Source organism: Salipiger sp. PrR003 (genome assembly GCF_010500785.1).
GTDB lineage: Bacteria > Pseudomonadota > Alphaproteobacteria > Rhodobacterales > Rhodobacteraceae > Salipiger > Salipiger pacificus_A.
The window spans coordinates 222,129-276,446 of the sequence record NZ_JAAGOV010000043.1; the positions used below are offsets into that span (position 1 = coordinate 222,129).

The window sequence follows — 54,318 nt, forward strand, 5'->3', positions numbered from 1 at the left end:
CGCACGATGTTGATGCCGCTCTCGTACTCGTCGAGCGTCGCCTGGATCTGCTCGCGCGCGGTATCGGCAATGATGCCGCGGTCGCGGTTGAGGATCGGCGCGAGGTTGCTGGCCGCGATGATCTCGCGCATCACCGCTTCCGACACCGCCTGAACGGTCAGTTGCGGGTCGCGGATGTTGAACAGCAGTTTCGCCGGGTCGTTGATGTTCCAGACCACCTGGAACTCGATGTCGACGATGTTCGCGTCGGTGGTCAGCATCAGGCTGTCCGCCGGGTCGCGGCCATTGCCGATGGTCTCGGTACGCTCGGAGGTCACGTTGACCACCTCATGCGTCACGAAAGGCCAGGGCGCGAAGTTCAAACCGGGGTTGCCGGTCGAGGAGTACTTGCCGAGGAAAAGTTCCACCGACTGTTCCTCGGGACGCACGGTGTAGAAACTCATCCACGCCCAGACGCCAATCGCCGCCAGCGCTGCGATGGCCACGGTGCCACGGTTCAGCTTCGGCCCACCCGAGCCGCCGCTGGTGCCACCGGTGCCACCACCGCCGCCGCGCCCGCCCATCAGCACGCGCAGCCGCTCCTGGCCCTTCTTCATCAGCTCGTCAATCTCGGGGATCTGCGGATCCTCGGGGCGCTTGCCCCCGTTTCCGCCGCCGCCACCGCTCGGGGGCCGGCCTCCGCCTTGATTGCCACCGCCGCCCCAGGGGCCGCCGCCGTGTCCTGCCATTAGGTTCCTTCCCTCTCACTCACTTGTCCGTGTCTCCCCTACCTGTGCATTAAGTGCGCGGATTCAAGCGCTGCGCACAGGGTTCCGCATGGTGACCATCTCTTCGGCCATGGTGGGGTGCACCGCCACGGTGCGATCGAAATCTTCCTTGGTGGCGCCCATCTTCACCGCGATCCCCGCCAGTTGGATCATCTCGCCCGCATTCGGTGCGACGATGTGACAGCCCAGCACCTTGCGCGTCTCCTTGGAGACGACGAGCTTCATCATCACCCGGTCGGGACGCCCGGCAAAGGCCGTCTGCATCGGACGGAAGGAGGTCGCATAGACCTCGATCGGCTCCTGCTCGGCGGCGTCTTCCTCCGAGAGGCCGACGGTGCCGAACTCGGGCTGGGTGAAGACCGCCGAGGGGATCAGCTCGTGATCGACCTTGGTGGGGTTGTCCTTGAAGACGGTCTCGACAAAGGCCATGCCCTCGCGGATCGCCACGGGCGTCAGGTTCACCCGGTCGGTGACGTCGCCGATGGCGTAGATCGAGGGCACCGCGGTTGCGCTGTAGTCATCCACCACGATCTCGCCCTTGCGGCCGAGCGTCACCCCGACCTCCTCGAGACCCATGTCATCGGTGTTGGGCGCGCGGCCGGTGGCAAAGAAGACCTGATCGTAGATCTTCGTGTCGCCGTTGGTGCCCTTGACCAGGATCGGCCCCTCGCCCGGAGTGCCGCCGCTGTGGTCGGCCAGCATCTCCTGCATCGAGGCCCCCATCGAGACGCCTGCCTCGGACTTGCCCTCGAGGTCCTCGTCGGTGGCCCGGCGCATCTCGACGATGTCGGTGCCGCAATGCAGCTGCACGCCGTTCTCGATCATGCTTTCGGCGATCAGCCCGCGCGCCTGCTCGTCAAAGCCACGCAGAATCTGCGCGCCACGGTAATATTGCGTCACCTCGACGCCCAGCCCGTTGAGAATGCAGGCAAACTCGCAGGCGATATAGCCGCCGCCGACGATCAGGATCGACTTCGGCAGGGTCTCGAGATGGAAGATGTCATCCGACACCAGCCCCAGCTCCGCATTGGGGATCTCGGGGCGCACCGGACGGCCGCCGGTGGCGATGAGGATATGTTTCGCGGTGAACGTCTCGCCGCTCGACAGCTCGACCGTATGCGCGTCCTTCACCTTGGCCCGAGCGTCATAGGAGGTGACGCCGGAGTTCTTCAGCAGGTTGCGATAGATGCCCTCGAGCCGGTCGAGCTCTGCGTTCAGCCGCTGCTGGAAGTTGCCCCAGTCGAAGCTGCCCGCCTCGATGTTCCAGCCGTAGCCCTTGGCGTCCTCGGCGACGGTGCCGTATTCCGACGCGAAGACCATCAGCTTCTTGGGCACGCAGCCGCGGATGACGCAGGTGCCGCCATAGCGGTCTTCCTCGGCCAGGGCCACCTTGGCCCCTGCCTCGCCGGCGGCCACGCGCGCCGCCCGAACGCCACCGGAGCCACCGCCGATGACAAAAAGATCGTAGTCAAAATCGCTCATGGCTCGCCTCTTGGTCAGTTGGCCAAGAGATAGACCACAGGCCGCCGCGGAAGGCCAGAGGCGGCGGCTCTTGGCCTTGAGTCCGTGCGATGATTCCGGGCGGTTCGATCTTGCCGCGCCACGCGAAAAAAAGGCCGCCCAAACGGGCGGCCTCTCATCCGTGCGAGCGGCAGCGCCCTTAGAGCCCCGCCGCCTCGCCCAGGTCGACCTCGGTCACGCTGACGTCACCGCTCGCGCCGTCGCGCAGCTCGGCCCGTCCGTCTTCGAAACCGATCACCACCTTGTTGCAGATGCCGAGGAAGAGCCCGTTCTCCACCACGCCGGGGATCTGGTTCAGCGCCAGCGACAGCGCCCGCGCGTCACCGATCCGCTTGAGGTGCAGGTCGAGCACGTGGTTGCCCTCGTCGGTGAGGAAGGGCGCGTCCCCGGCCATGCGCAGCGTCGTCTCGCGGCCCTCGACGTCCATCTCCGCAAGCACCCGCTCGACCAGCGTGCGGGTCGAAGCACCGCCGAAGCGGATCACTTCCAGCGGCAGCGGGAAGGCCCCGAGCGTCGCCACGTCCTTGGCCGCATCGGCTATGACGATCATCTGGTCCGAGGCGCTGGCCACGATCTTCTCCTGCAGGTGCGCGCCGCCGCCGCCCTTGATCAGGTTGAGATTGGGGTCGAACTCGTCGGCGCCGTCGATGGTGAGATCCAGCCAGCCCGCTTCGTCGAGGCTGATCACCTCGATGCCGACCTGCCGCGCCAACTCGGCGGTGCGGGTCGAGGTCGGCACGGCGCGGATCTTCAGACCCTCGTCGCGCACCCGGCGGCCAAGGTATTTCACCAGCCAGGCGGCGGTCGATCCGGTGCCGAGACCGACGCGCATGCCGTCCTCGACGAAATCGGCGGCGCGGCGGGAGGCCACGAATTTTGCAATATCGGTCGGCGAGAGCTCTGCGGTCATCGCTGCGATTCCCCTTTTTCGGATGTCGCGGCGCTTATAGGATGATCGCGCGCGGCGGCGATAGGCAAAACTCCCGGACCGCCGCAGCGTTTTCCTTCGCTGAAATGCCGCAATTCTCCATGTGATCCGGCGACGAGAGAGTCTAGGGTCCGGCGCAACCCCAGCGCAGAGTCGAGGCCCTTCATGTTTCTTTCCGTGTTCGAGATGTTCAAGGTCGGCATCGGCCCGTCGTCCTCGCACACCATGGGGCCGATGGTGGCCGCCGCGCGGTTTCTCGACCGGCTGCGCGCCGCGCCTTTCGCCGCCACCGGTCTGCGCGGATCGCTGCACGGCTCGCTGGCCTTCACCGGCGTCGGCCATGCCACCGACCGCGCCACCATCCTCGGGCTCGCCGGCTTCGAGCCTGAAAGCTACGACGCCGAGGCCGCCGAAGCGGCGCTGGCCGAGATCGACAAGACCGGCATGGTCCACCCCGAGGGCCTCGCGCCGCTGAAGTTCTCGCCGAAGACCGACCTGCGCTTCGACTACGACCGCGCCCTGCCCGGCCATGCCAACGGCATGATCCTCATGGCCACCGACGCGCAAGGCGACGTCATCCTGCAGGAAACCTATTACTCCGTCGGCGGCGGTTTCGTGCTGACCGAGGACGAGCTCGCCTCGGGGAATGACAAGGACCACGGCCCCGCCGTGCCCTTCCCTTTCAAGAGCGCCGCCGAGATGCTGGCAATGGCCGAGACCTCGGGCCTCGGCATCGCCGAGATGAAGCGCCGCAACGAGCTTTCACGCCGCCCCGCCGCCGAGCTTGACGCCGGGCTTCTGCGCATCTCCGAGGTGATGATGAATTGCCTCGACCGCGGCCTCGAGGGCGGCGGCATCCTTCCGGGCGGGCTCAACGTCAAGCGCCGCGCCGGCAACATCCACGAGCAGCTGCAGGCCGAACGCGGCCGCAACCTCACCGCGCCGCATGTGATCAACGACTGGATGAGCTGCTACGCGATGGCGGTGAACGAGGAAAACGCCGCCGGCGGACAGGTGGTCACCGCGCCGACCAACGGTGCCGCCGGGGTGGTGCCCGCGGTCATGCGCTACTGGCTCGACTTCGTGCCCGGCGCGACCTCCGCCCGCATCCCCGAGTTCCTGCTCACTGCCGCGGCCATCGGCGGGCTTGTGAAGTACAACGCGTCAATCTCCGGCGCTGAGGCAGGCTGTCAGGCCGAGGTCGGCAGCGCCTCGGCGATGGCCGCCGCCGGGCTCTGCGCCGTCATGGGCGGCACCCCCGCGCAGATCGAGAACGCCGCCGAGATCGCGCTCGAGCATCACCTCGGCATGACCTGCGATCCGGTGAAGGGCCTCGTGCAGGTCCCCTGCATCGAGCGCAACGGCCTCGGCGCGATCAAGGCGGTCTCGGCGGCCTCGCTTTCAATGCGCGGCGACGGCACGCATCTCGTGTCGCTCGACGCCTGCATCGAAACCATGCGCCAGACCGGTCGCGACATGGGGCACGAATACAAGGAAACCTCGCTCGGCGGCCTCGCGGTGAACGTGCCGAACTGCTGAGCCGGAGGCGCTAGGCCGCCCGCACCCCCAGCCGGTACATGAAGAGCGTTGCATCGCGCCGCGCCGTGCCCTCGGGCGCCAGCGCGTACTCCGGAATCTCCCCTGCCGGCAGAAACCCGCAGGACGCATAAAGCTGCTGCGCCGCGTCCCCGGTGCGCGTGTCGAGCGTGATCAGATCGCGCCCCAGCCCCTCGGCCCGGTCAAGCAGCGCCGCAACCAGCCCCCGCGCCAGCCCCCGGCGGCGGTACTCGGGATGCACCAGCATCTTCGAGATCTCCGCCCGGTGCGTCTGGTTCGGCATCCCCGCCAGCGCCAGCGAGACCGTGCCGACCATGCGCTCTCCGTCGAAGGCGCCAAAGAGGACCCGCCCGCCGCTCTCGATTTCGGGAATGAGTCCCTCCCAGAAGCGCAGCGCCTCATACATACCAAAGGGCATCACGAAGCCGACGCTCGCCCCGTCCGCCACGCAGGCGGCGAGGATATCCGCCAGTTCCCGCAAATGGGCGCGAATCTCGGATGCGGGAATCTCGCGGATCATGGCGTCACCAGCACCAGCACGTATAGCGCCGGTTTCTTCTTGCTGAGCGCGGTGAAGCGCGTCGGCCCCTCCAGCCGGTAGCGCAGCGTGTCGCCCGCTACCAGATCATGGGCCACCCCCTCGACCTCGACCCGCAGCTTGCCGGACAGCACGTGCAGGTGATGCTCGAGCCCCGGCACCGGCGCGGCGTCATAGGCGATCTCCGCCCCCGGCTGCAGCCCGCAGCGCAGCATCTCGGCGGCAAGCCCCGTGGCGGCGGGCGAGATCACCCGGCGGGTGAAGCCGGTGGCTTCGTCGCTCCATTCCGGCTGCTCGGGGGCGGGGACATGCGCGGTGAACCCCTCCTCCACCATGGCCATCAGCCGCGACATGCTGAGCCCGTAGGCCAGGCACAGCTTGCCCAGCACCTCGGCGGTGGGGCTGGTCTCACCCTTCTCGAAGCGCGACAGGGCGGCCCGCGAGATGCCGCTGCGCTCGGCCAGCTGGTCGAGCGTCAGCCCGGCCTCGGCGCGCAGCGCCGCAAGGCGCCGCGCCAGCCGCGCGGTCAGATCGCCCGAGGGCGCGGGCAGGGTTTTTTCCGACAGGGCATCCATAGGGGAGTCTCCGGGATTCTCTCTATAAAGAGAAATATTCCCGATTTAGGCCCACAGCGCAAGCCCGTTCACGCTTGCGCTTTCTCCCGCCCCGCCGACAGCGATTTCACCGGCCCCGAGGCGATCACCTCGCCGCTCTCGGCAAAGCGGTCGTGGTACTGCTCGACCTTCGACAGATCGTAGAGATAGTTGACCATCGCCCCACCCGACTGCCGCACGCCGTTTTCCGATAAGTCGGCCCCCGCGTGCACCGCCTGCACCATGGCGCCATTGCCGAGATGGAAGCGCGCCACCGGATCGCGGGGCCGACCGTCGCCGCGCTTGGCGGTCAGCAGGTAATGCGCCGCGAGCTGGGTCATGCGCTTGGTATCCTGCGGATCGTAGGCCACCCCCTGCTCTTCCAGCCAGCGCACCAGCCCGGGGATCGGCGACAGCGTCACGAAGGTCTTCAGCCCCGGCAGGGTGCTGGCGAGATCCGAGGCCACCTGCTTGATCAGCGAATTGCCAAAGGAAATCCCCGCCAGCCCCGGCTGGCAGTTGGAGATCGAGTAGAACACCGCGGTATCGGCACCGGCTTCCTCCAGCGGCACGCGCCCCTCCTCGAGCAAGGCCTGGATCGAGCCCGGCACGCCGCGGGTCAGCGCCACTTCGACAAAGATCAGCGGCTCGTCGGGCATCGCGGGATGGAAGAAGGCAAAGCAGCGCCGGTCGGGCGGCGCGAGCCGGCGGCGCAGGTCGGCCCAGCTCTGGATCGCATGCACCGCCTCGTAGGCGATGATCTTTTCGAGCACATGCGCCGGGCTCTCCCAGCTGATTGGCCGCAGCACCAGAAACCCCCGGTTGAACCAGCTCTTGAACAGATGCCGGAAATCCTCATCCAGTGCCTCGAGCTCGGGCTCGCCATGGCCCTGCCGCAGCAGATCGGCGCGCATGCGCACCAGCCGCTCGGTCGCCCCGGGCACCATGTTGAGCCGACGCAGAAGCTCGGCCCGCGGCGGCTCGGCGGCGGCCATGAAGGCGCGGTAGCTGCGCCCCGAGGGTTCGGCCTCATAGGCCGCGAGTGCGCCCCGCACCGACTCGGCATCGACATTGAGCGCGGCGAGCCCGTGGAAGGCGGCGAGCTTCTCCTCGCCGGACATGCCGTCGTAGCGCTGCAGCACGTGCCGCGCCAGCGTCGCGGCGACGGTCTCGCTGCGCGCCTCCAGGAGCTCCGTCACCAGTTCCGGCAGCGCCCGCGGATCACGCCGGAGCCGCGGCACCGCCCCGGCGCGGCGGTCAAAGATCGTGCTGAGCAAATCGGCGAAAAGACTCATGCGAACTCCTTTCCCGGCGCCGCGCGCCCACTCTCGCCCAAGGGTGCGCAGCCCCGGTCCGCCTGACAAGCCTGTTCGCGCCAACGCCTCCGATCCGCGCGACATTCCCCGCTTTCGTCCCGTCCCCTTTGTTCGGGGCGCAGAAATCCCGGAGAGCCCGCGCAGCGAAGTGGCGCAGCGCCCCCCTTACGCCCGGTCGCCACCCCCGGAAGAATGCCCGCTGCCTAGGCATCTGCCCCGCCTCTGCCTGCCGCTTGGGCAAAAATCCCCCCTCCAGCGGCGCGGGCAATTGCCACGAATCGGCGCATTCCTTACCGCTTGGTAAAAAATTCACAAAACACCCACAGGGATGGAAAAGGACAGACGGATGGCAATCGACACAATGGCCGGGAGGCTGACCCGGCGCGGACTGCTGAAAACCACGGGCGGGCTCGCCGCGCTCGCCAGCACCGGGCTCGCGGGCAAGCTGATGGCGCAGGAGCCGATCAGCGTCGCCGGCATCTACACCGTGCCGGTCGAGCAGCAATGGGTGAGCCGCATCCACGTCGCCGCCGAAGCGGCCAAGGCGGCGGGGCTGATCAGCTACACCTACTCCGAGAACACCGCCAACACCGACTACCCCCGCGTCATGCGTGAATATGCCGAGAGCGGCGCGCAGCTCATTGTCGGCGAGATCTTCGGCGTCGAGCAGGAGGCCCGCGAGGTCGTGCTCGACTACCCGGACACGGCCTTCCTGCTGGGTTCATCCTTCCTGCCCGACGAGGCCTACCCCAACCTCGGCGTTTTCGACAATTACATCCAGGATGCCTCGTACCTGTCGGGCATCATCGCCGGCGCGATGAGCGAGACCGGCAACATCGGCATGGTCGGCGGCTTCCCGATCCCCGAGGTGAACCGCCTCATGCACGCCTTCATGGCCGGCGTGCGCGAGGTCAAACCCGAGGCGACCTTCCAGGTCAGCTTCATCGGCTCCTGGTTCGACCCGCCCAAGGCCAAGGAAACCGCCTTCGCGATGATCGAAAACGGCGCCGACATGCTCTACGCCGAGCGCTTCGGCGTGTCGGACGCGGCGCAGGAAAAGGGCGTGCTGGCGATCGGCAACGTCATCGACACGCAGGCCGACTACCCCGACACCGTGGTCGCCTCGGCGCTCTGGGACTTCGGCCCGACGCTGGCGGCGGCGCTGGAGAAGGTGGCGAGCGGCAGTTTCTCTGCCGAGAACTACGGCATCTATTCGTTCATGAAGGAGGGCGGCTGCGCGCTCGCCCCGCTCGGCACCTTCGAGGGCAAGGTCCCGCAGGAGGCGCTTGATCTGGTGGCCGAGAAGGAAGCGGCGATCAAGGACGGCTCCTTTACCGTCGAGATCAACGACGAAGAGCCCAAGTCCTCGTGAGGGCGCGGCTGAGGACCCGGCAATGACCAGGACCAAGGAGGCGCAGGACATCGTCCTGCGCCTTTCCGGCATCACCAAGCGCTTCGGCGCGCTGACCGCCAATGACGCCATCAGTTTTACGCTGGCGCGCGGCGAGGTCGTGGCGCTGCTCGGCGAGAACGGCGCCGGCAAGACCACCCTGATGAACATCCTCTTCGGCCATTACACCGCCGACGCGGGCAGCGTCGAAGTCTTCGGCCAGCCCCTGCCCCCCGGCCTGCCCGGCGCGGCGCTGGCGGCGGGCGTGGGCATGGTGCACCAGCATTTCACCCTCGCCGGCAATATGACCATGCTCGAGAACATCCTGCTCGGCACCCGTTCGCTCTGGTCGCCCGGCCTCGGCCGCGCGGCGGCCCGGCGGCGGGTGCAGCAGCTCTCCCGCGATTTCGGCCTTGCGGTGCACCCCGACGCGCGCGTCGCGACCCTCTCGGTGGGCGAGCGGCAGCGGGTCGAGATCCTCAAGGCCCTCTACCGCGACGCCCGCATCCTCATCCTCGACGAGCCCACCGCCGTGCTCACCCCGCAGGAAAGCGACGCGCTCTTCGAAACGCTGCGCAAGGCGGTGGCGCGGGGGCTTTCGGTGATCTTCATCTCGCACAAGCTGCACGAGGTCATGGCAGTCTCGTCACGCGTGCTGGTCCTGCGCCATGGCAAGCTCGTCGGCGAGGTGGCGACCGCCGAGACCGACCGCCACCAGCTCGCCGAGATGATGGTCGGCGCCGAAATCACCCCGCCCGCCCCCGCCGAAGCCCGCCCCGGCGCGACGCTTCTGCAGCTCAAACAGGTCTCCACCCCCGCCCGCGGCAACCGCACCGGGCTGCGCGGCGTCGACCTCGAGCTGAAGGCCGGGCAGATCCTCGGCCTCGCCGGGGTCTCCGGCAATGGCCAGGGCGCGCTCGCCGATCTGCTCTCGGGCCTCGAGGCGCCCAGCGCGGGGATCATGGAACTGGCGGGCAAGCAGATCACGGACTGGACCCCCCGAGGCGCGCTCGACGCCCGCATCGGCCGCATCCCCGAGGACCGTCACAGGACCGGCACCATCGCCGATTTCACCCTCACCGAGAACGCCGTGCTCGAGCGCTACGCTGAGTCTCCCGTGGCGCGCCGCGGCTGGATGGACTGGTCCGCCGCCCGCCGCGCCGCCGAAGGGATCATCAAGACCTACGACGTCCGCTGCCCCGGCCCCGAAACCCGCATCCGCCTGCTCTCGGGCGGCAACATGCAAAAGCTCATTCTTGGCCGGGTGCTCGAAGCCCAGCCCATGATCATCCTCGCCAACCAGCCCGTGCGGGGCCTCGACATCGGCGCGGTCACCTACGTGCAGGAGCGTCTCATCGCCGCCCGCGACGCCGGCGCCGCCGTGCTGCTGATCTCAGAGGATCTCGACGAGGTGCTGACCCTCTCCGACGTGGTCCGGGTGATCTGCGAAGGTCGCCTCTCTCCGGAGTTCCCGCGCGGCAGCAAGACCCCCGCCGAACTGGGCCAATGGATGGCTGGACAGGGGTTCGACGATGCCGCCTGAACTGCGCCCTGACCTCACAGGCTCCCTCCGTCCTTCTTCTCCTAGCAAGTACGCACATCCCGCGCCCTCCACCTGCGCCGCACGCGGGGCAGAGTCACAGCCCGCCAGAGCCCCCCATGCGCCTTGATCCGATACCCGCCCCCTCGCCGGCCCGCAGATTTGGCCTGCCCGCATTGGCGCTCGGCGCCACGGTGCTCGTCGCCATGGGGCTGGCCCTCATCGCCGGGGCCGACCCGCTCGCCACGCTTGGCCTCATCGCCCGCGGCGCCGCCGGCTCGAAGTTCGCGCTTCTTGAGACGCTCAATCGCGCCACGCCGCTCATTTTCACCGGCCTCGCCGTCTCGGTTGCCTTCCGTGCCAAGCTCTGGAACATCGGCGCCGAGGCGCAGCTTTACGCCGGCGCGCTTCTCACCGTGATCATCGGCACGCAATTCGGCCTGCCCGGCCCGCTCGCCCTGCCGCTGATGGCACTCGGCGCGGTGCTCGCGGGCGCGCTGGTGCTGCTCGGGCCGGTGCTGCTGAAGACCCGGCTCGGTGTCGACGAGGTGGTCACCACCTTGCTGCTCAACTTCATCATGGCGCTGTTCATCTCCTACCTGCTCGAGGGCCCGCTGAAGGACCCGATGGGCATGGGCTGGCCGAAGTCCCCGGCCCTGCCGCGCGATGCCCGCCTGCCGCGGATCGTCGAGGGGCTGCGGCTGCACTGGGGGTTTGGTCTGGCGCTGATCTCGGCGGCGGCCGTCTGGGTCCTGCAGACCCGCACCACCCTCGGCTACGAGATCCGCGCCACCGGCCTCAACCCCGAGGCGGCGCGCTTTGCCGGCATTCCGGTCGGCAGGGTGCTGGTCAAGACCGCGCTGATCTCCGGCGGGCTCGCGGCGCTGGCGGGCTTTTCCGAGGTGGCAGGGCTGAAGGGCAACCTCACCGCCGATCTGTCGCCCGGCTTCGGCTACACCGGCATCGTCGTCGCCATGCTGGCGCTCTTGCACCCGCTTGGGGTCATCGTCTCGGCACTCTTCGTGGCGGGGATCTTCGTCGGCGCCGACAGCATGTCGCGCGCCGCAGAGGTCCCGACCTATATCGCCGACATCCTCTTGGCCGCCGCGCTGCTGTTCATGGTGCTGGCGATCCTTCTGACAAAGTTCCGGGTGGTGCGCGGATGACCGAGATCGCCGATATCCTCCTCTCCGCCAGCTTCTGGGCCGCGGTGCTGCGCATCGCCTCCCCGCTGATCTTCGCCACGCTCGGAGAGCTGATCTGCGAGCGCGCCGGCGTTCTGAACCTCGGCATCGAGGGCATCATGGTCTTCGGCGCCTTCGCCGGCTGGATGGCGGTCTACGCGGGGCTCGGGCTCTGGCCCGGGGTGCTGGTGGCGCTGCTGGCGGGCATGGCCTTTGGTGCGCTCCACGCGCTGCTGACGGTGCCCTTCGGCCTGTCGCAGCACGTCGTCGGGCTCGGCATCACCATGCTGGCCACATCCTCGGCCTATTACGCCTACCGCCTTGCCCTGCCCGAGGTCACCAGCCCGCCGCGCATCACGCCCTTCCAGCCGCTGCACATCCCGGGGCTCTCGGACATCCCCTGGCTCGGGCAGGCGCTCTTTTCGCAGACCGCGCTCACGTGGGCGGCCTTCGGTTGCGTGGCCGTCGTGGCGTTGGTGCTCTACCGCACGCCGCTCGGCCTCGCGGTACGCGCGGCAGGCGAGAGCCCGCAGGCGGTCGAAGCACAGGGCCTCTCTGTCACTGCGATCCGCATGGGCGCGGTCGTCGTCGGCTCGGGCCTGATGGCCGTCGGCGGCGCCTTCCTGACCATGTCGGCCTTCTCGTCCTTCTTCTTCGAGATGGTCAACGGCCGCGGCTGGATCTGCATCGCGCTGGTGGTCTTCGGCGCGTGGAAGCCGGGCAAGGCGCTCCTCGGCGCGCTGCTCTTCGCCGGCTTCGACGCGCTGCAAATCCGTCTTCAGCAGACGCCCATGGGACAGCTCGTGCCGTATCAGGTCTTCCTGATGATCCCCTACGTGCTGTCGATCCTCGCCCTCATCCTCATGTCGCGCCGGGCCGAGGTGCCCGCGGCACTGATGACCCCCTTCAACCGCGGAGAGCGCTGAATGGCCACTTTCGACATCCTCGTCACCGGCGGCACCCTGCCGGACGGCACCATTGCCGACATCGGCATCACCAAGGGCCGGATCACCGCCATCGGCGACCTGACCGGCTCCATGGCGGGCGAGACCATCGACGCGGCGGGCGACCTCGTCTCGCCGCCCTTCGTCGATCCGCATTTCCACATGGATGCGACGCTCAGCTACGGCACCCCGCGGATCAATGCCTCGGGCACCCTGCTCGAGGGCATCAACCTCTGGGGCGAGCTGCGCGAAGAGGCGACGGTCGACGAAATGGTCAGCCGCGCGCTGGAATATTGCGACTGGGCCGTCTCTCTGGGCCTGCTGGCGATCCGCAGCCATGTGGACACCACGCCCGATCACCTCAACACCGTCACCGCCATGCTCGAGGTGCAGGAGCGGGTAAAACCCTACCTTGACCTGCAGTTCGTCGCCTTCCCTCAGGACGGCTTCCTACGCAGTCCCACGGGGCGCGAGAACCTGATCCGCGCGCTCGACATGGGCGTCGGCGTGGTCGGCGGCATCCCCCATTTCGAGCGGACCATGGCGGACGGCGCCGCATCGCTGAAGGAGCTTTGCGAGATCGCCGCCGAGCGCGGCCTGCTGGTCGACATCCATTGCGACGAGACCGACGACCCCCTGTCGCGTCACATCGAGGCGCTGGCTTTCGAGACCCAGCGGCTCGGGCTGCAGGGGCGCGTCGCCGGCAGCCACCTCACCTCGATGCACTCCATGGACAACTATTACGTGTCAAAGCTGCTACCGCTGATCGCGGAAGCGGAAATCTCCGCCATTCCCAACCCGCTGATCAACATCACCTTGCAGGGGCGGCATGATACCTACCCCAAGCGCCGGGGCCTCACCCGGGTCAAGGAGATGCAGGCCATGGGCATTCGCGTCGGCTGGGGGCAGGACCGCGTGCGCGACCCGTGGTACTCGCTCGGCACCGGCGACATGCTCGACGTCGCCTTCATGGGGCTGCACGTGGCGCAGATGACCTCGCCGCAGGAGATGGCCCGCTGCTTCACCATGGTGACCGAGGAGAACGCCAAGATCCTGCATCTGGAGGACTACGGTCTGGCCGAGGGCAACATGGCCTCGTTGGTGGTTCTGGATGCGGGGGATCCCGTCGAGGCGCTGCGGCTGCGGCCCGATCGGCTTTGCGTGATATCCAAGGGCAAGGTGGTGTCGCAGCAGGCCCGCAACGACGCAAAGCTCGCCCTGCCCGGCCGTCCCGGCAGCGTGCGGCGGCGGCACAAGGTCAAGTCCTGAGCGCAGCCGGAACAATTCGCTGTCCCTGCGGGGACAGCGGTTTGCACGGTTACCAAGGCCAAGCCGGAAACGCGAAAATGGCCCGCGAAACGCGCGTGCCCTTGGCGGTGCCAATCGCTGGCCTTGTTCATGCTGTATTGAGAGAAATGGCAGCCCGTAGGGGAATCGAACCCCTCTTTCCAGGTTGAAAACCTGGCGTCCTAACCGATAGACGAACGGGCCATTGCAACGCGACCACCGAAACTTTCGACCCGATGGAGAGGTTGTTGCGAACCTCATGAACCCCAGCTGACCCGGTCTCTGACCCCGGTTTTGCCTGTCCCCGCGGGGACAGAAACAAAACCAGTGGCAGCCCGTAGGGGAATCGAACCCCTCTTTCCAGGTTGAAAACCTGGCGTCCTAACCGATAGACGAACGGGCCGTGCCGGCTGGTGAGGGGCGTTCTAGTCAAAGCTCCGACCCCTTGCAAGCGGAATTTTGCGGTTTTTTCACCCATCCGTGACTTTTTCTCAAACCACTGATATATAATAATAAATGCCGGGGCGAATCCGATTACCCAGCGGCAGGCGCAGCATCCTCCAGGCGCATCTGCACCGAGCGCCGCCCGTTCCACTCGTTGATCTCGAAGCGCCCGGCGAGGTGGAATCGTCCGCCCTTGTGCTGGCTCAGTGCCTGGCCCATCGGCGTGTCGAAGGCACCAAAGCAGATGGCGTCGATCTTCGCCCCGAGCCCGTCGCCGGCGGTGATCTTGAGGTGCCCGGTCCCGACCTCCTTGGCAAAGAGGATCTGCGCGTCGGGCATGGCAAAGCGCGGACCCGGCGCCCCCGCACCGAACGGCCCCGCCTGTTCCAGCCGATCGCAGAGGTCGGTGCTGGCCACCCCTGGCATCATCAGCCCGTCGAGCCGCAGGTCGGCCGCGCCGCCCTGCCCCGCGCCCTGCTTTGCGAGAAGCTCGGCAAGACGCGCCATCGCCGGTTCCAGCTTGTCCTCGGCCACGGTGAGACCCGCGGCCATCTTGTGCCCGCCGCCCTTGATCAGCAGCCCCTCGGCGGCGAGCTTCTGGATGCTCGCGCCCAGATCGACACCCGAGACCGAGCGGCCCGAACCCTTGCCCTCGCCGCCCTCGAAGCCGATGACGACGGAGGGGCGGTTGGTCATCTCCTTGAGGCGCGAGGCGACGATGCCCACCACGCCCGGATGCCAGCCCTCGCCCGCCGCCCAGACCAGCGGCGCGTCGAGGCCGCGGTCCTCGGCCTGGGCGATCGCCGAGGCGCGCACGGCCTCCTCGACCTCGCGCCGCTCGGAGTTCAGCTTGTCGAGCCGCTCGGCCAGCGCCTCTGCCTCGTGCCGGTCGCGGGTGGCGAGCAGCCGCGCGCCCAGGTCGGCCTGGCCGATCCGCCCGCCGGCGTTGATCCGCGGCCCCAGCACGTAGCCCAGGTGGTAGGAGCTCGGCGCGGTATCGAGCCGCGCCACGTCCGACAGCGCCACCAGGCCGGGCCGCGCGCGCCGCGCCATGACCTGCAGCCCCGAGCGGACGAAAGCACGGTTCACCCCGCGCAGGGGCGCCACGTCGGCAACGGTGGCCAGCGCCACGAGATCGAGCAGCGACATGAGGTCCGGGCCCTTGGCCCCGGCCTCGCGGATCTGCCGCCCGCAGTCGACCAGCACCATGAAGACCACGGCAGCCGCGCAGAGATGCGCCAGCGCGCCGTCCTCGTCCTGCCGGTTGGGGTTCACGACGGCGACGCAGTCGGGCAGCGTCTCGCCGCCGAGGTGGTGATCGAGCACCACCACATCCGCGCCCGAGGCCGCGGCGATGGGGTCGTGCGAGAGCGTGCCGCAGTCGACGCAGATGATCAGGTCGTGCGCCGCAGCGAGCTGCTGCATGGCGGGCACGTTGGGGCCGTAACCCTCGTCGATGCGGTCGGGCACGTAGAGCGTCGCCTCGAGGCCGAGCTGGCGCAGCCAGTCGATCAGCAGCGCCGCCGAGCTTCCGCCGTCGACGTCGTAATCGGCGAAGATGGCGATGCGCTCGCGGCCGCGCACCGCCTGCAGGATGCGGCCAGACGCTTTTTCCATGTCGCGCATCACCCGTGGGTCGGGCATCAGGTCGCGCAGCTTGGGATCGAGGAACCCCGGCACTTCCTCGCCAGGCACGCCGAGCCGCGCCAGCACCGCGCAGAGCGGCCGCGGCAGGTGGGTGGCCTGCGCCAGCGCCTCGGCCTGCCGCTCGACCTCGACCGCCGGACCGACCCAGCGCCGCCCGGTCAGCGACTGCTCCACACCCAGATAGCTCATGCGCCCCTCGCGTTTCTTCTTTGCCTCGAACCGCCCCCTCCTAGCGTGAAACGGCGCGGAACGGAACGGGCCTCCCCTGCCCGGCGCCGCGCGTGCGCAGAGCGCACAATCTGCCTATCTGCAAAGACAGGACGCGGGGGCCGGGAAACGCGGAAGGGGCCCGCGCGATGCGAGCCCCTCCTTCACTTTCCAAAGCCGCAAATCCAGCGTCAGCCGCCCGGCGATCAGCCCTCGAAGGGGTTGCGGTACTGCACGCGGCGCACCGAGCCGGTCTTCGAACGCATCAGGATGGTCTCGGTCTCGATCCAGCCCGGCGAGCGCTTGATGCCCGAGAGAATCGAGCCGTTGGTCACCCCGGTGGCCGCGAAGATCACGTCGGCGGTGACCAGCTCGTCGCGGGCGTAGATCTTGTCGAGATCGGTGATGCCGGCCTTGGCGGCGCGGCCGCGCTCGTCGTCGTTGCGGAACAGCAGACGGCCGTACATCTGGCCGCCCATGCACTTCAGTGCCGCCGCCGCGAGCACACCCTCGGGCGCGCCGCCCGAGCCCATGTACATGTCGATGCCGGTGATGTCGGGCTCGGCGCAATGCATCACGCCGGCGACGTCGCCGTCGGTGATCAGCCGGATGCCGGCGCCGGTGGCGCGGACCTCGGCGATCAGCTCCTCGTGGCGCGGACGCTCGAGGATGCAGACGGTGATGTCGGTCATCGCGCAACCCTTGGCCTCGGCCAGCGCCGCGACGCGCTCGGAGGGGGTCATGTCGAGCGTCACCACGCCCTCGGCGAAGCCCGGACCGATCGCCAGCTTGTCCATGTAGACGTCGGGCGCGTGCAGCATCGAGCCGCGCGGACCCATGGCGATCACGGTCAGCGCGTTCGGCATGTCCTTGGCGGTCAGCGTGGTGCCCTCGAGCGGGTCGAGCGCAATGTCGACGCCCGGGCCGTTGCCGGTGCCCACTTCCTCGCCGATGTAGAGCATCGGTGCCTCGTCGCGCTCGCCCTCGCCGATCACCACGACGCCCGCGATATCCAGCAGGTTGAGCTGTTCGCGCATGGCGTTGACCGCAGCCTGGTCCGCGGCTTTCTCGTCGCCGCGGCCGATCAGGCTGGCAGAGGCGATGGCGGCCTGTTCGGCGACCCGGGCGAGGCCCAGCGAAAGCATACGGTCATTGAAATCGACGGGAGCGGACATGGAGACTTCCTTGAAAAATTTGACGCTTGGAAAGGGTGTAGCGCGCGCGGTCCGACGAGGGCAAGGCCGCTGGCGCTAACCGTCCCCGCGCAGCACGGCGCGGGGACGGAGAGATGCCGGAAGGGGGCAAAGCAGGCGCGGCGCGCGCCTCAGACCGCCTCGATGCGCAGCGCCACCGGGGTGCCATGCACCACACCGGTGGCGGCCATGGCAGCCAGCGCCGAATCGAGCGCTTCGCGGGTGGTCTTGTGGGTGACGATCAGCACCGGGGCGGTGTCGGCGGTGGCGGACTGGCCGTACTGGCGCAGGCGGTTGATCGACACACCCGCCTCGCCGAGCGCCGCGGCGACCTTGGCGAGCGCGCCGGGCCGGTCGGCCAGCGCCATGCGCAGGTAATAGGGTGCGGGGGTGGTCGCCTTGGCCGGGACCGCCCGCAGCAGGCTCGAGGCCGGGGCGCCGAAGGTCGACAGCCGCGTGCCGCGTGCCACGTCCATCACATCGCCCATCACCGCCGAAGCTGTCGGCCCCTCGCCGGCGCCGGCGCCGCGCAGCACGATCTGGCCAACCTCGTCGCCCTCGATCACCACCATGTTGGTGCCGCCATCGAGCTGACCCAGCGGCGAAGAGGCGGGCACGAGGCTCGGCGCCATGGATTGTTCGAGCCCGCGCTCGGTCATCCGCGACACGCCCAGCAGCTTGATGCGGTAGCCCATGTCGGCGGCCTGGCGGATGTCCTCGATCGAGACCCGGCCGATGCCCTCGAGCTCGACCGCATCGAAGGCGACCTGGGTGCCATAGGCGATGGACGACAGAAGCGAGAGCTTGTGGCCAGCGTCGATGCCGCCCACGTCGAGCTCGGGATCGGCCTCGAGATAGCCCAGCCCGTCTGCCTCGGAGAAGGCTTCCTGGTAAGACAGGCCCGCGTTCTCCATCCGCGTGAGGATGTAGTTGCAGGTGCCGTTCATCACGCCCATGACCCGGGTGATGCGATTGGCCGAAAGACCCTCGGTCAGCGCCTTGATCACCGGGATGCCGCCCGCAACGGCGGCCTCGAAGCGCAGCACCGCGCCGGTGCTGTCGGCCAGTTCGGCCAACGCCTGCCCGTGGTGGGCCAGCAGCGCCTTGTTGGCGGTGACCACGTCCTTGCCGAGTTTCAGCGCGGCCTCGGTGGCGGCCTTGGCGGGGCCGTCGGAGCCGCCCATCAGCTCGACCAGCACGTCGATGTCGTCGCGCTTGGCAAGGGCGACGGGGTCGTCCTCCCAGGCATAATCGGCCAGCGAGACGCCGCGGTCCTTGTCCCGGTTGCGCGCCGAGACCGCCGAGATGACGATTTCGCGGCCAGAGCGGGCGCCGAGCAGCGCCGCCTTTTGTTGCACGATCTTGACGACGCCGGCACCGACGGTGCCAAGGCCCGCAATCCCCAGGCGCAGAGGTTCAGACATTTGCGGGATCCTTCTTCTTCGGTGTCTTCAGGTGATTTGGTCGCCGTTGCCTTAGCCGTATCGCGGCGCGGGTGCAACGTCGCGGAAGGGCGGGGCAGCGCCCGCAAGCCAGCGCCGCGGCCGCCCGGCTTTACGCGCCCGGAACCTCGGGGAAGGTGACGCCGCCGTCCATGCGCCTGCGGGTGCCCTCGTCCACCACATCGCCCTGCTGCAGCGCGGCGGCGCGGCGGCGCAGCGCCTCGGCACGGGTGTCCAGGTCCGCGGCCATCTCGGGCTGGGTCCGTGCCGGCGGCTGGCCCTCGAGCAGCCCCGAGAGCGGCACCAGCCGGGGCCAGGGCGCGCGCGCGACGCCGGGGCTCTGCGAGCCGTCGAACTCGGGGAAGTCGGTGCAGGCGCCCGTCAGGGCAAGGAAGGTCAGGAGCACGAGGCGCATGGGATGTTCGGGTCGCTTTCCGGGCCGGTGTCGCGGTTGACTGTGCCCGTCTTGCCGCAAGCGCCGCGGCAGGGCAAGGGCGGCGCGCGCCGCGCTTGATCTGAACGCACGTTCAGATAAACAGGGGACATGGCCCGTACCGCAGGATCGCATTCCGACATCACCGGGCCGCGGATCCGCGAGGCGGCGCTGCGGCTCTTTGCCAAGCACGGCTATGCCGCCGTCTCGATGCGCCGGATCGCGTCGGAGGTCGGCGTGCAGGCGGGGGCGCTCTACAATTACATCCCGGACAAGCAGGCCCTGCTCTTCTCGCTGCTCAAGGGCCATATGGACGAGCTGCTCGAGGCCTGGGAAGCAGAGCCGCATACCGCCGATCCGCTGGCCCGGCTCGAGGCCTTCGTGCGTTTTCACATCCGCTTCACCCTGCGGCGCGCGGAATCGATCTTCATCTCCTACATGGAGCTGCGCAACCTCGAGCCGGAGAACTTCGCGCAGATCGAGGCGCTGCGCAGACGCTACGAAGAAGTGCTCGAGCAAATCCTGCGCGACGGACAGGCGGCGGGTCAGCTTTCGGTGCCCGACACGCGGATCGCCGCCTTTGCGCTGATCGGCATGCTGACCGGGGTGAACACCTGGTACCGCGAAGGCGGGCGGCTCTCCGAGCAGGAGGTCGCCGCGCTCTACTGGGACATGGCGCGCAAGGCGGTGGGCGCGGCCTAGGCGCCGCGCCAGACGCCTTGCAAGGGGCGCGGCCTCAGTTGGTGACCTGGATCGATTCGAGATATTCCATCAACGCCACCATCTTGCGCGGCGTCGGCGTCAGGATGCCGTCGCCGGTGTCCAGCGGCACTTCCTCGCCCTTCAGCAATTCGCCGAATTCCGGCATGCCCGGGCCCTCCATATCGGAGCGCGCGTAGCCATCGATCATCGAGAGCACCTCGGCGCGGGGGAACTCGCCGCCCCGGCGCGCGGCAATATGGGTGAGATCGGCGGGGGTGATCCCGAGATCCGCCGCAAGCGGCCCGTTGCCGACCGCCGTGGTGCCATGGCAGGACGCGCAATAGTCCATGAACAGCGCCTGGCCGTCCGCCGCTTCGGGCATGGAGGCCTCCATGCAGGCCCCAAGGCCCAGCAGCCCCGCCGCGGAGATCGCCCAGATCCCGCCCTTCATCACCGTGTTCATTGCGCGTGCTCCCTCAACATGTCGTCCGGGGCCAGGCCCGGCCTTGCAGCGCGGTTGTCCCCGACCCCTTTCCCCTGTGTCGCCCGGCACCGCGGGCGGATCAAGCCCGGATCAGACCCGAGGACATTCCGGTGCCCGGTTTCGACGGTGACATTCGCCGCGGGTCGCGCCAATGTCGCGCCGACAGCGAAGACGGAGACCGCGAATGCCCACTCAAGCCCTGATCATGCTCGCCGCCGGGATCGGCATCCCGGTGCTCGCCGCGCTCAATTCGCGGCTCGGTGTCTGGATGGGCTCGCCAGCGGCCGCGGCGGTGATCCTCTTCTGCGTTGCGTTATGTGCCAGCCTGATCGTGCTTGTCTCGCTCGATGTCCGCCCGCTCGCGCGGGCGGCGGATGCCCCGAAGTCCCTGTTCCTTGCCGGGCTCTTCGTCGCCTTCTACGTGCTCAGCGTCACCTATGTCGCCCCGACCTTCGGGGTCGGGCGAGCGGTGTTCTTCGTGCTGCTGGGGCAGCTCATCAGCGCCGCGGCGATCGACCACTTCGGGCTTTTCGGCGTGATCGCCACACCGATCAGCGCGCGGCGCGGGCTGGGGCTGGCGATGATGGCGGCGGGCGTCTTCCTCGCGCAGCGCTGAGGCCCTGCGTCAGGCCGCGCCTCAGGCCGCCGCGCCGAGGAAGGCGACGCTGTGCGAGGTGATGGGCGCGCTGCGGCCGACCAACGTGACCGAGGCACCATTGTCCAGCGTGACCACCAGTCCAGACGGGCCGGCGACCTGCGAGACGATCTCGGGGGCGATGTCGCCCTCGTAGGTGAAGACGACCATGTCTTCGGCCTCGTCGAAATCCTCGATGACCGCGCCGTCGGCGAGCACGAAGCGGTCTGCCCCTGCCCCACCAAGACCGAGGTCGCCGGCGCCGAGCGTCAGCGTGTCGTCGCCGCTGCCGCCGATGAGCAGGTCGGCCTCGCCGTCGTCGCCCTCCGCGTCCGAGCCCCAGAGCAGGTCATCGCCCGAGCCGCCCATCACCGTGTCGGCACCTGCGCCACCGGCGATCGTGTCGCCGCCGCTGCCGCCCTCGGCGTAATCCGCGCCGCTGCCCGCGTCGATGCTGTCGGAGCCCGCAAACCCGTAGATCACATCGCCTCCAGCGCCGCCAAAAAGCGTGTCGCCGGTCTCGCTGCCCGAGAGCGTGTCGTCGCCGTCGCTGCCGATGGTCGTGTGGGTGTCTATGCCGGAGGTGTCCTCCTCGGCGGTGTCGCCGGGCGCTTCGGTCTCCGCCTCGCCCGTGATGTCCTCAGGGGTGCCGTCGCCCGTTCCCTCTTCGGTCGCGGGATCCGCGTCGTCCTCCTCGATGGGGAGAATCATGTCCTCGCCGCCGATTTCGGTCTCATCCTCAACAACGTCGTCAGAGGCGTCCTCGTCGTCGCCGCCCTTGTCGAAGGGAAACGCGGCGACGGCGAATGGCAGGAGCGCCGTGAGCGCGATGAGGAATTCGAGGGGCATGGGGGCGTCCGGGGAGGTCCAGGGTCACGAGGCGTTTCGCCCGGACCCTGGCGCCGGAGTGTGACAAAAATCTGGCGCGGTCGCGGCCCTGCCGGGGTCTTCCTGAGAAGCGCCCGGCGGCCGCGCTCAGAGCGCGACCAGCCGCCCCTCGCGCAGCTCGACCTGCCGGTCCATGCGGCCCGCCAGCTCGAGATTGTGCGTGGCGATGAGCGCCGAGAGACCTGTCTCACGCACCAGCGTCATCAGCGCGCCGAAGACCCGGTCCGAGGTCGCAGGATCGAGGTTGCCCGTCGGCTCGTCCGCCAGCAGCAGCTTCGGCGCATTGGCCATGGCGCGGCAGAAGGCGACGCGCTGCTGCTCGCCGCCGGACATGGCCGCCGGACGATGCGCGGCGCGGCCTTCGAGCTCGACCGACGCCAGAAGCTGGCGCGCCCGGGCCGCGGCCTCTTTTGGCGGCACGCCGTTGGCGAGCTGCGGCAGGGTGATGTTCTCGAGCGCGGTGAACTCGGGGAGGAGGTGGTGGAACTGGTAGACAAAGCCAACTTCCTGCCGGCGCACGATGGTGCGGCGGCGGTCGGACTTGCCGCCCAGTACCTCGCCCGCGATCGCCACCTCGCCCGCGTCGGCGGTGTCGAGCAGACCGGCGATGTGCAGCAGCGTCGACTTGCCCGCGCCCGAGGGGGCGACCAGCGCCACCACCTCGCCGCGGCCGACCTGCAGCTCGGCGCCGCGCAGCACCTGCACCTCGTTGGGCTTGCCGCGTTTGTAGAACTTCTCGATGCCCGACAGGCGCAGGACGGGATCACTCATAGCGCAGCGCCTCCACGGGGTTCATGCGCGCGGCACGGCGCGCGGGGAAGATGGTCACGATGAAGCTGAGGCCGAGCGAGAGCGCCATGGCGGCGAAGACGTCGGCCCATTGCAGCTTGGCGGGAAGCGAATAGATGCCGCGCACCGCCGGATCCCAGACGCCGCCGCCCGCGACGTAGTTCACGAAGGAGAAGATCGGGTCAATGTAGATGGCGAAAAGGCAGCCGAGGATCACCCCGAGGATCGTGCCGATCACCCCGGTGAAGGCGCCGCAGATGAAGAAGACCCGGAGCACCGAGCCCTCGGTGAGCCCCATGGTGCGCAGGATGCCGATGTCGCGGCCCTTGTTCTTGACCAGCATGATGAGGCCGGAAACGATGTTCATCGTCGCGATGAGCACCAGCACCGAGAGGATCACGAACATCACGTTGTCTTCGACCTCGAGCGCGCGCAGGAAGCCGCCCGAGGCGTCCTGCCATGTCCAGACCAGCGCGCCCTGCCCGGCGGCCTGCTGGATCGCCGTGGCCATGCCGTCGACGGCTTCGGGGTCGTCCACCATCACCTCGAGCTCATCCGCCGCGCCTTCGCGGTTGAAGTAGAGCTGCGCCTCCTCGAAGGGCATGTAGGCGCGGGTCCGGTCGATGTCGTAGCGCCCGGCGGTGAACACCCAGACCACCTCGTAGGCCTTGACCCGGGGGGAAATGCCGAAGGCGGTCTTCACCCCGTCGGGAGAGATGAGTTTCACCTGATCGCCCACATCCACCCCCAGCTCGCGCGCCACGCCCGAGCCGAGCGCGATGCCGCTCCCGAAGCGCGAGAGATCGCCGCGCCCGGTCTCGGGATCGACGACACGGCGGATGCCCTGCAGGTCCTCGCCCGAGATGCCGAAGACCTCGACCCCGGCATTGCGGCCGTTGGCATTGGCCATGACCTGCCCCTTGACCAGCGGCGCGGCCCGTTCGACGCCGGGCACCTCGGCCACGGCTTTCGCTCGGTCCGCATAGTCCTCGAAGGTGCGCAGGGTGCGGCCCTCGTCGTCGACGCGGGCCGAAGAGTAGACCGTCACATGGGCGTTGGAGCCGAGGATCGTGTCGACGAACTCGGCCCGGAAGCCCGAGCGCACCGAGAGCGTGGCAATCAGCGCGAAGACCGCGAGCGTGATGCCGATGAGGCTGATCCAGGTCATCACGCTGACACCGCCCTCGGCGCGCCGGGCACGCAGGTAGCGCCAGGCGATCATCCATTCGAAGGGGGCAAAGGGCGGCGGGGTACGGGCCATGGGCACTCTTTCAGGGTCAGCTTGTCGCGCGCGAACCTGACCGCAACCCCCGGCGGGGTCAATCCCTCGCCGCCCGGCCCTACGGTGCTGTGACCGGGGCGCCCGTGTGGCGCGGGGCGCGGGACCGCGGCGGGTGGCGGCAGTGTCCGGCCTATTGCCAGAGCTATTGCGCTGCGGCATATCTCCGCCATGACTGGACCTCGCTACACCCCGCTCGTCGCCTCGCTTCCCGAGACCGTGCCCTTCGTCGGCCCGGAAACCCAGGAGCGCGAGCGCGGCGCCCCGTTCCGCGCCCGCATCGGTGCCAACGAGAACGTTTTCGGCCCCTCGCCCCGCGCGATCGAGGCGATGCAGCGCGAGGCCGCGGAGATCTGGAAATACGGCGACTCGACCAGCTATGAGCTGCGTCATGCCATCGCCGCCGAGCATGGTGTCGCGCCCGAGAACGTCATGGTCGGCGAGGGCATCGACGGGCTTCTCGGCTACCTCGTGCGGCTGCTGGTGGCGCAGGGCGATGCGGTGGTGACCTCGGACGGCGCCTATCCGACCTTCAACTACCACGTGGCCGGCTTCGGCGGGGTGCTGCACAAGGTGCCCTACAAGGATGACGCCGAGGACCTGCCCGCCCTGCTGGCCAAGGCCGCCGAGGTGGATGCCAAGCTCGTCTACTTCGCCAACCCCGACAACCCGATGGGCTCGTGGAAGCCGGGTGCGGAGATCGCGGCGCAGCTCGGCACCGTGCCCGAGGGCACGCTGCTGGTGCTCGACGAGGCCTATGTGGAGTTCGCCCCCGAGGGCACCGCGCCCGAAATCGACATCGAAGATCCGCGGGTGATCCGCTTCCGCACCTTCTCCAAGGCCTACGGCATGGCGGGCGCGCGGGTCGGCTACGCGCTGGCGGCGGCGCCGCTCATTCGCGCCTTCGACAAGATCCGCAACCATTTCGGCATGAACCGCGCGGCGCAGGCCGGGGCCCTCGCGGGGCTGCAGGACCGGGACTGGCTGGAACAGACCATCGAGAAGGTCGCCGCCGCGCGGGCGCGCATCGCCGCCATCGCGCAGGCGAACGGGCTGCGCGCCCTGCCCTCGGCCACCAATTTCGTCGCGGTGGACTGCGGCGGCGACGGCGCGTTCGCCAAGGCGGTGCTGGAGGGGCTCGGCGCGCGGGGGGTCTTCGTGCGCATGCCCTTCGTTGCGCCGCAGAACCGCTGCATCCGCATCGGCGCGGGCACCGAGTCCGATCTTGACGCGCTGGAAGAGGCATTGCCCGCGGCGTTGGCGGAAGCCCGCGAGAACGCCGCCTGAGCCAGCTCTTCGGTCAGATGCACAAATTTCCGCCGACCTGTATCGACAGATCGGCGGGAAAGGTTTTCGAAAGCAGTTTTGATCAGCCTGAAGCGTGACCCGGGCCCGGGGTGCGCTACCCTTGTGCTATTGCACGTCCCCTCTCAGCCCGCCGTCTTTTCAGTCTGCCGTCTTAGTCTGTCTGTCCGAGGATCGCATTATGGCCTATCCCTCCGAACCGCCGCGGCCCGATTTCTCCAGCGCGAACCTCGTGCTGGTCTTCGTGGTGATGTTCCTTGTCTTCCTGCTGCTCTGGATCAGCTACGGGCTTGGCCCGGTGGTGATCGCCGGAGTGGCGATCAACCACGTGATCACGATCATCGAGCATCGCCGGAACGGCCGACGCGAGACCCCGCCGCAGCGGTGAGCCCCGCGCCCGTGCTAAGTCTTCGCGCCGGACACGAGCCGAGCCCGCGCCGAGCCTGTCAGCCCTTGGCGATCTCTGCGGCGGCGGCGCCGAGCGCGCCCTGCCCGTAGGGAATCCCGATTGACACGAAGCCCGCCTCGATCACGCCCAGCAGGCCAAGGATCATATGCGCGTTGACGTGGCCCATATGGCCCATGCGGAAGAAGCCCGTACCCATGGGGTCCTCGGGCTCGGCCATGCCGAGGCCGATGCCCAGCGTCACGCCCGCCTCGGTCTCGCACCACTTGCGCAGCTGCGCGCCATAGGGCTTGCCGAGCCGCAGCGCGGTCACCGCGTGGCTGCGCAGGCCGCGGTCGGCGACGTTGAGCGTCAGCGGGCCGCCCTGCCCCCAGGCCTCTGCCGCCGCCCAGATGGCGCGGGCCAGCACGGCATGGCGATGCCAGACCTGCTCGATGCCCTCTTCGCGGATCATGTCGAGCGCCACGCGCAGACCATAGAGGTGATGCGTCGGGGCGGTGCCGCCGAAGTACTGGTAGAAGAAGTCGGGATTGCCGCGCGGAACCCAATCCCAGTAGCGCGACACGCGGGGCATCTCGGCGCGGCGCGCCTCGGCCTTGTCGTTGAAGAAGACGAAGCCCAGACCCGGCGGCACCATCAGCCCCTTCTGCGAGCCGGTGACCATGATGTCGACGCCCCAGTCGTCCATGCGGAATTCCTCGACGCCCAGCGAGGCGACGCAGTCGGCCATCAGCAGCGCCGGGTGGCCGGTGCTGTCCATGGCGGCGCGCAGGCTCGCGAGATCGTTGCGGATCGAGGTCGCCGTGTCGACGTGGCTGGCCAGCACGGCCTTGATCTTGCGGTCCTTGTCGCTCCGCAGCGCCTCGGCCACCAGTTCCGGATCGTAGGTGGACTTGGTGCCGAAGTCGATCAGCTCGACCTCTACGCCGAGACCCTGTGCCATCTCGGCCCAGCCATGGGCAAAGCGGCCGGTCGCCGGCACCAGCACCTTGTCGCCCTCGCCCACCACATTCGCCAGCGCCGCCTCCCAGGCACCGTGGCCGTTGGCGATGTAGATCGCCACCTTGGCCGCCGCGCTCTGCGCGACGTAGCGCAGGTCGGGGATCATCCCGGCCACCATCTCGACGATCGCCCCTTCGTAGATATTGGGCGAGGCGCGGTGCATGGCGCGCAGCACCGCGTCGGGCATGACGGAAGGACCGGGAATGGCCAAGTAGGGGCGACCATGGGCGAGAGACATGCGAAAACTCCGAAAGCACCCCTTGAAATTCCGGGGCGAGGGCCAACCTAACCGCGGTTGCGCCGAGGTCAATCTCCCTCGGCCGCGCCGCGGACACGCCACGGACACGCCCCGGATGCAGGGCCGCGGCAAGCCCCGCGCAGGGCACGGCGCTTGCCAGCAGGGGCCGGAGACCGTAAACCGCCGCGCGACAGGCACAGGAAATAATGCATGCTGACCAAGTTCTGGGACAAGATCGAGACCGCGGAGCGGCGCTTTCGCCGATCCTTCGGCAAGGACATCTCGACGCCCCGCGCCCGGATGCTCTCGAAGCTGCATTACAATGTCTTTGACCATGCCTTCCTGCGCCTCTTCTGGCACAATTTCTGGCAGATCGCTCCCGGCGTCTGGCGGTCGAACCAACCGACCCATGCGCGCTTCGAGAAATACGCGCAGATGGGCATCAAGACCGTCATCACGCTTCGCGGCGAAGAGAAATACTCGCATTATCTCTTCGAGAAGGAGAGCTGCGAGCAGCTTGGCCTGACGCTGCTGCATGCCAAGCTCTGGGCGCGCATGGCGCCCAAGGCCGAGCGGATCACGCATCTCATCGATACGATGCGCGAGGCCGAGAAGCCGATGATGTTTCACTGCAAATCGGGCGCCGACCGCGCCGGCTTCGCCTCTGCCGTCTACCTGATGGTGTTCGAGGGCGTGCCGGTCGAAGAGGCGCGCAAGCAGATGGGGCTGAAATACGCCCACCTCGAGTTCACCAAGACCGGGATCCAGGGCTACATCCTCGACACCTATGCCGCGCGCAACCGCCGCCGGCCGATCGCCTTCGAGGAATGGGTGCGCACGGAGTACGACTCGCGCCAGCTGCAGGCGGGCTTCGACAACAAGCGCCCGCCGGAAGAGATGGCATGAGCAGCGCGGACAAGAAAAGCGGCAACCTGCTCTTCTGGCTCGGGCGCCGCTATCTCTGGCGCTACCGCTGGCAGATCGTCATCGCCTTTGTCTTCATGATGCTCGAAGGCTCGATGTTCGGGTTCCTCAGCTACATGATGAAGCCGATGTTCGATCAGGTTCTGGTTGGCGGCAGCCGTGCCGCGCTGACCTGGGTCGGCATTGCGATCTTCTCGATCTTCATGATCCGCGCGCTGGCCAGCATCATCCAAAAAGTGGTGCTGACGCGGGTTTCGCAGCTGACCGTCGCCGACATCCGCAACGACCTGCTGACGCACCTCATGCGGCTGGACGGCAGCTTTCATCAAAAATACGGCCCCGGCTATCTGATGCAGCGTATCGAGGGCGACGTCGCCTCGGTCAGCAAGGTCTGGAGCATCCTGATCACCGGCACCGGCCGCGATATGATCGCGCTGGTCTCGCTCTTCGGCGTGGCGATCACGATGGACTGGCGCTGGACGCTGATCGCGTTGGTCGGCGTGCCGCTCATGGTCGCGCCCTCGGTCATGCTGCAGCGCTACGTGCGCAGATATGCGCGCCACGCGCGGGACATCTCGGCCGGCCTGTCTACCCGGCTGAACGAGATCTTCCACGGCATCGTGCCGATCAAGCTCAACCGGCTCGAGAAATACCAGGCCAAGCGCTACAAGTCGCTGACCAAGGAGCGGGTCCGCACCACCGTCGCCTCGAGCCTCGGCCAATCGGCCATCCCCGGACTGATCGACGTGATGTCCGGCATCGGCATCTGCGGCGTGCTGATCTTCGGCGGCGGCGAGATCATCTCGGGGCAGAAGAGCGTCGGCGATTTCATGGCTTTCTTCACTGCCATCGGCCTCGCCTTCGAGCCGCTGCGCCGGCTCGGCGCGGTGAGCGGCACCTGGCAGATCGCCGCCGCCTCGATCGAGCGGATCAAGGAGCTTTTGGAGCTCGAGCCCGAGCTGCGCGATCCGCCGCACCCGGTCCCTGCCCCCAAGGGCGTGCCCGAGATCGTTTTGAGCGGCGTCGAGCTGAACTACTCCGGCTCGGCCGTGCTGCGCGGCACCAGCTTCACCGCCGAGGCGGGCAAGACCACGGCGCTTGTCGGCGCCTCGGGCGCGGGCAAGTCGACGGTGTTCAACGTGCTGACCCGGCTGGTCGATCCCGATGCGGGCGAGGTCACAATCGGCGGCGTGCGCACGGATGCCATGAAGCTCGCCGAGCTGCGCGGCCTGTTCTCGGTGGTCAGCCAGGACGCGCTGCTCTTCGAGGACAGCCTGCGCGAAAACATCCTGCTCGGCCGCGAAGACGTGCCCGAGGCCGAGCTCGACAAGGTGCTCGAGGCGGCGCATGTCGCGGACTTCGTGCCGCGCCTGCCCGACGGGCTCGACAGCCTCGCCGGCGCCCGCGGCAGCAACCTCTCGGGCGGGCAGCGCCAGCGCGTGGCCATCGCCCGCGCCCTGCTGCGCGATACGCCGATCCTGTTGCTGGACGAGGCCACCTCGGCGCTCGACGCGGCCTCGGAGCAGGTGGTGCAGGCGGCGCTCGACCAGCTCTCGGCCGGGCGCACAACGCTGGTCATCGCGCACCGGCTGTCGACCATCCGCCATGCCGACAAGATCGTGGTGATGGATGCCGGCCACGTGGTCGAACAGGGCACCCATGATGAGCTCTTGGCGCTTGGCGGCGCCTATGCACGTCTGCACGCCATGCAGTTCGAGGATGAACAGACCGTCTGAGGCGCTCCCCCTGTAACCTGTCCCCCGCCGCGCCTATAGTCGGCGCAATGGACAACCGACGGAGCAACCATGACCGCCACCACAGGCATCCCGACGGACGCCCCGCGCAGCGTCCTGCGCGTCAGCGGCCCCGAGGCCAACGACTTCCTGCAGAACCTTGTCACCAACGACCTGGGCAAGCTGAAGGACGGGCTGGTCTATGCCGCGCTGCTGACGCCGCAGGGCAAGTACCGGGCGGACTTCTTCCTCGTGCCACGCCCCGACGGGGCGATCCTCATCGACGTGGCCGAGCCGCTCGCCGCCGACCTGACCCGCGCGCTCACGCTGTACAAGCTGCGCGCCAAGGTCGAGCTCGAACCGACCGACATCGCCGTGAGCCGCGGCACCGGACCGGCGCCCGAGGGCGCCTATGCGGACCCGCGCGATCCTTCGCTGGGCTGGCGCGGCTACGACGGCCAACCCGGCCAGGACGCCGACTGGAGCGCGCTGCGCGTCGCCGCCTGCGTGCCCGAGAGCGGCGTCGAACTGACCCCCGACAGCTTTATCCTCGAGACCGGATTCGAGCGCCTGAACGGTGTCGACTTCAAAAAGGGCTGTTACGTCGGCCAGGAGGTCACCGCGCGAATGAAGCACAAGACCGAGCTGCGCAAGGGACTGGTGCCCGTCGAGGTGACCGGCGCAGCGCCGGTGGGCACGCCGGTCGAGAGCGATGGCAAACCCGCGGGCACGCTTTACACCCAATCGGGCGGGCGTGGCCTTGCCTACCTGCGCTTTGACCGGGCCGAGGGTGAGATGCGCGCCGGAGAGGCGACGCTGCGCCGCATCTCTTGAGCCGGTCCGCAGAGGCGCGGGCCGACAGGCAGGCATGATGCGCAGACGGATCACTCCGCGACCAAGCTAGATCGCTGCCTGAAAGCGCTTTTCGAGCACCTCCACCGCCCCCTTGGCGCCCGCCCCGAGCATCAGCGCGCGCGGGGGGGCGTTGAAGGCGTGCACCGTGGTGGTCCAGCCCTCTGCCCCCTGCCCGGCGATCTCGGCCTCGAAGCCTGCAATGAGCCGCCGCGCCACGCCGCGCCGGCGCCAGGAAGGCTCGACCCAGATGTGTTCGAGTTCGGCCCGGCGCTGCGCATGACCGAGCGTGGTGGCCCCGGACAGCCGCCAGCGCCACATCAGGTAGCCGCGCGGCACGTGACCCACGCGGTAGGCGCGCAGCTGGGCGCCCTGCGCCATGGCCTCGGCCAAGAAGCTCTGCAGCTCGGCCTCGCTGGCGCGGTCGTGGAACCGGTGCGGCACATGGGCGACGTGCAGCTCGTGCAAGCCGCGCAGCATGACGGCCAGCGCGGGAATGTCTTTTGAATCGCAAGACGTGAACATGAAAAAGGGCCTCCTGGGCTATGCGCCGGAGGCCCTTTGGTCATGCTATGTCGCCCCCGGATCGCACGGGGACAAACTGGTCGGCGCGCGGGTTATGCGCGTTCCGAATACTCCATGGTCTCGGTGTTCACGATGATGTCCTCGTCCTGCCCGACGAAGGGCGGAACCAGGACACGCACACCATTGTCGAGCACGGCGGGCTTGAAGCTGTTTGCCGCGGTCTGACCTTTGACCACCGGCTCGGTCTCGACGATCTTGCAGGTCACCTTCTGCGGCAGGGTCGCGTTCAGCGCTTCTTCCTCGTGGAATTCGACGACGATGGTCATGCCATCCTGCAGGAAGGGGCGACGCTCGCCGAGGATGTCGGCGTCGAGCTGCACCTGCTCATAGGTCTCTGTGTCCATGAAGATCAGCTGACCGGCGTCCTCATAGAGGAACTGCATGTCCTTCTGTTCGAGGCGCACGCGCTCGACCTTGTCCGCCGAGCGGAAACGCTCGTTCAGCTTGGAGCCGTTGCGCAGGTTCTTCATCTCGACCTGGGCAAAGGCGCCGCCCTTGCCGGGCTTCACGTGGTCGACCTTCACCGCGGCCCACAGGCCACCTTCATGCTCGAGCACGTTCCCGGGGCGGATCTCGTTACCGTTGATCTTGGGCATGGTCAGAAAACTTTACAGTAAGGTTGAAGGGGTTTTCCGGCCTCCTATATATGGCCGGTTCGCCCCGTGCAAGACAACGATATCTCGCGTTCCGTACAAGCCGAGATATGCACCAGATGCAACGACGCTATGCGTTTGTGCTGTATCCGAATCGAACGGAATGGTCCATAACGCCGCGTACGCCAGAAAAGACAAGAGCAATAATCAAAAAGGTCGAAAGATGAAGGATTTCGTGGACAGCACAGCCTACCATGCCGAACAAGGCAACCGCGCGCGGAAACTTTTCGCCGCTGTGGTTCTGGCTGCGCTCGACGATGCAATCGCCGATGACAAGAAATACGGCAATGGTCCCGAGCAGATCGCCCGCTGGGCACGCTCGCGCGACGGCCGTGAAGTTCTGAGCTGCGCCGGTATCGACCCGAACGAGCGGGTTGTCTCCGGTCTGATGGAATTCGTGTCGAAAGGTGTCCGCACCTCGGTCGCGCTGTCGCGCGAGGAGAGCGAGCGTCGTCACGCAGCCGCAGCCGCGGAACAAGCCGAAGCCGCTTGATCCCGGTATAGGGGGCCCGGCCCCCAGCCAGTCGAAGGCGCGCCCCGAAACGGGCGCGCCTTCGGCGTTTCCAGAGGCACCGTCGGCCAGTTTCCGCCGGTTCCCTCCCCTGCTGGCCAGGCAGCAAGAAGCCCGGACGCCTTGGGCGCCGGGCTTCGCTTTCGTTCGGTGTTTGTGATCCGCGTCGCGCGGTCAGTCGAGATCGTCGCTCGCAAGCAGGCGCTGGAGCTCGCGGCGCACCAGCGTGCGGATAGTGCGCGTCGCGCCGTCTCCCAAGGCCCCCTGCAGTTCTTCTCGGACCACCTCGGCGATCAGCGCGCGCAGGCGGTCCTCGTCGACACCGCTCGGCGACTCGGCGACGGGCGCCGGCGGCTGCTCGGGTGCGGAGGTGTCGCTGCGCAGGTTGCTCTGACTGCGCTGCCAGACCGGGTTGCGCAGGATCTTCACCGGGCGGCGTGGCGCGGGTTCGGGCTCGGCCTGCGGCTCTTCGGCAGCACCGTCCTCTGCCGCGGAGCGCGCCGAGGTCGCGGATTGCAGGTCCGCGACGGTCTCTTCGGGCTCATCTTCGAGCGCGTCCTCGTCGGGCGTGATATCGGGCTGAGCCGGGGTCTCGAGCACATAGGGCTCATCCACCAGCTCGGGTTCGGGCATCGGGCGGCTTGCGAGTTCCTGGTCCTCGTCCTCGGCCGTCACGGGCTGGCTCGGCGCGGGCTCATCGCCCGGCTGGTGCCGGAAGATCGCCTCTGGGGCCGCTTCACCACGTTCAGGCTCGAACTCATGCGTGCTGCGCGCAATCATCTCCTCGAGCTCGGCGATCTTCTGCGCGAGACTGCCCTCCTTCGCGGTCGCATCGGCAATCGGCGTAGCCTGAGGAGGGGTGCTGTCGCGCTGCTTGAGCGCGAAGAAATCGGCGATGGACGCCTCGGCGAACTCGCTTTCGGACTCTTCGTCCACCTCGATGAAGGGTGCCTCTTCGACCTCGTCGCTGACCGCTGCCTCGGGCACCGGACCTGGCGTCGCCTCGGGTGCGATGGCGCGCAGGGGCGCACGGCGGGCGACCTCGGCGACCTCTTCCTCGGCCGGAACAAGACGCGCTGCGAGCGGCGGAGCATGGCGCGCGGGCGCGTCTTCGCCGGTCTCGGAGGTGTCGCTGTCCGTCACCTCGGACGCGGGGGCCTCTTGCACGCGCAGCGCGGGGGTCAAGACCAGCCGCCCCGCCGGAGCGGAACGCTGCGCCTGGGGCGCCTCTGACGTGGACTCGGGACGGGAATCTTCGGAAACCAACCTCCGGATAGAGGAAAGCACGTCCTCGATTTCCACATTGGTCACGGGATCGGACATTTATGTACCACTCTTGCCTGTCCCCCCAAGTGTAGCGTCTTGGGGGGCGCCAGACAACAAGGACGAGGAGAAGCTTACTGCTTCCCCATCGCCTTCAGGATACGGTTCAGATCCGCGCCCTGGCGCGACTGGACCGGAGCGGACTTGACCAGGTTGTAGTACTCGGCAGGGTCGTAGCGCGGCACGTTCAGTGCCAGGTCTTCCGCCGTCAGCTGGCCCATGGTGTAAAGCACGGTATAGGCGGCGATCGTCTCGTCGACCACGGCGGAGATCTGGGTGTTGCGCGCGTCGAGCAATTCCTGCTCGGCGTCGAGCACGTCGAGCGTGGTGCGGGCACCGAGCGTCGCTTCCTCGCGGGTGCCGCGGAAGGCGACGGTGGCGGCGCGGACCTGCTCGTCTGAGGCCGCGCGGGCCGCCTGCGCCACACGCAGGTTGGCATAGGCATTGGTAACCGACTGCGGGATCAACTTGGTCAGCTGCAGCAGGGCTGCACGGCGCTGATCACGGCTGGCATAGGCCTGACGCTTGATCGAGCTGAGCTGGCCGCCCTGATAGATCGGGCCCGACACGTTCAGACCGACGGTGCCCCCGCGCGTGCCGGCCTCGCTGTCGAAGCTCTCGTCAAAGCCGTAGGTGCCTTGCAGCGACACGGTGGGGCTCATGTTGGATTGCGCGATGGCGACGCCGACTTCGGCTGCGGCCACCTGGTGCTGCACCTGGATGATATCCGGGTGGTCGCGCAGGGCGATCGCCCGGGCCTGATCGGCCGTTGCCGGAATGCGTGGCAGGCTGCTCGGCGAGACGAGGTTGCCCGGCAGGCGGCCCACCGACGCGCGGTATTCCTCGCGGGCCTGGGCCAGTGCGCCCTCGGCCGCGGCAAGCAGCGAGCGGGCCGCGGCGAGCCGCGCCTGGGCCGAAGCGACGTCGGTGCGGGTGACTTCGCCGACCTCGAAGCGGTCGTCGGCGGCGCGGAGTTCCTCGCCGATCACGCGAACGTTGTTCTGCCGCAAGGTCAGGGTTTCGATGGCCCGGCGGACTTCCATGAAGGCGTTGACGGCGCGCAGCAGCACGTCCTGTTCGACCGAGACGAGGCCTGAGCGGGTGGCCAGAACGGTTTCCTTGGCGGCGTCCACAGCGAGACGGTTGCTGCCGCCATCGTAGAGAACCAGCGAGGCAATGAGCCCGATCGACGTGGTGTCGGTGGCCGCGCCGGTATAATTGCCGGTCACCGCACTGCGGGTCTCGCCGTAGTTGCGGGTCACGTCACCGGTCCAGGAGATCACCGGACGAAGCGCGCCGACCGCCTGGGCCACGTCTTCGTCGGCGGCACGCAGCACCGCCCGGTTCTGCTCGAGCAGCCCACTGGTGTTGTAGGCCCCGGCCAAGGCATCCGCCAGCGTCTCTGCCGCGGCGGGCATCGCGAGCCCGGCCGCAAGGCACACGCCCGTCATCCATGTCGTCAGAGATTTACGCGCCATTTTCCTGCCCTCTCGATCCGATTTTGTACCCGCCTGCCCGTTTCGGGTCAGAGCGCAAAGGCCACCTCTTTGTTGAACCCGGCAAGCACGGGCGCAGTGGCGTTGAAAGAAAATCGCCAGGTGATGGTGCCGTCGATCTTCCAGCCGACCTTCACCGTTCCCAGCGCCCCGTCCATGAAAATACAGGCAATCCGCCCGCCGTCCTTGAGCTGCCCGGCAATGGTCTCGGGAAGCTGTTCAATTCCGCCCTCGATCACGATGGCATCGTAGGGCCCATGTTGCGGCGCACCCTCGGCGAGCGGGCCGACATGCTGGATCACGTTGTCCGCATGGTCCATCAGCAGCGGTTGCGCCTCCTCGGCGCGCTCCGCGTCATCCTCGACCGCAACCACGGCCTCGGCGATGCGGGCGATGACCGCGGCGCTGTAGCCGAGCCCCGAGCCAATATCGAGCACGAGGTCGTCGCCATCCACGTTCAGCGCGTCGAGCATCTTGGCAAAGGTCCGCGGGTCGAGCACCACGCGCCCGTCACCGAGGTCGATGTTGCGGCCGGCATAGGCCGCGTCCACGGCCTCGTCGGGCACGAATGCTTCGCGCGGGACACGGAGCATGGCGTCGATGATAGGGAACTTGGTGACGTCCGAGGGACGAACCTGTGTATCAACCATCATACGGCGGAGGGTGACGAAATCGGTCATCCGCTAAACTCTTCCGTTCAGATATCCTTACAAAAACTTCTGCCACACTTGCCACCCCGGGGCAATGTCCGGCTGCCTACAAAAGAATAATCCCGCACCAGACTGTGGCGCGAGCGCTTCAAAATCAATGATTTTTTGACACATTTCATGAAATAAAAGGCGGCGCCAAAGAGGTCCGCGCTCAGGCGGATCACTCCTTGCGCATTGCCTGCCCTGCCGCGCGGCCCGCCAGGAAGGCTTCGACCAGAGAGGTCACCGGCGCCGCGGTCGGGGCCGCGGCGACGGGCACCCGCGGGCGGACGGGCAGGAAGAGGAGCAAGAGCGCCAGCACGAGGTAGACGCCGCCAACCACGAGCGCGGCGACCAGCTCACCCTGAGCTTCGGCCAGCACGATCCAGCCGGCGATGGTAAAGAAAATCGCCGCGACGGCCATGCAGACCGCCCCGGCGATGGTACGACCGACCCTTGTCAGGGCGGCTCTCAGTCTTGCCTCGAACAGGGCGAACAAACGATCTTACCTCCGGCTGCCGACATAACCGATCAGGAACCCGACCGCCGCCGCAAGGCCGATGGCCTGGAACGGATTCGCCTGGATCTGGCCGCGCGCATTGTTTTCGAGCTCGGCGACGCGCTGGCCGGCCTCGCGCAGCGCCTCTTCGCCGCGGTCGCGCACTTCCTGCGCCTTGGCTTCGCCGGCGGCCCGGTATTCCGCGCCGCGGCGTTTGCCGATATCCCCCACGAGTTCGGCCAGCGAGGCCACGTCGGCGCGCAGGGTCTTGATCTGATCGCTCAGCGCCTCGCCGTCCCCTTGCAGCGTCTCCGCCACCTTGGGGGTGTCGTTCGATTTGGTTGCAGTCTGAGCCATGATGACGTCCTCCGTCTGCCTGTGCCTTTCACGGTCAACCCGGGAAGTCTGCGCGAAGTTCCCCGGGTCACGCAAGTTTCATTGCCATGGGGAACGCTGCGCGTCCTTGCGCCGGATCAACCCCTGCGCGGGGTTACTCGCCAAGAGCGATCCCCTCGCGGCGAGGATCGGCGCCGCCGGTGAGCGCCGCGCCCACCGCGATGGCATGCAGCCCCGAGTTCAGGTCGCGAAGGCTGGTGTCGAAGCCCATGTCACCCAGCGGGCCGGCCAGCGCCTCGGCGCCGGTGCCCGCCTCGATGTCCATGGTGCCGAAGCGGTTGAGCAGATGGGGTGCCGCCACCGCCTGCTGCACATCCATGCCCCAGTCGAGATGGGCGATCACCGCCTGCGCGACGTAGCCGATGATCCGGCTGCCGCCCGGCGAGCCGACGACCATGACCGGCGCGCCATCCTTCATCACGATGGTCGGCGCCATGGAAGACCGCGGCCGCTTTCCGGGCTCGAGCCGGTTGGCGATGGGTACGCCGTTGTCATGGGTCTCGAAGCTGAAATCGGTGAGTTCGTTGTTGAGCAGGAAGCCCCGCACGAAGAGCCGCGAGCCGAAGCCGTTCTCGATAGTGGTGGTCATCGACAGGGCATTGCCCTCTGCGTCGACGATGGAGATATGCGATGTCGAGGGGAACTCGATGGAGCGATCATCGGCCAAGAGCTGCGCGTGGTCCCATTCGGGATCGCCGGGCGCGACGTCTGTCAGGGCCGTCTGCCCGCCCAGCAACTCTGCGCGGGTTTCGAGGTAGGCGGGATCGACCAGCCCTTCGGTTGGCACGGGGACAAAATCGCTGTCGGCCATGTAGCGGCCCCGGTCGGCGAAGGCGAGCCGCGAGGCATCGCCGATCAGCCGCCAGGCTTCGGCGCTCTCCGGGCCGAGCGCAGCCAGATCGTAGGGCGCGAGCGCGCCGAGGATCTGCCCGACGGTCAGCGCCCCCGACGAGGGCGGCCCCATGCCGCAAACGTCATGCGCGCGATACTCGACGCAGACCGGCGCCCGCTCGATCACGTCGTAGAGGGCGAGATCGGCGCTGCTCAGCAGGCCAGGGTTGCCCTCGGCCTCGCGGACTGTGCGAACGATGTCCTCGGCGATCTCGCCCGAGTAGAAGGCGCGGCTGCCCTCGGCGGCGATGGCCTTGAGCGTGTCGGCATAGGGCTGGTTGCGCAGCATGTCACCCGCCTGCAGCGCGGTGCCGCCGGGATAGAAGTAGCTCTCGGTGTCGGGGAAGCGCCGCAGCCGGTCGCCATCCTCGGCGATCAACCCGGCAAGTCGCGGCGAGACCGAGAAGCCGTCTTCGGCCAGCGCGATCGCCTCGTCGAAAAGCCCGGACCAATTTGCCGTGCCCCAGCGCCGGTGCGCCTCTTCCATCAGCCGCGGCGTGCCGGGGGTGCCGACCGAGCGCCCGCCGACCACGGCGTCGAAGAACTCGAGCGGCGCGCCGTTCTCATCCTGGAAGTAGGTCGGCTTCGCGGCCAACGGTGCGGTCTCGCGCCCGTCGAGCGTGGTGAGGCTTCGGGATTTGGCGTCGTACCAGACGAGAAAGGCGCCGCCCCCGAGGCCGGAGCTCTGCGGCTCCACGAGGCCCAGCACCGCCTGCACCGCGACCATGGCGTCGGCGGCGCTGCCGCCATCGCGCAGCACCCGGGCTCCCGCCTCGACCGCCAGCGGGTTCGCGGCGGCGACCATCCAGTCCTGCGCCTCGGTCGGCTGCCCCTGGGCCTTGGAGTCGAGCGCAGCCCGGGCCGCGTCTGACAGGCCTTCGAAGCCCGAGGTCTCGGTCGCGGCCTCCGGCGCCACGGCGTCGGCGGCCTGCTGCGCCATGAGCGGCGCGGCAAGGCCCGCCGCGAAGAGGGTGATCAGGATCGTCGCGCGCATCGGGTCCTCCCTGTCTGCATCCCCGTTCAGGGGACGGTGCCGGAAAGGTAACCCGAAGCCGCGCTTTCTCAAATCGCGATCTGGATCAACTCAGAGGACCGACCTCGACCAGCGCGGTATGCGCCGAGCACCCCTGCCCCAGCGACGAGGTGCCCTTGTCGCGGGTCAGCACGTTGGGGTTGCCATGCGGGTCGATGTTCTCGGAGGCGTCGCCATACCACGCGCCGGTGGGCAGCGCGACAACGCCGAGGCGGATGTCCTCGGTCACCACGGCCCGCGCCCGCGCCGCGCCGCGGGCGTTGCGCACCAATACCAGATCGCCCGTTGCGATGCCGCGCGGGCGGGCGTCCTCGGGGTGGATGAGCAGCCGCTCGGGGCGGGCATCGGGCTGATCGGCGAGCGCGCTCTCGAGCTGGCTGTGCAACTTGTCGCCGGGCTGCGGCGAGACGAGGTGCAGCGGCGTCTGCGGCGTGGCCTTGCCGAGCCATTCGGTCGGCTCGAGCCAGGCAGGGTGGCCAGGGCAATCGGCATAGCCGAAGCCCTCGACGGTTTCGGAGAAGATCTCGATCCGGCCCGACGGGGTGTTCAGCGCGTTTTCCTCGGGATCGGCGCGGAACCGGGCCAGGAACGACGGCAGCGGCGGTTCCTGCACGATGGGCAGCTTGACCCAGTTCCGGGCGCGCAGATCGTCGTAGGAAGGCACCTCGATCCCCGCAGCAGCGCCGCTCTCGCGGTAGCTGCCGTAGAGATGCCGCAGCCAATCCTCGCTGCTGCGCCCCTCGGTGAAGCGCGCCCCCTCGCCCATGCGCTCGGCGAGCCCGGCGAAGATGTCGTAGTCGTCGCGCGCCTCGCCCACCGGATCGATCAGCGCGGGCATGTTGAACAGGTACTCGTCGAGGTCGGTGCGGCCGATGTCCTCGCGCTCGTAGCTGGTGGTCGCCGGGAAGACGATGTCGGCGCGCTTGGCAGTGGCGGTCCACCACGGCTCGTTGACGATCACCGTCTCGGGAGATTTCCAGGCCTCCGACAGGCGGTTCAGATCCTGGTGGTGGTGGAAGGGGTTGCCGCCCGCCCAGTAAACCAGACGGATATCGGGATAGGGCTCGCGCTGTCCGTTGAAGTCATAGGGCACGCCGGGGTTCGCCAGCATGTCGGCGATGCGCGCGACGGGGATGAAGGTGCCAACCGGGTTCTGCAACTGGTCGAGCGTCACCCCGCGCAGCGATTTCATCGACTTGCCGATGCCGCCGATGGCCCCGTAGCCGTAGCCGACACCGCCCCCCGGCAGGCCGATCTGCCCGAGCATCGCCGCCAGCACCGCCGACATCCAGTAGGGCTGCTCGCCATGCTCGGCGCGCTGCAGCGACCAGGCGACGGTGATCAGCGTACGGGTGCTGGCCATGCGGCGCGCCAATGCGCGGATGGTGTCGGGATCGGTGCCGCAGATGGGGCTGGCCCATTCCGGGGTCTTGGGCATGCCGTCGGCCTCGCCCATCAAGTAGGGGCGGAACCGCTCGAATCCGACGGTGTAGCGCGACAGGAAGGCGTGGTCCGTCAGCCCCTCCTGCTCAAGCACGAAGGCCAGCGCCAGCATCAGCGCGGTGTCCGAGCCGGGGCGGACGGGCAGCCACTCGCAGCCCTCGGGTGCATCGCGGCGCTGCGGGCCGATGTTGAGGCAGCGCATGCCCTTGGCGTGGAAGCGGTCGAACCAGCTGGCCGTGTCGTGGCGGGTGATGCCGCCCATGCTGACCTGCGCGTTCTTCTTGTTGATGCCGCCGAACATCACAAGCGTCTCGGTGTTCTCGGCGATGGTCTGCCAGCTGTCCTGCTCGTTGTAGAGATAGCGCAGGAAGGTCACGCCGAAGACATGCGGCATGATCGCCTGCGCGCAGCCGGTGGAATAGCTGCCGAAGGAGGCGACGTAGCCGCCGATGCTGTTGAGGAAGCGGTGCACCTGGCTCTGCGCGTGGTGGAAGCGCCCCGCCGAGGACCAGCCGTAGGAGCCGCCGAAGATCGCCTCGTTGCCGTGCGCCTTGCGGATGCGGTCGATCTCGGCGGCGGCGATGTCCAGCGCCTCGTCCCAGGGCAGCTCGACGAACTCGTCGCTGCCGCGGCCCGCGCGGTCGCGGCGCTCGAGCCAACCGCGTCGGATCGAGGGGCGCGCGACTCGGCTGCGATGGTGCACCGCCTGCGGCAGGATATCGGGGATGGCCGAGGGTTCGGGGTCGTCGGCAAACGGCGCAGTGGCGGTGATGCGCCCGCCTTCGGTGGTGACCTCGAAGGCCCCCCAGTGGCTGGTGGTGACACGGGTCTTGCGGTCGGATTTGGTGGACATGGGGCGACTCCGGCGGCTGATCGGGCAGCATGACTATGCCGCAGTGTATCATTGCATCGGAGGGGAAATGGCAAGAGCGCGCCCTGAGGACCGCGCCGCGCGGCCTCAGTCGTCGTCCTTGATCGGCGCGGCGGAAAAATCAAAATCGAACTCCGTCGCGGCGCCCGCCTCGTCGGTGGCGGCGTCTTCCCCAAAAGTCGAGGCGAAGTCGAACTCGCCACCGCCGGGCTCCGGCACGTCAGGCAGGTCGGGCAGATCGGGCAGGCCCGAGGCGATCTCGTCGAGGCCGAATTCCCCGGGCGCGGCGTCGGGCGGAGCCGGCGCCATGTCGGGCAGCTCTGTCATCTCGGGCAGGTCAGGGGCCTCGTCCTGCGGCGCGACGCGGGGCCACGAGAGACGCACCGCGCGCATGCCATTGATCTGCCCGAGCCGCCCGCCCGCCACTGGCGCGCCGGGGCCGGCGTGCAGCGTCACCGCGTCGAGCATATCGGGGCTGAGCGGCAGCAAGTCGCCCGGCCGCAGCGCCTGCGCCTTGTTCAGCGGCAGGCGCAGCGCGCCCAGCACCGCCCGCATCTGCGCTGGCAGGAGCCCCATCTTTTGCTCATGCGCGCCGGGCTGGCCCGGCGGCCCCGCCCGCCGCGCGCCCGGGCGCTCGGGCAGGAACAGCCGCAGCTCGCCCCGCCGCCGGCCGAGCGCCAGATCGAGCGTGGCGCGGAACACCATGTAGCCCGGCGCATCGAGCAGCATCCCGGCGGCGCGCGCATCCTCGAGCATGGCGCCGAAGCGAAATCCCTCGATCTGCGGGCGCAGGGGGTGATCCTCGAGGAAACGGGCAAAGCGCTCGAGCGTGCCGTCAAGCAGCGGCGCAGTCATCGCGGCGTCGGTCGCGGTGAAGGCGCGCGGCTCGGCGGGCATCTGGGTGACCTGGAGCATGGTCTGCACCTCGGTCAGACCGGTGACGAGATCGCGGTCGAGCGTGACGAACCCCACCACCCCGTCCGGTCCGTCAAGCAAGAGCAGCAGCGCCTCGGGCGGCAGCTGCGCGACGACGCCGTCCTGGTCGAGATGCTCCTGATCGACCGCATGGGCGACAAGCGCGAGATCCCACAGCACATCGGCGGTGCGTGACAGCGCCCGGCGCAGCGCCTTGGCCGGGGACATGGCGCGTGCCTCGAAGGCACGGCGTGCGGCCTCGGCCTTGCGGCTCAGCACGTTCCGGCTGTCGGCCCCGCCGCCCCTGCCCTGCGCGGAATCCTGTCTTGAAGCCTGTCCGGCGGCGTCTGGCATCGTCCCTGTCGGCCCAATCTGTCGAGATACCCCAGTCCCGATCTATGACGGGATTTGGTTACCATCGGCTTTATCCCGGCGCGGGAAAGGCGCCTGTCACTGCGCGGCGATGGCCAGATCGGCGGGCAGGCTCACCCGGAAGGAAGCACCCGCGCGCCCCGGCACATAGGTGATGTCGCCGCCGAGGCGCGTGACGATCTGCCGGCAGATCGCAAGGCCCAGCCCTGCGCCCCCGGCCTTCTGGTCGCTGACCCGGCTGAACTTCTCGAAAATCACGTCCTGCGCCTCGGCGGCGACGCCCGAGCCGTTGTCGGTGAAGTCGAGCGCCAGCCGTGCGCCCGCCCGCACCGAGATCTCGAGCCGCGGGCGCGGCGCATCGCAATACTTGCGGGCATTGGCGATGAGGTTGATGAAGACCTGGCTCAGCCGGTCGAGATCGGTGTGCAGCACGATCTGCTCGGCGGCGCGATCGCGGCGGATCTCCAGCCGCCGCCCCGCCTCGTCCGCCGCCGCCGCGGCCACGGCGCGGTCGAGCACGTCCGACAGCAGCCCTTCGCGCAGGTTCAGGTTGACCTGCCCGTTCTCCAGCACCGACAAGTCGAGCAGGTCGTCGAGCAGCCGGGTCAGGCGGATCGCCTCGTCATGGATGATCGAGGCATACTTGGTCTTCTCCGCGTCGCCGAGCCCGGAGGTGTCCCGCAGGATCTCGGAAAAGGCGCGGATCGATGTCATCGGCGTGCGCAGCTCGTGGCTGATCTGGCTGAGGAAGGCATCTTTCTGGACCGACAGGCGGGTGAGCTTGGCATTGGCCTCGCGCAGCTGCGCCGCGGTCCGCGCCAACTCCTGCGACTGCGCCTCGAGACGGGCGGAATACTCCATCATCTGCGCAGTCTCGTCGGCCACGGCCATCAAATCCTCGACCGAGACCGACATGCCCCCGACGATCTGCCCGACCATCGCATGGGCCGTGGCCGCGCCGACCGAGCCCGCCAGCTCGCGTTCGATCGTCTCAAGGAACTGAGGGGTCACATCCGGCAGCGGGCCGCGCCCGCCCTGCCGCTCGGCCTCGCGCTCGAAGAGCTCCTGCGCGTCACGGGCGCCGAGGATTCGCTGCGCCATGATCATCAGGTCCTCGGACTGGGCAACGTTGCCGGTCCAGCTGCGCGGGCCGGTGGAATGCTCGAAGACATTGACGAACTGCGCCCCTTGCAAGCGCTCCAGCGGTTGCGGAAAGCTCAGAAGCGAGCCGAGGATGACACCGCCGGTGTTGACGCTCATCGACCAGAAGAAGGCGTGCAGCAGCGGGTCCATGTCCGACAGGCCGAACATAGCCTGCGGCCGCAGGAAGCCGATGCCGAAGGGGCCGTTGGCGAACCACGCCTCGGGCATCAGCACCCCCGGCCCGAAGGAGGGCAGGAAGAGTGTGTAGTTCCATACGAGGAAACCGAGGACCAGCCCGGTGAAGGCCCCGGCCTTGGAGGCGCCGCGCCAGAAGATGCCGCCGAGCATCGCCGGAAGCACCTGCGCGACACCGGCAAAGGAGACAAAGCCGATGGTCGCGAGCGCCTCGCCGCCGCCCGAAAGGCGGTAGTAGAGATAGCCCAGCATCACCACGCCGATGATCGACAGGCGACGGGCCAGCAGCACGACGGTCCGCACGTCGCCCGAGACGGTGGCGCCCGGCTCGGCAAAGCGCAGCCACAGCGGCATGACCACGTGGTTCGACACCATGGTCGAGAGCGCGATGGCCGCGACGATCACCATCGAGGTGGCGGAACTGAAACCGCCAAGGAAGGACAGCACCGCCAGCCCGCCCTGCCCCTGCGACAGCGGCAGGGTCAGCACGAAGAGATCGGGGTTCGAGCCCTCGGGCAGCAGATCGAGGCCGATCACCGCGATGGGCACGACAAAAAGGCTCATCAGGCCCAGGTAGAGCGGGAAGGCCCAGCTCGCGGTGCGCAGGTGGGTCTCGTTGTCATTTTCCACGACCAGGACCTGGAAGATCCGCGGCAGACAGAGAAAGGCGGCGGCCGAGAGCAGCATCACCCCCGCCCAGCGGCCGCCGTCGATGCGCCATTGACCAAGATCGGAGGCGTCGATCCGCGCCAGCGTCTCGGTCAGCCCGCCGCCCAGTCCCCAGACCACGAAGACCCCGACGGCGAGCAGCGCGAAGAGCTTCACCACCGCCTCGACGGCGATCGCCATGACCACGCCGTTGTGGCGCTCGTTGGCGTCGAGGTTGCGCGTGCCGAAGATCACCGTGAACAGCGCCAGCCCGGCGGCGACCCAGAGCGCGGTATGGCCGGTCTCTTCGCCGGTGGCGAGATCGCCCGCCGCGAAAACCTGGAAGCTCAGCGTCACCGATTGCAGTTGCAGCGCGATATAGGGCGTGGTGCCTATCACCGCGAGCAAGGTGACGCAGACCGCGAGCAGGTTGGACTTGCCGTAACGCGACGAGACAAGGTCGGCGACCGAGGTGATGCGCTGCGAGCGGCCGATACGCACCAGCTTGCGCAGGATCCACCACCAGCCAATCAGCACAAGCGAGGGGCCAAGATAGATCGCCATGTATTCAAAGCCGGTGCGTACCGCCGAGCCGACCGCGCCGTAGAACGTCCAGGCGGTGCAGTAGATCGACAGCGACAGCGTGTAGACCGCCGGCGAGCGCAGCCAGCGCGCCTGGCCATGGGCGGCGATGCGCTCGGCGGCAAAGGCGATGGCGAAGAGAAAGAGCGCGTAGGCGATACAGACGGCGACCAGCGTGTTGAGCATGTTCACTCGCCCCCGCTGCCCAGCCCGTCCCCCGGCGCCGGGCGCCCCAGCGCCCAGGCGATGAAGCCCGCCAGAAGCACCAGCAGCAGCCAGACCCCGAAGAGGTAGACGATCACCGCCGAGCTGCGCACGCCCTGCTCGGGGTCCTCCTGCCAGAGCAGTGGCACCAGCCAGAGCAGCGCGCCGAGAAAGGGCAGCACCCGCGCGCCGTCCATCACCCGGCGGCGGCGGTAGGACTGCCGTTCGAGAAAGACCGGCGGCGTGCCGCGACGGGGCGAGCCCTCGCTCATGGGGGTCCGGGGGCCTCTTCCGGCACGCCGTTCAGCAGCGCCCGCACGGTGTCGAGCATCTCGGAATTGGCAAAGGGTTTCGACATGAAGGCGCTGACCCCTTCGCGCTCGGCCATCTCGCGGTCGCGGCTCTGGCCGCGCGCGGTGAGCATGAGCACCGGCAGCGCCGCGGTGGCGGGGTCGGCGCGCAGCTCGCGCAGGATGTCGTAGCCGCTCTTGCCCGGCAGCATCACATCGAGGATCAGCAGATCGGGACGCGCGCCGCGCAGCTTTTCATTGGCGGTGGTGCCGTCGGAATGGGTTTCCACGGCCAGCCCGTCGCGCGACAGGATGAAGCTGATTGCCTCGATGATATTCGGCTCATCCTCGATCAGCAGCACGTGTTTGGACATGCACCCCTTTCCCCAAGGCGCCGGACACTCCCCCTTCCGGCACCGAGGCTTGCTCCCCCGTGATGTCTTTTTATCACCAATGTTTCACGCCCTGTCAAAATAAGACCACCCTCAGGCACTGCGCTCCGCTGCGTCACCCAGCAGCGAGGGTTCGCGCCGGGCCGGGCAGGCCGCGCGGGCGCAGATGCGGCAGGTGACGCCGACGAGCTCTGTTTCTTCGCCGCCGCGCGCCGCCCCTTCGGGGGTGAACATCATGTGCGCCTCGAAGATCGGGTCACGGTTGGCCTGAGGCGCGCTGGCGGGCTGCGCCACGGCAAAGGCGCGCACCGCGCCGCCCTGCCGCCCGGCAAACTGCACCCGGCGCGAGAGCACCGTCATCGGTCGGCTGAGCGCGGGAAAGAGCGGCCAGAGCGGGCAATCGGCGCCGAAGCGCGGGATCGGGAATTCCGGCAGGGGCTTGCGGAAGGTCAGCGCCCCCGAGGCGTCGCAAATCGCCAGCCCGACCGGTCCGCAGGCCGCATCTGCCGGAAGCGCGGCGAGCCGTCGCATGGCGCGGGCGGCATCGCAGCCGAAGCGCCGCAGCAGCGCCAGAGGGTCTGCGCCCTCGGCCGAGACTGCCTCGAGCACCTGCGGCAGCGGCAGCGCCGCCGCGTCCTCGGCGTAGGTGCGCAGCGCGCGGCGCAGCAGCACCCGGGCGCTGTCCGACAGATCCTCCTCCAGCTCCGCCGCCGCCGCCTCGGGCGCCTGCCCCCCCTCGAGCCCGGGGAAATGATAGCCCTGCGCCTCGAAGAGCGCGGTCACCTCTTCTTGCGGGGTGCCGCTTTCGCTGGCCGCCTTGACCTCAGCGTCGAGGTAGCTGACGAGGCTGCGGCTGCTCTCGGCAAGCCGGGCGCTGTCCTCGTGGATATTGCGGTGGAAACGGCGCTGCCATTCGGGGTCGATCGCCTCGGGCTCGTTGAGGATCGAGGCCGCCGATCGGATCGCTGTCACGGTCGAGAGCATCTCGTGCAGCGCCTCGGCGAGTTGCGGGTCGTGCGCCAGCCGGTCGCTCAGCGTCTCGACGCTGCGCTCGAGCGTTTCGATACGCACCCGGGCCTCGGCCAAAAGCCGGGCCCATCCGGGAAATCGGCCTGCGAATTCATCGACCCGATCCAATTCCGCCGTGCTGCCCCGGGTTGTGCTCGCCGCCTCGCGCAGCGAGGCAATCAGCGCCGCCTCGGCCCCCTCGGTGAGCATGGAAGGTTCGACCTTGAGGATTTCCGCCAAATCGAGCAGCAATTTGCCACCGATTCTGCGGCGGTTGTGCTCAATTAGGTTGAGATAAGAAGCCGATATTCCCGCCTGACGTGCAAGATCGGCCTGCTTGAGGCCCAATATCGTGCGTCTTTCGCGGATTCGGCTTCCTGTGAGCGTGTCGCGGGGCATGCGGTTTTCGAACCCTTTCAAGGCCTTTCTGCGGCGCAAGATAAATTAATTTACACCCTACCCTATTTCTTTGTGCATTTGTTGATAAAAAAATTGTTAACCTAAAAGCAGTTGTTGCGTGATTTTCTTTCGTGGTCCGATACTGATTTTGCACGGAGACGTGCTTTGCGCCCTCGGGAAGAGGAGCCCGGCGGCGCAAATATCGAAACGGGAGGAAATCAATGTCCAAATCGACTCTGACACGCCGCGGCGTGCTGAGAACGGGTGCCGTTGCGGGAGCCGGCGTCGCTCTGCCGACGATCTTCACAAGCTCGTCCGCATCCGCCTTCACCAACGAGCCCACCGGCGGCACCGTGACCCTCGGCTTCAACGTGCCGCAGACCGGCCCTTACGCCGATGAGGGCGCCGACGAGCTGCGGGCCTTCGAACTGGCGGTCGAGCACCTCAACGGTGGCGGCGACGGCGGTATGATGAACACCTTCAGCTCGAAGACGCTGGATGGGGCCGGCATCCTCGGCAAGAAGGTCGAATATGTCACCGGCGACACCCAGACCAAGTCCGACGCCGCCCGCGCCAGCGCGAAGTCGATGATCGAGAAGGACGGCGCGGTGATGATCTCGGGCGGCTCGTCCTCGGGCGTGGCCGTCGCCGTGCAGGGCCTCTGCCAGGAGGCCGGCGTGATCTTCATGGCAGGCCTCACCCACTCCAACGACACCACCGGCAAGGACAAGAAGGCGAACGGCTTCCGCCACTTCTTCAACGCCTACATGTCCGCCGCCGCGCTCGCGCCGGTGCTCGAGAAGATGTACGGCACGGACCGCAAGGCCTATCACCTGACCGCCGACTACACCTGGGGCTGGACCCAGCAGGAGTCGATCCAGGCCGCCACCGAGGCGATGGGCTGGGAGACCGTCAACAACGTGCTGACGCCGCTCGCCCAGACCGATTTCTCGTCCTATATCGCGCCGGTGCTGAACTCGGGCGCCGACGTGCTGGTGCTCAACCACTACGGTGGGAACATGGTGAACTCGCTCACCAACGCCGTGCAGTTCGGCCTGCGCGACAAGCAGGTCAACGGCAAGAACTTCGAGATCGTCGTGCCGCTCTACTCGCGCCTGATGGCGCGCGGTGCCGGCGAGAACGTCAAGGGCATCTTCGGCTCGACCAACTGGCACTGGTCGCTGCAGGACGAGGGTTCGAAAGCCTTCGTGAAGAGCTTCGGCACCAAGTACGGCTTCCCGCCGAGCCAGGCCGCGCACACCTGCTACGTGCAGACCCTGCTCTATGCCGACGCCGTGCAGCGTGCGGGCTCGTTCAACCCCTGCGAGGTCGGCGCCGCGCTCGAGGGCTTCGAGTTCGACGGCCTGGGCAATGGCCCGACGCTCTACCGCGCCGACGATCACCAGTGCTTCAAGGACGTGCTGGTGGTCCGCGGCAAGGAGAACCCGGAATCCGAGTTCGACCTTCTGGAAGTGGTCGAGGTCACGCCGCGGGCGCAGGTGGAATATGCCCCGGATCACCCGATGTTCGCCGGCGGCAACCTCGGGTCCTGCAACCCGGGCGCGTGAGCCCTTCATCAACGCCGGCCAGGTCGCGTTTGCCTGGCCGCATCCAAGCGTTCCCGGCCCCGCGCCGGGAACGTCTGCACTTCCTTTGACCTGAAGGCCGGGACATGGACGCAATTATTCTTCAAATCCTGAACGGGCTCGACAAGGGCTCGGCCTATGCGCTTATCGCGCTGGGGCTCACGCTCATCTTCGGCACGCTCGGGGTGGTCAACTTCGCCCATGGCGCGCTGTTCATGATCGGCGCCTTCTGCGCCGTCACCCTCAACCGCATCCTGACCCTGTCGCACCAGGTGGTCGACGAGAGCCGCACCGACTTTCTCGGCAACCCGCTGAAGGTCGACGTGCCCTATGTCAACGACTGGTTCGGCGAGGCCGCGGGCGCCACGATCATCGACTGGGCGGTGCCGCTGGCCATCCTCTTCTCGATCCCCGTGATGATCGCCATTGGCGTGATCATGGAGCGCGGGCTGATCAAGCATTTCTACCGCCGCCCCCACGCCGACCAGATCCTTGTGACCTTCGGCCTTGCCATCGTGCTGCAGGAGATCATCAAGTATTTCTACGGCGCCAACCCGATCCCGACGCCCGCGCCCGACGTGTTCCGCGGCTCCTTCGATTTCGGCGTGCTGCTGGGCTTCGATCCCAACGCGATCATCTACCCCTACTGGCGCCTCGTCTACTTCGCCTTCGCCGCGCTGATCATCGGCGGGGTCTTCGCCTTCTTGCAGTTCACCACCTTCGGCATGGTGGTCCGCGCCGGCATGGCCGACCGCGAGACCGTGGGGCTGCTCGGCATCAACATTGACCGCCGCTTCACCATCATGTTCGGTCTCGCCGCCGCAGTGGCAGGGCTTGCCGGTGTGATGTACGCGCCGATCAACTCACCCAACTACCACATGGGGATGGATTTCCTCGTGCTGAGCTTCGTGGTGGTGGTCGTCGGCGGCATGGGCTCGCTGCCCGGCGCGGTGCTGGCGGGCTTCGTGCTCGGCGTGCTCGAGAGCTTCGCGTCGATGAACGAGATCAAGTCGATCCTTCCCGGCATCGACCAGATCATCATCTACCTCGTCGCCATCATCATTCTGCTGACCCGTCCGCGCGGCCTCATGGGCCGCAAGGGCGTGATGGAGGACTAAGACCATGTTCGGACTTGGAAAAAAAGACACCGCCGTCTTCGTGGTCGTGATCATCCTGGCGCTCTGCGCGCCGTTCATCCTCAACCCCTTTCCCACCGGCAGCTCGTTGGCGCAGTTCAACGCGGGCTATCCCGACCTGATGCAGCGCTTCGTGATCTTTGGCATCTTCGCCATTGGCTTCAACCTGCTGTTCGGCCTTACAGGCTACCTGAGCTTCGGCCACGCGGCCTTTCTGGGGGCCGGCAGCTACGCCGCGGTGTGGATGTTCAAGCTGCTGAGCATGAACGTCATACCGGCGATCCTGCTGTCGATGATCGTGGCCGGGCTCTTTGCCGTGGTGATCGGCTACGTCAGCCTGCGCCGCTCGGGCATCTACTTCTCGATCCTGACGCTGGCCTTCGCGCAGATGAGCTACAACCTCGCCTATTCGGTGCTCACCCCGATCACCAACGGCGAGACCGGGCTGCAGATCACCCTCGACGATCCGCGCATCCTCGGGGCCTCGGCGACCGCCGATGGCGGCATCCCGGTGACCAACCTCTTCGGGCTGGAGATGCGCCATTTCACCACCGTCGACATCGGCGCCTGGAGCTTCAACTTCTCGGTCGGCTACTACCTCTGCGCCGCGATCATGATCCTGGCCTTCTACGTGTCGGTGCGCATCTTCCGCTCGCCCTTCGGCATGATGTTGCGGGCGATCAAGTCGAACCAGCAGCGGCTTTATTACACCGGCCTCAACGCCCGCCCCTACACGCTCGCCGTCTTCGTGATCTCGGGCATGTACGCGGGTCTCGCCGGCGGGCTGCTGGCGTCGATGGACCCGCTGGCTGGCCCCGAGCGGATGCAGTGGACGGCCTCGGGCGAGGTGGTGCTGATGACCATCCTCGGCGGCGCGGGCACGCTGATCGGTCCGGTGCTCGGCGCGGGCTTCATCAAGTACTTCGAGAACATCTTCTCGAAGATCAACGACGGGGTGCTGCACGGCTGGTTCGCCTTCCTGCCCGACGGGCTGGAGAATTTCGTCGTGACGGTCATCCACCCCTTCGTCGGCAAGGGCTGGCACCTGACGCTGGGGCTGATGTTCATGCTGGTGGTGATCTTCCTGCCCGGCGGGCTGGTGGAAGGCGGTCAGCGCATCGCGAAGGCGCTGCGGCGCGGCAAGTCCGAAGACAACGGCGCGGCCAGCAAGGCCAGCCATGAACCCGCGGAATGAGGAGGCGCAGATGGGCATTCTTGAAGTGAAAGACGTCAACAAGCGCTTCGGCGGCCTCAAGGCGCTGTCCGAGGTCAACCTCAGCGTCGCGGAAAACACCGTGCACGCGATCATCGGCCCCAACGGGGCGGGCAAGTCGACCCTGCTCAACTGCCTCGTTGGCAAGCTGATCCCCGACACCGGCTCGGTGATGTTCGACGGGCAGTCGGTGCTTGGTCGCAAGCCCTTCGAGATCAACCAGATGGGCATTTCGCGGGTCTTCCAGACCCCCGAGATCTTCGGCGACCTGACGGTGATGGAGAACATGATGATCCCGCTTTTCGCCCGCCGCGACGGGGCCTACCGCCTGCATGCCTTCCGTTCGGTCGACAGCGAAGCCGAGCTGCGCAGCCGCGCCGAGGCGATGCTGGAAGACGTGAAGATGCTCGACAAGCGGCACATGCATTCAGCCTCCATGTCGCGCGGCGACAAGCGGCGGCTCGAGATGGCCATGTGTCTGGTGCAGGAGCCGCGCCTCTTGCTGCTCGACGAGCCCACCGCCGGCATGGCCCGCGCCGATACCAACAACACGATCGACCTGCTCAAGGAGATCAAGGAGAAGCGCGACATCACCATGGCGATCATCGAGCACGACATGCACGTGGTCTTCAGCCTTGCTGACCGGATCACCGTGCTCGCGCAGGGCACGCCACTGGTCGAAGACAGCCCCGAGAACATCAAGGGCCACCCCAAGGTGCGCGAAGCCTACCTCGGCGAAGCGGCGTAAGGAGAGAACCAGATGAACGTCAGACCGGATTTTTCCAAGAACGCCAACATGGCCGAAACGGCCCCGGCCTTCCTGTCGGTGTGGGACATGCATTCCTACTACGGCGAGAGCTACATCGTGCAGGGCATCAACTTCAACGTGCACGAGGGCGAGATCGTCGCCCTGCTCGGCCGCAATGGCGCGGGCAAGACCACCACTTTGCGCTCCATCGCCCGGCTGAACGCGCCGCAGGTCCAGCGCGGCGAGATCTGGCTCGACCACAAGCCGCTGCACAGGATGAGCTCCTACGAGGCAGCGACGGCGGGTCTCGGCCTCGTGCCCGAAGACCGGCGCATCATCCCGGGCCTGACGGTCGAGGAGAACCTGCAGCTGGCGCAGATCGCCCCGCCCATCGGCTGGTCGCTGGAGCGTCTCTACGAGCTCTTCCCGCGCCTCGGCGAGCGCCGCAAGCAGGAGGGGGTGACCCTGTCGGGCGGCGAGCAGCAGATGCTGGCCATCGCCCGGGCGCTGGCGCGCGACATCAAGGTGCTGCTGCTCGACGAGCCCTACGAGGGGCTCGCACCGGTGATCGTCGACGAGATCGAGAAGACCCTGCGGCACATCAAGGAACAGGGGATGACCACCATCCTCGTCGAGCAGAACGCGGTGCGCGCGCTGCAGCTGGCGGACCGGGCGATCATCCTCGACACCGGCTCCATCGTCTTTGACGGCACCGCCGCCGAAGTGCTCGGGAACGAAGAGCTGCGCGCGGAATACCTGGCGATCTGAGCGCCGACCGAACACCTCGGTGGGGTGGGGACCCCCAACCGAGGGCGCGCGCGGGACGTCGTGGGGAACGGCCCGCGCGCAAGTATGCACCCCTCCCCGGCAAGCGCGCAGCTGGGAACCCTGCGCGCGCCCTTAAGCGATTTTGCGACGATGCCCCCTTGCATTCGCCGCCCCGGACCGCATCCTGCGGGGCAAAACAGGAGGAGACACCATGACGCACCCGCCCGTCCTTCACGCCCCGTCCGCGGATTTCGTGGCCAAGGCCCATATTGATGCCGCGCGCTATGACGAGATGTACGCGCGCTCGATCTCGGACCCCGAAGGCTTCTGGGGCGAGCAGGCGCAGCGGCTCGACTGGATGGCCCGTCCGACGAAGATCAAGGACAGCTGCTTCGACTTCGGCAACGTCTCGATCAAGTGGTTCGAGGATGGCGTGCTGAACGTCGCCTACAACTGCATCGACCGCCACCTGCCCGCCCGCGCCGAGCAGACCGCGATCATCTTCGAGCCGGACAACCCCGAGGATCCCGCCCAGCACATCACCTATGCCGAGCTCTACGACAAGGTGAACCGCATGGCCAACGTCCTGCTCTCGCAGGGCGTCATGCGCGGCGACCGGGTGGTCATCTACCTGCCGATGATCCCCGAGGCGGCCTATGCCATGCTCGCCTGCGCCCGCATCGGCGCGATCCATTCCATCGTCTTCGCCGGCTTCTCGCCCGACGCGCTGGCCAACCGCATCAACGATTGCGGCGCCAAGATCGTCATCACCGCCGACACGGCCCCGCGTGGCGGCCGCCGCACCGCGCTCAAGTCCAACACCGACGCCGCGCTGCTGCACTGCTCGGACAAGGTGCGCTGCCTCGTGGTCAAGCACACCGGCGACCAGACCAGCTGGATCGACGGCCGCGATGTCGACGTGAAAGCGCTGATGGAGACCGCCGCGCCGGATTGCCCGCCGCGGCCGATGAATGCCGAAGACCCCCTGTTCATCCTCTATACCTCGGGCTCGACCGGCAAGCCCAAGGGGGTTGTACATTCGAGTGGTGGATATTTGCTTTACGCCGCCCTCACCCACGAGGTGGTCTTCGACTACCACGAGGGCGACGTCTACTGGTGCACCGCCGATGTCGGCTGGGTCACCGGCCACAGCTACATCGTCTACGGCCCGCTGGCCAATGGCGCCACGACGCTGATGTTCGAGGGGGTGCCGACCTGGCCCGACGCCAGCCGTTTCTGGCAGGTCTGCGAGAAGCACAAGGTGAACCAGTTCTACACCGCCCCCACCGCGATCCGCGCGCTGATGGGCCAGGGCGACAGCTATGTCGACGGCTGTGATCTGTCGTCGCTGAAGCTGCTCGGCACCGTCGGCGAGCCGATCAACCCCGAGGCCTGGACCTGGTACAACGACAAGATCGGCAAGGGAAATTGCCCGATCGTCGACACCTGGTGGCAGACCGAGACCGGCGGCCATCTGATGACCCCGCTGCCCGGCGCCCATGCCACCAAGCCGGGCGCGGCGATGAAGCCCTTCTTCGGCATTTTGCCGGTGGTGCTCGAGCCGACCTCGGGCGTCGAGATCTCCGAGCGGCCGACCGAGGGCGTGCTGGCGATCAAGGACAGCTGGCCGGGGCAGATGCGCACCGTCTGGGGCGATCACGAGCGCTTCGAGCAGACCTATTTCCAGCAGTACAAGGGCTATTACTTCTCGGGCGACGGCTGCCGCGCCGACGAGGACGGCGACTACTGGATCACCGGCCGGGTCGATGACGTGATCAACGTCTCGGGCCACCGCATGGGCACCGCCGAGGTCGAAAGCGCCCTCGTCGCCCATGCCAAGGTCGCCGAGGCCGCGGTCGTCGGCTACCCGCACAGCGTCAAGGGACAGGGCATCTACTGCTACGTGACGCTGATGAACGGCATCGAGCCCTCGGAGGAGCTGAAGAAAGAGCTGCGCAGCTGGGTGCGGACGGAAATCGGCCCGATCGCCAGCCCCGATCTCATCCAATGGGCCCCCGGCCTGCCGAAGACCCGCTCGGGCAAGATCATGCGCCGCATCCTGCGCAAGATCGCCGAGAACGACTACGGCGCCCTCGGCGACACCTCCACCCTCGCCGACCCCTCGGTCGTCGACGACCTCATCGAGAACCGCGCGAACAAGG

At 67.9% G+C, this 54,318-nt stretch carries 49 protein-coding genes and 2 tRNA genes (1 of these 51 cut by a window edge); 20 read left to right on the forward strand and 31 right to left on the reverse strand.

Annotation, left to right across the window (positions count from 1 at the left end; translation table 11 throughout):
- From hflK to rpiA, 3 genes are all read right to left on the reverse strand, one after another.
- Window positions 1–728, reverse strand: the 5' portion of a protein-coding gene (gene hflK / locus G0D83_RS15785) for an FtsH protease activity modulator HflK (protein WP_164195662.1). It extends 418 nt beyond the left edge of the window; only the first 728 of its 1,146 coding nucleotides appear in the window; the start codon lies at window positions 726–728; its stop codon lies beyond the left edge, outside the window.
- 63 nt (window positions 729–791) lie between these two features.
- Window positions 792–2,249, reverse strand: coding sequence for an FAD-dependent oxidoreductase (locus G0D83_RS15790; protein ID WP_164195664.1), 1,458 nt, complete (start codon window positions 2,247–2,249; stop codon window positions 792–794).
- 178 nt (window positions 2,250–2,427) lie between these two features.
- Window positions 2,428–3,198 (reverse strand): ribose-5-phosphate isomerase RpiA, encoded by a 771-nt coding sequence (gene rpiA, locus G0D83_RS15795; protein WP_164195666.1) that lies wholly within the window; start codon window positions 3,196–3,198, stop codon window positions 2,428–2,430.
- A gap of 183 nt (window positions 3,199–3,381) precedes the next feature.
- On the opposite strand from rpiA, the gene G0D83_RS15800 reads away from it, so the two are divergent.
- A complete protein-coding gene (locus G0D83_RS15800; protein ID WP_164195668.1) occupies window positions 3,382–4,755 on the forward strand; it encodes an L-serine ammonia-lyase in 1,374 nt (457 codons plus the stop codon).
- 10 nt (window positions 4,756–4,765) lie between these two features.
- On the opposite strand, the gene G0D83_RS15805 is transcribed toward G0D83_RS15800, so the two are convergent.
- From G0D83_RS15805 to G0D83_RS15815, 3 genes are all read right to left on the reverse strand, one after another.
- Window positions 4,766–5,293 (reverse strand): GNAT family N-acetyltransferase, encoded by a 528-nt coding sequence (locus G0D83_RS15805; protein WP_164195671.1) that lies wholly within the window; start codon window positions 5,291–5,293, stop codon window positions 4,766–4,768.
- Complete coding sequence (locus tag G0D83_RS15810) at window positions 5,290–5,886, reverse strand: helix-turn-helix domain-containing protein (protein ID WP_164195673.1); 597 nt, start codon at window positions 5,884–5,886, stop codon at window positions 5,290–5,292. Before G0D83_RS15810 ends, G0D83_RS15805 begins: the two co-directional genes overlap by 4 nt.
- A 68-nt stretch (window positions 5,887–5,954) precedes the next feature.
- Complete coding sequence (locus tag G0D83_RS15815) at window positions 5,955–7,199, reverse strand: malonyl-CoA decarboxylase (RefSeq protein WP_164195675.1); 1,245 nt, start codon at window positions 7,197–7,199, stop codon at window positions 5,955–5,957.
- Between the two features lie 367 nt (window positions 7,200–7,566).
- On the opposite strand from G0D83_RS15815, the gene G0D83_RS15820 reads away from it, so the two are divergent.
- From G0D83_RS15820 to G0D83_RS15840, 5 genes are all read left to right on the forward strand, one after another.
- Complete coding sequence (locus G0D83_RS15820; protein WP_370457252.1) at window positions 7,567–8,592, forward strand: BMP family protein; 1,026 nt, start codon at window positions 7,567–7,569, stop codon at window positions 8,590–8,592.
- Between the two features lie 22 nt (window positions 8,593–8,614).
- Window positions 8,615–10,153 carry an ABC transporter ATP-binding protein gene (locus G0D83_RS15825; protein ID WP_164195677.1) on the forward strand — a complete coding sequence of 513 codons (1,539 nt, stop codon included), beginning with the start codon at window positions 8,615–8,617 and terminating at the stop codon, window positions 10,151–10,153.
- Window positions 10,154–10,269: 116 nt separating this feature from the next.
- Complete coding sequence (locus G0D83_RS15830; RefSeq protein WP_164195680.1) at window positions 10,270–11,316, forward strand: ABC transporter permease; 1,047 nt, start codon at window positions 10,270–10,272, stop codon at window positions 11,314–11,316.
- Entirely contained in the window at window positions 11,313–12,260 is a 948-nt protein-coding gene (locus G0D83_RS15835; RefSeq protein WP_164195682.1) for an ABC transporter permease, read from the forward strand. Before G0D83_RS15830 ends, G0D83_RS15835 begins: the two co-directional genes overlap by 4 nt.
- Window positions 12,261–13,547: an amidohydrolase family protein gene (locus tag G0D83_RS15840; RefSeq protein WP_164195684.1), complete on the forward strand. Its 1,287-nt coding sequence runs from the start codon at window positions 12,261–12,263 to the stop codon at window positions 13,545–13,547.
- Window positions 13,548–13,694: 147 nt separating this feature from the next.
- Here G0D83_RS15840 and G0D83_RS15845 read toward each other — a convergent pair.
- The 6 genes from G0D83_RS15845 to G0D83_RS15870 form a co-directional block, all read right to left on the reverse strand.
- Window positions 13,695–13,769, reverse strand: a tRNA-Glu gene (locus G0D83_RS15845).
- A 124-nt stretch (window positions 13,770–13,893) separates the two neighbouring features.
- Window positions 13,894–13,968 (reverse strand) — tRNA-Glu (locus G0D83_RS15850).
- Window positions 13,969–14,099: 131 nt separating this feature from the next.
- On the reverse strand, window positions 14,100–15,845 hold the full coding sequence (gene recJ, locus G0D83_RS15855) for a single-stranded-DNA-specific exonuclease RecJ (protein WP_164195686.1): 1,746 nt from the start codon (window positions 15,843–15,845) through the stop codon (window positions 14,100–14,102).
- Between the two features lie 224 nt (window positions 15,846–16,069).
- Entirely contained in the window at window positions 16,070–17,038 is a 969-nt protein-coding gene (gene glpX, locus G0D83_RS15860; protein ID WP_164195688.1) for a class II fructose-bisphosphatase, read from the reverse strand.
- 149 nt (window positions 17,039–17,187) lie between these two features.
- A complete protein-coding gene (locus tag G0D83_RS15865) occupies window positions 17,188–18,480 on the reverse strand; it encodes a homoserine dehydrogenase (RefSeq protein WP_108966366.1) in 1,293 nt (430 codons plus the stop codon).
- Between the two features lie 130 nt (window positions 18,481–18,610).
- On the reverse strand, window positions 18,611–18,913 hold the full coding sequence (locus G0D83_RS15870) for a hypothetical protein (RefSeq protein ID WP_164195690.1): 303 nt from the start codon (window positions 18,911–18,913) through the stop codon (window positions 18,611–18,613).
- Between the two features lie 129 nt (window positions 18,914–19,042).
- On the opposite strand from G0D83_RS15870, the gene G0D83_RS15875 reads away from it, so the two are divergent.
- Window positions 19,043–19,633: a TetR/AcrR family transcriptional regulator gene (locus G0D83_RS15875; protein ID WP_164195692.1), complete on the forward strand. Its 591-nt coding sequence runs from the start codon at window positions 19,043–19,045 to the stop codon at window positions 19,631–19,633.
- Window positions 19,634–19,667: 34 nt separating this feature from the next.
- On the opposite strand, the gene G0D83_RS15880 is transcribed toward G0D83_RS15875, so the two are convergent.
- Window positions 19,668–20,096, reverse strand: a complete 429-nt coding sequence (locus G0D83_RS15880; protein WP_164195694.1) for a c-type cytochrome — start codon at window positions 20,094–20,096, stop codon at window positions 19,668–19,670.
- A gap of 205 nt (window positions 20,097–20,301) precedes the next feature.
- Here G0D83_RS15880 and G0D83_RS15885 point away from each other — a divergent pair, with 205 nt between their 5' ends.
- Window positions 20,302–20,733, forward strand: a complete 432-nt coding sequence (locus tag G0D83_RS15885; RefSeq protein ID WP_108966374.1) for a DMT family transporter — start codon at window positions 20,302–20,304, stop codon at window positions 20,731–20,733.
- Between the two features lie 21 nt (window positions 20,734–20,754).
- Here G0D83_RS15885 and G0D83_RS15890 read toward each other — a convergent pair whose 3' ends face one another.
- The 3 genes from G0D83_RS15890 to G0D83_RS15900 all read right to left on the reverse strand — a co-directional run bounded on the left by G0D83_RS15890 (window position 20,755) and on the right by G0D83_RS15900 (window position 23,689).
- Window positions 20,755–21,600, reverse strand: coding sequence for a calcium-binding protein (locus tag G0D83_RS15890; protein ID WP_164195696.1), 846 nt, complete (start codon window positions 21,598–21,600; stop codon window positions 20,755–20,757).
- Between the two features lie 126 nt (window positions 21,601–21,726).
- On the reverse strand, window positions 21,727–22,410 hold the full coding sequence (locus tag G0D83_RS15895; RefSeq protein WP_164195699.1) for an ABC transporter ATP-binding protein: 684 nt from the start codon (window positions 22,408–22,410) through the stop codon (window positions 21,727–21,729).
- On the reverse strand, window positions 22,403–23,689 hold the full coding sequence (locus tag G0D83_RS15900) for a lipoprotein-releasing ABC transporter permease subunit (RefSeq protein ID WP_164195702.1): 1,287 nt from the start codon (window positions 23,687–23,689) through the stop codon (window positions 22,403–22,405). The genes G0D83_RS15895 and G0D83_RS15900 overlap by 8 nt, the downstream gene beginning before the upstream one ends.
- 189 nt (window positions 23,690–23,878) lie before the next feature.
- Between G0D83_RS15900 and G0D83_RS15905 the strand changes: the two genes are divergently transcribed.
- Both G0D83_RS15905 and G0D83_RS15910 read left to right on the forward strand, forming a co-directional pair.
- Window positions 23,879–24,994: a pyridoxal phosphate-dependent aminotransferase gene (locus G0D83_RS15905; RefSeq protein ID WP_164195704.1), complete on the forward strand. Its 1,116-nt coding sequence runs from the start codon at window positions 23,879–23,881 to the stop codon at window positions 24,992–24,994.
- 199 nt (window positions 24,995–25,193) lie between these two features.
- Window positions 25,194–25,400: a histidinol phosphate aminotransferase gene (locus G0D83_RS15910; RefSeq protein WP_108966383.1), complete on the forward strand. Its 207-nt coding sequence runs from the start codon at window positions 25,194–25,196 to the stop codon at window positions 25,398–25,400.
- Between the two features lie 58 nt (window positions 25,401–25,458).
- On the opposite strand, the gene G0D83_RS15915 is transcribed toward G0D83_RS15910, so the two are convergent.
- Complete coding sequence (locus G0D83_RS15915) at window positions 25,459–26,658, reverse strand: alanine--glyoxylate aminotransferase family protein (RefSeq protein WP_164195706.1); 1,200 nt, start codon at window positions 26,656–26,658, stop codon at window positions 25,459–25,461.
- 210 nt (window positions 26,659–26,868) lie between these two features.
- Here G0D83_RS15915 and G0D83_RS15920 point away from each other — a divergent pair, with 210 nt between their 5' ends.
- The 3 genes from G0D83_RS15920 to G0D83_RS15930 all read left to right on the forward strand — a co-directional run bounded on the left by G0D83_RS15920 (window position 26,869) and on the right by G0D83_RS15930 (window position 30,149).
- Entirely contained in the window at window positions 26,869–27,564 is a 696-nt protein-coding gene (locus G0D83_RS15920) for a tyrosine-protein phosphatase (RefSeq protein ID WP_164195708.1), read from the forward strand.
- The gene (locus G0D83_RS15925) at window positions 27,561–29,318 is read left to right on the forward strand and encodes an ABC transporter ATP-binding protein (protein WP_164195710.1); all 1,758 of its coding nucleotides are present in this window, start codon (window positions 27,561–27,563) and stop codon (window positions 29,316–29,318) included. Before G0D83_RS15920 ends, G0D83_RS15925 begins: the two co-directional genes overlap by 4 nt.
- A gap of 69 nt (window positions 29,319–29,387) precedes the next feature.
- A complete protein-coding gene (locus tag G0D83_RS15930; protein WP_164195712.1) occupies window positions 29,388–30,149 on the forward strand; it encodes a folate-binding protein YgfZ in 762 nt (253 codons plus the stop codon).
- 66 nt (window positions 30,150–30,215) lie between these two features.
- Here G0D83_RS15930 and G0D83_RS15935 read toward each other — a convergent pair whose 3' ends face one another.
- Window positions 30,216–30,692 (reverse strand): GNAT family N-acetyltransferase, encoded by a 477-nt coding sequence (locus tag G0D83_RS15935; protein ID WP_164195714.1) that lies wholly within the window; start codon window positions 30,690–30,692, stop codon window positions 30,216–30,218.
- 92 nt (window positions 30,693–30,784) lie between these two features.
- Window positions 30,785–31,348 carry an elongation factor P gene (gene efp / locus G0D83_RS15940; protein WP_095884089.1) on the reverse strand — a complete coding sequence of 188 codons (564 nt, stop codon included), beginning with the start codon at window positions 31,346–31,348 and terminating at the stop codon, window positions 30,785–30,787.
- Window positions 31,349–31,568: 220 nt separating this feature from the next.
- Here efp and G0D83_RS15945 point away from each other — a divergent pair, with 220 nt between their 5' ends.
- Window positions 31,569–31,898 carry a DUF6280 family protein gene (locus G0D83_RS15945; protein ID WP_066101377.1) on the forward strand — a complete coding sequence of 110 codons (330 nt, stop codon included), beginning with the start codon at window positions 31,569–31,571 and terminating at the stop codon, window positions 31,896–31,898.
- A gap of 192 nt (window positions 31,899–32,090) precedes the next feature.
- Here the strand turns inward: G0D83_RS15945 and G0D83_RS15950 are convergent, their stop codons facing one another.
- The 12 genes from G0D83_RS15950 to G0D83_RS16005 form a co-directional block, all read right to left on the reverse strand.
- Entirely contained in the window at window positions 32,091–33,239 is a 1,149-nt protein-coding gene (locus tag G0D83_RS15950; protein ID WP_164195717.1) for a hypothetical protein, read from the reverse strand.
- Between the two features lie 74 nt (window positions 33,240–33,313).
- Complete coding sequence (locus tag G0D83_RS15955) at window positions 33,314–34,717, reverse strand: TolC family outer membrane protein (protein WP_108966396.1); 1,404 nt, start codon at window positions 34,715–34,717, stop codon at window positions 33,314–33,316.
- Window positions 34,718–34,764: 47 nt separating this feature from the next.
- On the reverse strand, window positions 34,765–35,415 hold the full coding sequence (locus G0D83_RS15960; RefSeq protein ID WP_164195719.1) for a protein-L-isoaspartate O-methyltransferase: 651 nt from the start codon (window positions 35,413–35,415) through the stop codon (window positions 34,765–34,767).
- 190 nt (window positions 35,416–35,605) lie between these two features.
- Window positions 35,606–35,923: a hypothetical protein gene (locus G0D83_RS15965; protein ID WP_164195721.1), complete on the reverse strand. Its 318-nt coding sequence runs from the start codon at window positions 35,921–35,923 to the stop codon at window positions 35,606–35,608.
- A gap of 6 nt (window positions 35,924–35,929) precedes the next feature.
- Window positions 35,930–36,280: a YqjD family protein gene (locus G0D83_RS15970; protein WP_108966403.1), complete on the reverse strand. Its 351-nt coding sequence runs from the start codon at window positions 36,278–36,280 to the stop codon at window positions 35,930–35,932.
- Between the two features lie 133 nt (window positions 36,281–36,413).
- Window positions 36,414–38,204 carry a gamma-glutamyltransferase gene (gene ggt, locus G0D83_RS15975; protein WP_164195724.1) on the reverse strand — a complete coding sequence of 597 codons (1,791 nt, stop codon included), beginning with the start codon at window positions 38,202–38,204 and terminating at the stop codon, window positions 36,414–36,416.
- Between the two features lie 85 nt (window positions 38,205–38,289).
- Window positions 38,290–40,539, reverse strand: a complete 2,250-nt coding sequence (locus G0D83_RS15980) for a molybdopterin-dependent oxidoreductase (protein ID WP_164195726.1) — start codon at window positions 40,537–40,539, stop codon at window positions 38,290–38,292.
- Window positions 40,540–40,644: 105 nt separating this feature from the next.
- Window positions 40,645–41,826 carry a flagellar motor switch protein FliM gene (locus G0D83_RS15985; RefSeq protein ID WP_235958103.1) on the reverse strand — a complete coding sequence of 394 codons (1,182 nt, stop codon included), beginning with the start codon at window positions 41,824–41,826 and terminating at the stop codon, window positions 40,645–40,647.
- A 96-nt stretch (window positions 41,827–41,922) separates the two neighbouring features.
- On the reverse strand, window positions 41,923–44,604 hold the full coding sequence (locus G0D83_RS15990) for an ATP-binding protein (protein WP_164195728.1): 2,682 nt from the start codon (window positions 44,602–44,604) through the stop codon (window positions 41,923–41,925).
- Complete coding sequence (locus G0D83_RS15995) at window positions 44,601–44,888, reverse strand: hypothetical protein (RefSeq protein WP_108966411.1); 288 nt, start codon at window positions 44,886–44,888, stop codon at window positions 44,601–44,603. Before G0D83_RS15995 ends, G0D83_RS15990 begins: the two co-directional genes overlap by 4 nt.
- Window positions 44,885–45,280: a response regulator transcription factor gene (locus G0D83_RS16000; RefSeq protein WP_164195730.1), complete on the reverse strand. Its 396-nt coding sequence runs from the start codon at window positions 45,278–45,280 to the stop codon at window positions 44,885–44,887. Before G0D83_RS16000 ends, G0D83_RS15995 begins: the two co-directional genes overlap by 4 nt.
- A gap of 111 nt (window positions 45,281–45,391) precedes the next feature.
- Window positions 45,392–46,705, reverse strand: a complete 1,314-nt coding sequence (locus G0D83_RS16005) for a helix-turn-helix domain-containing protein (protein ID WP_164195732.1) — start codon at window positions 46,703–46,705, stop codon at window positions 45,392–45,394.
- Window positions 46,706–46,926: 221 nt separating this feature from the next.
- On the opposite strand from G0D83_RS16005, the gene G0D83_RS16010 reads away from it, so the two are divergent.
- From G0D83_RS16010 to acs, 6 genes are all read left to right on the forward strand, one after another.
- Window positions 46,927–48,273 carry a substrate-binding protein gene (locus G0D83_RS16010; RefSeq protein WP_108966415.1) on the forward strand — a complete coding sequence of 449 codons (1,347 nt, stop codon included), beginning with the start codon at window positions 46,927–46,929 and terminating at the stop codon, window positions 48,271–48,273.
- A 104-nt stretch (window positions 48,274–48,377) separates the two neighbouring features.
- Complete coding sequence (locus G0D83_RS16015; RefSeq protein ID WP_164195734.1) at window positions 48,378–49,409, forward strand: branched-chain amino acid ABC transporter permease; 1,032 nt, start codon at window positions 48,378–48,380, stop codon at window positions 49,407–49,409.
- A 4-nt stretch (window positions 49,410–49,413) separates the two neighbouring features.
- A complete protein-coding gene (locus G0D83_RS16020) occupies window positions 49,414–50,622 on the forward strand; it encodes a branched-chain amino acid ABC transporter permease (protein WP_164195737.1) in 1,209 nt (402 codons plus the stop codon).
- A gap of 10 nt (window positions 50,623–50,632) precedes the next feature.
- On the forward strand, window positions 50,633–51,388 hold the full coding sequence (locus G0D83_RS16025; protein WP_164195740.1) for an ABC transporter ATP-binding protein: 756 nt from the start codon (window positions 50,633–50,635) through the stop codon (window positions 51,386–51,388).
- 12 nt (window positions 51,389–51,400) lie between these two features.
- Window positions 51,401–52,156 carry an ABC transporter ATP-binding protein gene (locus G0D83_RS16030; protein ID WP_164195741.1) on the forward strand — a complete coding sequence of 252 codons (756 nt, stop codon included), beginning with the start codon at window positions 51,401–51,403 and terminating at the stop codon, window positions 52,154–52,156.
- Window positions 52,157–52,367: 211 nt separating this feature from the next.
- Window positions 52,368–54,318, forward strand: a 1,951-nt coding sequence (acs, locus tag G0D83_RS16035) for an acetate--CoA ligase (RefSeq protein ID WP_164195743.1), incomplete at its 3' end; no start/stop codon positions are given.

Bases quoted from the DNA above. Each gene is read 5' to 3' on its own strand.
- G0D83_RS15885 (WP_108966374.1), top strand. From the start codon at position 20,302: ATGCCCACTCAAGCCCTGATCATGCTCGCCGCCGGGATCGGCATCCCG.
- G0D83_RS15910 (WP_108966383.1), top strand. From the start codon at position 25,194: ATGGCCTATCCCTCCGAACCGCCGCGGCCCGATTTCTCCAGCGCGAAC.
- G0D83_RS15865 (WP_108966366.1), bottom strand. From the start codon at position 18,480: ATGTCTGAACCTCTGCGCCTGGGGATTGCGGGCCTTGGCACCGTCGGT.
- G0D83_RS15840 (WP_164195684.1), top strand. From the start codon at position 12,261: ATGGCCACTTTCGACATCCTCGTCACCGGCGGCACCCTGCCGGACGGC.
- G0D83_RS15890 (WP_164195696.1), bottom strand. From the start codon at position 21,600: ATGCCCCTCGAATTCCTCATCGCGCTCACGGCGCTCCTGCCATTCGCC.
- G0D83_RS16030 (WP_164195741.1), top strand. From the start codon at position 51,401: ATGAACGTCAGACCGGATTTTTCCAAGAACGCCAACATGGCCGAAACG.
- G0D83_RS15895 (WP_164195699.1), bottom strand. From the start codon at position 22,410: ATGAGTGATCCCGTCCTGCGCCTGTCGGGCATCGAGAAGTTCTACAAA.
- G0D83_RS15870 (WP_164195690.1), bottom strand. From the start codon at position 18,913: ATGCGCCTCGTGCTCCTGACCTTCCTTGCCCTGACGGGCGCCTGCACC.
- ggt (WP_164195724.1), bottom strand. From the start codon at position 38,204: ATGCGCGCGACGATCCTGATCACCCTCTTCGCGGCGGGCCTTGCCGCG.
- G0D83_RS15980 (WP_164195726.1), bottom strand. From the start codon at position 40,539: ATGTCCACCAAATCCGACCGCAAGACCCGTGTCACCACCAGCCACTGG.
- G0D83_RS15920 (WP_164195708.1), top strand. From the start codon at position 26,869: ATGCTGACCAAGTTCTGGGACAAGATCGAGACCGCGGAGCGGCGCTTT.
- G0D83_RS15875 (WP_164195692.1), top strand. From the start codon at position 19,043: ATGGCCCGTACCGCAGGATCGCATTCCGACATCACCGGGCCGCGGATC.
- G0D83_RS15900 (WP_164195702.1), bottom strand. From the start codon at position 23,689: ATGGCCCGTACCCCGCCGCCCTTTGCCCCCTTCGAATGGATGATCGCC.
- G0D83_RS15880 (WP_164195694.1), bottom strand. From the start codon at position 20,096: ATGAACACGGTGATGAAGGGCGGGATCTGGGCGATCTCCGCGGCGGGG.
- G0D83_RS15955 (WP_108966396.1), bottom strand. From the start codon at position 34,717: ATGGCGCGTAAATCTCTGACGACATGGATGACGGGCGTGTGCCTTGCG.
- G0D83_RS15930 (WP_164195712.1), top strand. From the start codon at position 29,388: ATGACCGCCACCACAGGCATCCCGACGGACGCCCCGCGCAGCGTCCTG.
- G0D83_RS15950 (WP_164195717.1), bottom strand. From the start codon at position 33,239: ATGTCCGATCCCGTGACCAATGTGGAAATCGAGGACGTGCTTTCCTCT.
- recJ (WP_164195686.1), bottom strand. From the start codon at position 15,845: ATGAGCTATCTGGGTGTGGAGCAGTCGCTGACCGGGCGGCGCTGGGTC.
- G0D83_RS15790 (WP_164195664.1), bottom strand. From the start codon at position 2,249: ATGAGCGATTTTGACTACGATCTTTTTGTCATCGGCGGTGGCTCCGGT.
- G0D83_RS15985 (WP_235958103.1), bottom strand. From the start codon at position 41,826: ATGCCAGACGCCGCCGGACAGGCTTCAAGACAGGATTCCGCGCAGGGC.
- G0D83_RS15970 (WP_108966403.1), bottom strand. From the start codon at position 36,280: ATGGCTCAGACTGCAACCAAATCGAACGACACCCCCAAGGTGGCGGAG.
- G0D83_RS16005 (WP_164195732.1), bottom strand. From the start codon at position 46,705: ATGCCCCGCGACACGCTCACAGGAAGCCGAATCCGCGAAAGACGCACG.
- G0D83_RS15805 (WP_164195671.1), bottom strand. From the start codon at position 5,293: ATGATCCGCGAGATTCCCGCATCCGAGATTCGCGCCCATTTGCGGGAA.
- G0D83_RS15800 (WP_164195668.1), top strand. From the start codon at position 3,382: ATGTTTCTTTCCGTGTTCGAGATGTTCAAGGTCGGCATCGGCCCGTCG.
- G0D83_RS16000 (WP_164195730.1), bottom strand. From the start codon at position 45,280: ATGTCCAAACACGTGCTGCTGATCGAGGATGAGCCGAATATCATCGAG.
- G0D83_RS15815 (WP_164195675.1), bottom strand. From the start codon at position 7,199: ATGAGTCTTTTCGCCGATTTGCTCAGCACGATCTTTGACCGCCGCGCC.
- G0D83_RS15945 (WP_066101377.1), top strand. From the start codon at position 31,569: ATGAAGGATTTCGTGGACAGCACAGCCTACCATGCCGAACAAGGCAAC.
- G0D83_RS16010 (WP_108966415.1), top strand. From the start codon at position 46,927: ATGTCCAAATCGACTCTGACACGCCGCGGCGTGCTGAGAACGGGTGCC.
- G0D83_RS15915 (WP_164195706.1), bottom strand. From the start codon at position 26,658: ATGTCTCTCGCCCATGGTCGCCCCTACTTGGCCATTCCCGGTCCTTCC.
- G0D83_RS15905 (WP_164195704.1), top strand. From the start codon at position 23,879: ATGACTGGACCTCGCTACACCCCGCTCGTCGCCTCGCTTCCCGAGACC.
- G0D83_RS15810 (WP_164195673.1), bottom strand. From the start codon at position 5,886: ATGGATGCCCTGTCGGAAAAAACCCTGCCCGCGCCCTCGGGCGATCTG.
- G0D83_RS15960 (WP_164195719.1), bottom strand. From the start codon at position 35,415: ATGACCGATTTCGTCACCCTCCGCCGTATGATGGTTGATACACAGGTT.
- G0D83_RS15935 (WP_164195714.1), bottom strand. From the start codon at position 30,692: ATGTTCACGTCTTGCGATTCAAAAGACATTCCCGCGCTGGCCGTCATG.
- G0D83_RS16025 (WP_164195740.1), top strand. From the start codon at position 50,633: ATGGGCATTCTTGAAGTGAAAGACGTCAACAAGCGCTTCGGCGGCCTC.
- G0D83_RS16015 (WP_164195734.1), top strand. From the start codon at position 48,378: ATGGACGCAATTATTCTTCAAATCCTGAACGGGCTCGACAAGGGCTCG.
- efp (WP_095884089.1), bottom strand. From the start codon at position 31,348: ATGCCCAAGATCAACGGTAACGAGATCCGCCCCGGGAACGTGCTCGAG.
- G0D83_RS15835 (WP_164195682.1), top strand. From the start codon at position 11,313: ATGACCGAGATCGCCGATATCCTCCTCTCCGCCAGCTTCTGGGCCGCG.
- G0D83_RS15820 (WP_370457252.1), top strand. From the start codon at position 7,567: ATGGCAATCGACACAATGGCCGGGAGGCTGACCCGGCGCGGACTGCTG.
- G0D83_RS16020 (WP_164195737.1), top strand. From the start codon at position 49,414: ATGTTCGGACTTGGAAAAAAAGACACCGCCGTCTTCGTGGTCGTGATC.
- rpiA (WP_164195666.1), bottom strand. From the start codon at position 3,198: ATGACCGCAGAGCTCTCGCCGACCGATATTGCAAAATTCGTGGCCTCC.
- G0D83_RS15825 (WP_164195677.1), top strand. From the start codon at position 8,615: ATGACCAGGACCAAGGAGGCGCAGGACATCGTCCTGCGCCTTTCCGGC.
- glpX (WP_164195688.1), bottom strand. From the start codon at position 17,038: ATGTCCGCTCCCGTCGATTTCAATGACCGTATGCTTTCGCTGGGCCTC.
- G0D83_RS15925 (WP_164195710.1), top strand. From the start codon at position 27,561: ATGAGCAGCGCGGACAAGAAAAGCGGCAACCTGCTCTTCTGGCTCGGG.
- G0D83_RS15995 (WP_108966411.1), bottom strand. From the start codon at position 44,888: ATGAGCGAGGGCTCGCCCCGTCGCGGCACGCCGCCGGTCTTTCTCGAA.
- G0D83_RS15830 (WP_164195680.1), top strand. From the start codon at position 10,270: ATGCGCCTTGATCCGATACCCGCCCCCTCGCCGGCCCGCAGATTTGGC.